The organism is Streptomyces sp. DSM 106670, assembly GCF_055792845.1.
Map to the genome: position 1 here is coordinate 2,274,208 of NZ_CM147704.1, position 55,090 is coordinate 2,329,297.

Consider the following 55,090-nt stretch of genomic DNA (forward strand, 5'->3'; position numbering starts at 1 on the left):
TGGTCCTTCGGCGCGGGCGGCGCGACCTACGTCAAGGCCGAACGGAGCCACTGCGGCGATCTGGTGGAGCTCATCCGCGGCTGGAACACCTTCTTCAGCCGGTCGGAGACCACCGACCCGGCCCTGGCGGTACCGGGCGGCGCCTCGTGAGCCCGTACGACTCCGCCCGTACGCCAGCCCCTGCCCCTGCCCCTGCCTCTGGCCCTGTCTCTGCCTACGCCCTCGGGCACGCCCCCGCCGAGCTGGACCGGCTGCTCCTCCAGGCCCGGCTGTACGGCCCCATCACCGCGCGGGCGTTCCGGCAGGCGGGGCTGGGGCCCGGGATGCGCGTCCTGGACGCGGGCTGCGGCGCCGGGGACGTGACGTTCCTCGCCGCGGAAACCGTCGGGCCCGGCGGCTCCGTGACCGGGGTGGACACCGCGCCCGAGGCCCTGGACCTGGCCCGTGCCCGGCTGCGCGACCGGATCCGGGGCTCCGGGGCGGGCGGGGCGGCCGAGACGGGCGGGGCGGCCGGGACGGGCGGGGAGGGCTCCGTGGACTTCCGCCGGGCGACGCTGCCGGACATCTCCCTCGACACACCGGTGGACGCGCTGGTCGGCCGGCTCGTCCTGGGGCATCAGGACGAGCCGGCGATCTTCCTGCGCCGCCTTGCCGAACTCGTCCGCCCCGGAGGGCTGATCGCGTTCCAGGAGTTCGACAACCACTCGCTCCGGTCCGTGCCGGCGACCCCCCTCGCCGGGGCCGTGCTCCGGGGCATCGGCACGGCCCTCCGCGCCGGCGGGAAGGAGCGGGGCGCGGGCGCGCGCCTCTATTCCCTGTTCCGGCAGGCGGGGCTGGCGCCGGCGGGGGTCTGCGCCACGACGCCGATGGGCGGGGCCGAGGACCCCTTGGTCCTCCCGCTGGCCGTCCACACCTACAGCACGGTGGCCGGCGACCGGGAGGCGGTCGGCGACCTCACGACGCTGGAGGAGCGTATGCGCGCGGAGCTGGACGCGGCGGACGCCGTGCTGATCATGCCGACCGCCGTCACCGTCTGGGCCGCCGCACCGGCCCGGCCGGCCGGGTGACCGGAACGTACGCTCAGTGACGCGCCGACACGCCGACGCGTCAGTCGCAGTGCTCGCCCGGGGGGGGCGGACGTACGCGGGACGAGGTAGGTGTCCACTCCAGCCGTCGCGACGAGTAACGCTCGGCGGCCCGCATGCCCCGGAATCGAGGCCGATCGGTCTTGCCGGCCCGTCCCGGCGGACCGCACCGGCCGGTCGACCGAGCGCCCCGACGCCCCAACACCCCTGGCGGATACGGCTACTCGTCGTCCAGCGCGATCCGGTGCAGCCGCTCCAGCCGGGTCCGGGTCTCGGCGTCCACCGGTGGGTAGCTGACCATGCGCGGGCCGCTGAGGGGGCCGAGCCAGAGGTTGGTGTGCTCGACGTACAGCAGCCCCACGTGGGCGTTGCGGATGTACTTGGTGCGGCCCTGCTGCTCGATCACCTCATGGCGCTCCCACACCTCGCGGAACTCCGGCGACCGGGCCTCCAGCCGCCGCACCAGCGCCTTCCAGGCGGGCTCGGCCAGGTGTCCGGCCATCGCGGCGCGGAACTTCGCGGCCATGGTCCGGGTGACCTCGGGCAGATCGACGACCGAGGCCCGCCAGTCGTCGTGGGTGAAGGCCAGCAGCAGGCAGTTGCGGTCCTCGGGCGGCACCGCGTCCAGGTCGCAGAGGAGCCGGGCGTAGGTGCGGTTGTACGCGAGGACGTCGTACCGGCTGTTCTGGATACAGGCCGGAATCGGATCCAGCTGCTCCAGCATGGTCCGCAGCGCCGGGGTGACGGTGGGGCACTGGGTGCCGGGGGCCGGGTCGACGGCCTCGGCGAGCGCGAAGAGGTGGCTGCGCTCGCTCGGGTCGAGGAGCAGGGCGCGGGCGAGGGCGTCCAGCACCTGGGAGGAGACCTGGATGTCCCGGGCCTGTTCGAGCCAGGTGTACCAGGTGACCCCGACCGCCGAGAGCTGGGCGACCTCCTCGCGGCGCAGCCCGGGGGTGCGGCGGCGCCGGCCCCGGACCAGGCCGACCTGCTCGGGGGTGATGCGCTCACGGCGGCTGCGCAGGAAGGCGGCGAGCTCGTGCCGCCGGGCGTCGGACGCGGACTCCTCGCGCTCCTCGGGAAGTGCGCCGGTCGCGGGCGGGCGGGCGGCTGCCATGGTCGTCATGCCTCCAGCGTGCCGGGCGCCCCGGCCTGTTGCCAGGTACTGCTTGTACCAGGATAAAGACACTCTGGTACCACGTTGGGATCGGCGGCAGAGTCGACGGCGTGAGTGAATCATCCGTACACACATCCCTCGCGCCGGAACGGGCCACCCCCGCCACCGGCGAACCCACCGGCCCGGTCCGCCATGACCACCCCACGCCCGTGCTGGGCGCGCTCGGCCTCTTCACCGTGCTGCTGGGCGCGGCACTCCCGCTCATCGACTTCTTCATCGTGAACGTCGCGCTGCCCACGATCGACCGCGATCTGGACGCGGGCCCGGCCATGCTCGAACTGGTCGTCGCCGGTTACGGCCTCGCGTACGCCGTGCTGCTGGTCCTCGGCGGGCGGCTGGGCGACATGGTGGGCCGCAGGCGGCTGTTCCTGATCGGCATGGCGGCCTTCGGGATCACCTCGCTGGCCTGCGGACTCGCCCCGGACGCCTGGACGCTGGTCGGCGCCCGGGTGGCGCAGGGTGCGGCGGCCGCGCTGATGCTGCCGCAGGTGCTGGCGACGATCCAGGCCGCGACGCGGGGCCCGCGCCGGGCCCGGGCTATGAGCCTGTACGGGGCGACGGCCGGGCTGTCGATGGTCGCGGGCCAGATCCTGGGCGGGGTGCTGGTCGCCGCCGCCCCGATGTCCTCGGTGTTCGGCGAGAGCGCGGGCTGGCGGTCGGTGTTCCTGGTGAACGTGCCGGTGGCGGTGGTGGGCCTGATCCTGGCCGCCCGCGCGGTCCCGGAGACCCGCTCGGACCGCCCGGCCCCCGTGGACGTACCGGGAACCCTGCTGCTCGCCCTCTCCCTGGTCACCCTGCTGGCCCCGCTGACGGAGGGCCGGGCCGCCGGGTGGCCGCTGTGGACCTGGGTCTCGCTGGCCCTCTTCCCCTTCTCCGCGTACGCCTTCTACCGGGTGGAGCGGCGGGCCGACCGGCTGGGCCGGGTGCCGCTGGTCCCGCCGAGCCTGCTGCGGCTGGACTCGCTGCGGCGGGGCCTGGCGCTGGTGGTGCCGTTCTCGATCGGCTTCGGCGGCTTCATGTTCGTGATCGCGGTGGCGCTCCAGCAGGGCCTGCGCCTCGGCCCGGCGGCGGCCGGCCTCTCGCTGGCCCCGATGGCGCTGGCCTTCTTCGGCGCCTCGCTGGCGGGCCCCCGCCTGGTACGCCGGTACGGCACCCGGGTCGTCACGGCGGGCGGGCTGATCCAGGCGGTGGGCATCGTCGTGCTGGCGCTGACCGCGCACTTCGCCTGGCAGGGCCTGGGGCTGTGGGGCCTGCTGCCGGGGGTGGCGATCGCGGGCCTCGGCCAGGGTCTCCAACTCCCCGTGCTGTTCCGGATCGTGCTCTCCGACGTACCGCCGGAGAAGGCCGGGGTGGGCGGCGGCGTGATGACGACGACGCAGCAGGCGGCGCTGGCCCTCGGGGTGGCCACGCTGGGCACCCTGTTCCTGGCGCTGGTGCCGGGCCTGGGCATGCGGGACGCGCTGGTCGTGACCCTGCTGGTGCAGTTGGCGGCGGTGGCACTGACGGTCGGGCTGAGCCTGCGGCTGCCGCGCACGGTGGCGTGAGCGGCGGGGGCCGCGCGCCCGGCCCGTCGATCGCGGACCTACGCTGCCGGGGAGGGGCGAGCCGGTCCCCCTCCCGGACCGGAACCGGGTGACGGTCACGCGGGGGGCGCCCCGTCAGCACCCGGAAGGTGAGGCACCGATGAAACTCCTCCGAGGCAGACCGCCCACCGGCCGCCGACGCCGCGCAGGCCCGCCGCCGCCCCGAAGCCGGAGCCCGATCAGGTGGCACGCGCAACCCCAGAGTTCACAAGGGCTCGTCCTCGGCGGGTTCATGTCCGTCGGTGGACTCGTCGGCGGGGTGCGCGCCCTGCTGGACGGGACCGAGGCCCGGACGACCCTCGGACTGTTCGGCATCGGGGCTCTGGGCCTCGCCATCACCGTCTCGGGGTCGTGGCGTACTTCCGGAAGCGCTGAGATCACCCTCCACCGTCCGGCCGGAGCGGGCGGGGAGCCGGAGCCCATCCGCTAAGGTCCCCGGGACGACGAGCCCGCGAGGTGCCGCATGGCCCATCTGTTCATCTTCGGCTGCTTCCTGCTGCTGGGTGTGGCCAGTTCGCTGGCGGCCGGCACCGGGTATCGGGGCACGGTCTGCGACCGGTCCGTCGGCTACGAGATCCCGGCAGAGGTGACGTCGGACCCGAAGCTACGGAGCCGGGCGAACAGCCTGGTGGCGTTCTGGTGCACGGGGGCCGCGATCCTCAGCCTCGCCCCGTTGGTGGTCATCGGCAGTGCGGCCCTGAGGGACGGCGGTACGTCGGTCTCCACCTGGGGGCTGGTGGCGTTCGCCGCCTACGGCCTGGTCGTGGTGACGGTGGGGGCGTACCCCTTCGAGAAGATCAAGCAGCTCGGCGCCCCCGCCGAACGCTGAGCCACGATCCACGAGCCACGCGAGAGGCCGGGACGCCGGGACAGGACGGACACATGCTCGACTACGACGACGAGGCCCGGCACTACGACGCGACCCGAGGCGGCGAACCGAGGGCCCGGGCCGCGGCGGAGGCGGTGGAACGGCTCCTGCCGCAAGGGCCGTGCACGATCCTGGACATCGCGTGCGGCACGGGCATCGTGACCGAACGGCTGCGGCGTCCGGAGCGGACGGTGGTGGGCGTCGACCGTTCGCCCGGGATGTTGGGCGTGGCCGCACGCCGGTTGCAGGGAGGCGTCGTACGGGGCAACGCCACAACACTGCCTTTCGCGTCGAGGACGGTGGACGCCGTCGTGATCGTCTGGCTGCTGCATCTGCTCCCGGACCCCGCACCCGTACTGACCGAGGCGGCCAGGGTGCTGCGGCCCGGCGGGGTGCTGATCACCACGGTCGACAAGAACGACGCATACTTCACCGAGGACAGCGATATCGCCGAGGTCACGGCGGACCTGCGACGCGCGTACGCGCCCCGGGTGCCCGACCGGTCCGTCCGGGTCCTCGACCGGGCGGCGGAGCTGGGGCTGAGCATGGTCGGCCGGACGGAGTTCCCCGGTACGGGGCAGGGCCGCAGCCCACGCAGGTGGCGCGAGGCGATCGATGCGGGCGACATCTCCTGGTGCACCCACGCACCCCGGGACCGGGTGGCCGACGTGTGCCGACGGCTCGCCGCGCTACCGGACCAGGACACGGCCCGCCCGGACCCTCAGTACCGTCTCGTCGCCTTGAAGTCGTGAGAGCCAGAAGCACCGGCTGCGACAGCTGGGCCGCCATGGTCAAGAATCTTCAGGAATTGGCCGAGGGCACCGAAGGAATGAGCGTCTGTGCGAATGCGGAGCAGCGCCGGACCGGAGGCCGGGTTACCCGGTAGTGGTCCCGTACCTTGAACTCCTCACAGGAGTCAAAAAGGGAAATCTTTGCCTCCGGTTGAATGGTTGCGGAGTAGCGGGCCGCAGCGAAGCGGAATCTTCAGTTCACCCCGCCCCGTGACCGTGGGGTCGTTTTCTCGGCGTTGCCCATAATCTCGGGGAACGTCGCCCCCTCGGGGGAGATGTTGAGGCTGCCCACCGCTCCGCACCCTCTCAAAATGCCCTCCTCGGTAGGCTCCCTGCCAGCAGGAACTCCCCTCTGTGAAACATGGACGTCACATGGACAAGGCATGGCCTCATTTAAGCCATGCGGCCGAAATCGATCTTCCGGTGACATTTCAGCGGGGGCTGCTGCTTTGATGGATGAGCCGCGCAAGAGGGCGCGGCACATCGAGCGGAAGGGGGCAGCGGTCGAGCCACGGGCGCGACCACGCAGGCCGAGACGGAACCGGAACCATTTCGAAGGCTGACTCAATTGTCAATGCTCCCGGTATCAATTCGCCGCTGTCCCGGCGAGCCCTCGTCCCTGACCGCACGGATCGTACGGGGAAGTGATCCGAGCAGCGGGACGGCGATGTGGTGGAGAGACCGGCTGGACGGGCTCCGGCACGACGAGGACTCCGTCGGCCAGTCTCCGTGAACGGGCCCGCCCAGGCCTTTGCCTCGTCCAGAAAGACCAACCCGGCTCGGCCACCGGCACGAAAGAGCTGACGAAACCACAGGGGGAAGCAACGTGGAAATCGAAATACTGGGAGCCCTGCTCGTGACGGAGGGCGGGATCTCCATCACACCCACCGCGCCGAAAGTGCGGCAGGTGCTCGCGATCCTGGCGTTCTTCGCCGACCAGGTCGTGCCCGTGTCCGCGTTGATCGAGGAGCTGTGGGCCGACAGGCCGCCACGCAGCGCCCGGACCACCCTCCAGACGTACGTGCTCCAGCTGCGCGAGCTCATCACCGCCGCGCTGGCGGCCCAAGGCCCCGGTGTGGCAGCTGTGTCCGCCAAGGACATCCTCATGACGGTCCCTGGCGGCTACCTCCTCAACACCAGGGGCGGAACCAGCGACGTACGGGAGTTCGAGAGGCTCGCAGGACTCGGCTACCGCGCCGTCGGCGACGGCGATCACGCGGGAGGCGCGCGACTGCTGGGCGACTCCCTCGCGTTGTGGCGCGGGGCGCCCTTCGCCGACGTCCAGCTGGGCAAGCAGATGGAGATGGAGGCCGCCCGCCTGGAAGAGAGCCGGCTGTGCGCTCTCGACCAGCGCATCGAGACGGACCTGCAACTGGGACGCCACCGGGAACTGCTCGCCGAACTGACCGTTCTCGTCAGCCGGTACCGCACCCACGAGAACCTGAGCCGGCAATTCATGATCGCTCTACAGCGCTCGGGCCGCCGGAGCGAAGCGCTGGACGTCTACCGGAAGCTGCGCGGGACTCTGGCACGCGAGTTGGGCCTGGAACCCTCGATCGCGTTGCGCCAACTACAGCGCTCGATCCTGCTGGCCCACACCGATGTGGCGGCCACAGCCACGGAGCCCGGCCTCCGAGCGGTACGCGCGGTCTGACCCCTCACAGGCGCGTTCGAGCGGTTCGACGCAGGTGGGAGAGGGAGCGCGCCGCAGCCGCACGTGGCTGGGCGGAGGTCCGCTTGACGAAGACTCAAGGAATCCGAGGCGGCCTGTTTCAGTCAGTACGGTGCTTGAGGTCGGACCTGCAGATGCGGACAAAGAAGTCCGTATGCCTTGCTTCGGAGAACGATTCGAGAAGATCTCGACGAGTCATGGGAGAACGTCAATGAGGATCCGGGTTCTGGGGTCGTTGAATGCTGACGTCAATGGTGTCTCCATCGTCCCCACAGCGGGAAAACCACGCCAAATCCTGTCACTTCTCGCGCTGTACCCGGGGCAGATCATGCCTGTGCCGACACTGATGGAGGAGATCTGGGGCACCAACCCGCCGGTCAGCGCGCTGACGACCCTGCAGACCTACATACTGCAGCTGCGGCGTCGGCTCGGCACGGCCATGGGACCCGATGCGCCGCACACCGCCAAGGACGTACTCGCCACGCGGCACGGCGGATATGTGCTGCAGATCCCGTCGGACAGCACGGACGTGCACGAGTACGAGCGCAGAGTGACGGCGGGACAGGCGGCCTTCGAAGCCGGCGACGACGAAGGCGCCGCCCAGACCCTGCGTCAGGCTCTGGCCCTCTGGCAGGGCCCCGCCCTGGTCGACGTGCGCGTCGGCCCCGTGCTGACCATAGAGGTGCTCCGGCTGGAGGAGAGCAAGCTGGTCACGGTGGAGCGACGCATAGACGCCGACCTTCGGCTGGGCCGTCACTGCGAGATCGTCGCCGAGCTCCGCGACCTGACGGCACGCCACCCACACCACGAAGGGCTGCACTCGCAGGCCATGGTGGCTCTGTACCGGTCGGGGCGGCAGGCTGCGGCTCTCGACCTCTACCGGAAGCTGCGGGTCCGGCTCATCGAGGAGCTGGGCGTCGAGCCGTCGCCGCAGATGCAGCGTATGCACCAGGCGATGCTCGCCGTGGACCCCGCCCTGGACCTGGCCACCGGGCCCCGGCGCGGCTCGACCTTCGATCTCTACGCCGCCTGAGGTGCCGACCGGTCGAGTTTCAAGCCCGCCTCGAGGGGCGTCCGCGAGCCTGAACAGACACGCGCGATTCCGACGGGCCGAAGGAGAGCAGAGATGCCGGACACCGAATTGCCCGTTCGGCTGTACTGCTTCGCGCACGCGGGGGCGGGAGTCTCGGTCTTCCACGGTTGGGGACGCAGGACGGGTCCGGGCGTCGAGCCCGTGCCCGTGCTGCTGCCCGGCCGCGGAGGGCGGCGCCAGGAGCCGCGCCTGACCGACCGCGACTCACTGGTCGCGCACCTGATGGACCGCATCAGCGTCACGGCCGGTCAGCCCTACGCGCTGTACGGGCACAGCCTCGGTGCCATGGTGGCCCACGCCCTCACCCAGGCTCTTCACGAAGAAGGGCTGCCGCTGCCCGCGCTCATCGCCGTGGGTGCCTGCCCGCCCCCTGACGAGACCAGCAAGCTCTCCGACGCCTGCGAAAGCTCTGACGAGGATCTGCTGGAGATGCTCCACACCCTGGGAGCGCTGCCCGACGGCGCCGAAGCACGGCGGTACTGGCGTCGTGCCTCGCTCCCCGTTCTCCGCGACGACCTGCGCCTGGCCGGTGCGCTCCGCGTCGCCGCCCGTACATCGGGGGCCGCGTACGGGCCGCTGCCCGTTCCCATGCTCGCTGTATCCGGGAATCGTGACCCGTTGGTGTCACCCGAGGCAGTCGGCGGCTGGCGCCGCTGGAGTACCGGGCCCGTAGCCACTCGCACCGTGACCGGCGACCACTTCTTCGTACGCGGTGGCGTGCTGCCCCGTCTGACGGGCCGGGCCTGCCGCGTCGTGCGGCGACTCGACGCCATGGCCGGGCGCGCGTCGTCGCCGGTCTCCGCCGCACAGCCCTGATACGTGCCGGCCGTCGACGAACGGCCGGCCCGGCCCACCGATCCGCAGGCCGACCGATGACCCCTAGGCGTGCTCAGCACGAGAAGAAGAGAGGCACCATCATGCAGCAGCTCGACCTCACCACCCTGATCGGCCTCCTGCGCAGCAGCGGGGGCAGCGAAAACCAGGACCTGAACGGCGACGTGCTGGATGTCGGGTTCGCCGAACTCGGCTACGACTCCCTGTCGCTCCTGCAGGTCACCGGCATCATCGAGCGCGATTCCGGGGTCACGCTCGACGAGCAGGCACTGGACGAGGCAGAGACCCCGCGGCAGTACATCGCGGCCGTCAACCAGGCGCTGTCCACGCAAGCCACGGCCTGAGCCGGCTGGTCGGCACAAGAACACCGCACAGTGGGGCGGGCCCGCCGGGCCCGCCCCACCCCTGCCGGACGGGGCCGGGCCGCTTGATGGCTCACGGCCGGTCACGTCCGCCGAAGACAGGAGCGAAACGCCGATGGCCGAGACGGCCCTCCACCGCACGTCCCACCGTGTCGACATAACCGCGTCGGCCGGAGTCGTCTACGGACTCGTCGCGGACGCGGTGCGCTGGCCACTGTTCCTCGCCCCGACGGTGCATGTGGAACCACTGGACCTGGAGGGCGCCGATCAGCGCCTGCGCCTATGGGCGCTCGCCCACGGCGAGGTGACGTCTTGGGTGACCCGGCGCACACTCGACCCCGCCGCGCGACGCATCGACTTCCGCCAGGAAATACCCGCACCACCAGCACAGGGGGTATCCGGCTCGTGGGTCGTCGAGGAGCTTCCGGAAGGTTCCTCGCGCCTCACTCTGCACTACGTCCTTCCGGTGCCCGGAGAACGCACCACCGGTGCCACCTGGCTGGAACTGGCCGAGGAAGCCGAACTCCGCGCCCTGTTGGAGAACGTGAAACACCTGGCCGAACGCTGGACCACCCTCGACGAACTCGTCGTCGCCGTCGAGGACACCTTGCGTGTCGACGGACCGGCCGAGCTCGCTTACGACTTCCTGTACAGGATGGACAACTGGCCTGGACAGCTCCCCTGGCTGACACGACTCGACCTCGTTGAGGAGACTCCCGGAATCCAGCGGGTCAGGATGGACATGGTGACGGACAGCGGCCGCACGCACACCACCGAGGCCGTACGCGTGTGTTTCCCCCACAGCGGCCGGATCGTGTACAAACTGACCGAGCCGTCCGCGGCGACGGCCGCGCAGGCCGGTGAATGGTCCGTCGAGCCCGACACGACCGGCCTGACGGTCGTCGCACGGCACCAGGCTGTGCTGAGCCGCCGGTACGGGACGGACGCAACGGGTGCCGCCGACACCGATCCGACCGCCGTTCACCGACGCGTGCGCCAGGTACTCAGCCGGGACAGCACCGCCATCCTCCGGCTGGCCGGACGGTACGCGCAGGGCGCCGTCCGCAGGATCGCTCCGAAGTCCTGACCAGCAGCCCGCTCATGCTCCCCTCCGCAGACTTCCCTCCAGGTTCCCGGAAGGCGCTCCGGCAGGCCGCCGGCACGCATGACCGGACTGCCGCGCTCCGACGGGCCGCCCTCCTCGACGAGCTGCTCGGCGATCCCTTCGACCCGGGCAACCCTCACGGGTTCACCGCACTGGTCGAAGCCGACAAGGACCGGCGTCCACCGGTGGAGACCGAGCGGCTGCTCGCGGTGACAGGGCTGGGAAGCGAACTCGTCCCCGTCCGGCACGGCGGTACGTTGGCCCGCGCCGATCTGCTGCTGAAGGTGCTGCGCCCCGTCTTCCGGCGCGACGTGGCCCTCGGTCTCGGATGCGGCGTCTCCTCGTCGTTCGCGGCCTCGACGGTATGGGCGGACGGCAGCGCGACCCAGCGGAGCTCCGTCGCCGCGCTGCTGCTGGGTGGCGGCCGGATCACCGTCGTACACCCCGGTCTCGCGCCGGCCGGTGGAGTGTCGCGGGACGGGTTCACCCTGCGCCGGGTGGCTGACGGAAGACTTGTCCTCGACGGCTCCAAGGGCATGATCATGGACGCGGAGCGGGCGGGCGCCTTCGTGCTGCACGCCGCGACCGGCACCGCGTCCGGGCCCCACAGCCACTCCGCGCTGCTCCTCGACCCCGGCCGGCTCCCGGCCGGGCTCATGCGCCTGCTGCCGCGTACGGCCACCTCAGGATTGCGCACGGCCGTCTTCTCGGGGCTGCGGTTCACCCGGTGTCCGGTGCCCGGTGACGCGCTTGTAGGACGCCCCGGGGAAGGCGCGGCCCTCGCCCTGCGTACGAACCAGATCAACCGGTGCCTGGTCGCCGGCGCGGCGATCGCGGCGGTCGACCCGGTGCTGCGTTCGGCCGTGAGCGCCGCCACCGTGAACAGCACCGCGTCACCGGCCCGCCGCCGGCACCGGACGCTCGCCGGCGTCTTCGCTGATCTGCTCGCCTGCGACGCCCTGGCACAGGCCTGCCTGCGGGCGGCGAGTCTGGTTCCCGAACGGGCCCACGTCCCGACCGTGGCGGCCACATACGTGATTTCGGCGTTGCTCGGGGACGCTCTGGAAGAACTGTCCGTCGTCATCGGTTCGGCGGACCGGCCAGGCGGTGGTCTCCCCCGAGGCCTGCTCGCCAAGCTGACGCGCGACCTGCCCGCGGCGGGACTCGGCCGGGCCGGCGCAGCCGCGTGCCAGGCAGTGATCGTCCCGCAGCTGCGCACACTGGCGACCCGTTCGTGGTTCGTGGAGCCCGAACCGCCGCAGGGACTGTTCGGGAACGGTGCCGGTCTGCCCGCGCTGGACCACCGGTCGCTGACGTTCGCGGGGGACGCGGACTTCCTGGCCGCCCACCTGGCCGGTTCCGCCGAGCGGATCGCAGGCGCCCGGGCCGCCGACGGGCGAACAGCCCTGCTCGGGCGGTTGGCCAACGGATTCCTGGGGGAACTCCGCCTCCTGCGCGAGCAGTGCCGTGCCCTGCCCGGGCCGTTCGGAACGGCTGTGTCCGGCCCCTGGGCGGCTGCGCTGAGCGATCGGTACGGGCTCGTCGTGACGGCGGCAGCCGTTCTGGGCACCTGGGAAGCCGAGGAGGACGGAGCGTCCTACCTGTCCGACCCGGACTGGGCGGTGCTCGCACTGTCCCGCCTGGCCCACCGGGCGGGCATCGAGGTGCCGAGTCCACCGCAGGACTGCGTCACCGGCGTGCTGGACGAACTTCTGCGCCGCCACCGAGGCGGACAGGCCTTCGACCTCGACGGCGCGGAGCTGACGCGGTGACCCACAGGGAGCGCACCGGGACGGCCGAGGCACCGCGCATCATGCCGCCCGTGCATGTAGGAAGCCCCGACGGCCCTTGGCAAGGACTCCACCGTGCAATGGACGAGTGCGGCAACGCGGTCGTCTTCACCACTTGGGGGGAGTGGCTGCCCGCCGTCGTCACCGAACCCCGGCTGCGCCGCATGCTCGGCCGCGACTGGCAGCGCTACCGGCGCACCGAAGACCCCACCGTGCGACTCCGGTTCGCCGCCGCGAGGCTCGTCCTGAAACACGCCGCGGCAGCCGCTCTGGAAACCGGCGCCGCGGAACTGGACCTCGCCTACAAGATCGGCGGGCGGCCGCATCTGCGCGGCGTGAGCCAGGTCGAAGTGAGCCTCACCCACACCGACGAGCTGATCGTGGTCGGCCTCAGCCGCACCGGGCGGCTCGGCGTCGACGCCGAGCCGCTGTCACGCGTCCTGTCCCTGGACGTGATGCTCTCCCGCGTGTGCACGCCCGGCGAGCAGGCAGCCCTCGGAGCTGTCGACGGCCCGGACCTGACAGCGGCCATGCTGCGCCTCTGGACCCTCAAGGAGGCCTACACCAAAGCGCTGGGACACGGTCTCCGCCTGCCCTTCACCGAGTTCGGCGTCCCCCGCCTTGCCGAAGGGGAGATCGCTACGAACGCTCGCGAGGGCCTGCTCGCCCCCGACGGTGCCCCGGCCGCCACCGGCGCGTGGGCGTTCGGCGCTTTCCGCGCCCTGGACCGGTATCTCGTCAGCGTGGCCTGCCACGACACCGGCCCCGGGCCAAGCCCTGAGTCCGGCGGTCCCGGCCTGTGTGACGAGAAGTCCATGAGTCTGGTCTCGCGACTGCTGCGCCAGGAGCCCGGACCGTACTTGAGCCCATCTCCAAGGGGCCTTGAGCCCACCGTGTGACCGTGAACCGTCCGACGTCACATCGAGGAGGACCGCTCGTGCCGGTACGGACGATCAGGTCCTCGGTTACGGAGAAGCATGTGGGCTTCCGGTCCAAGGCCACCGCGTTCCTGTGGTGGGTCGGCCGGGCACTGGCCGCTGCCGGTGCCCTGTGGGTCCACATTCCCCCACCTGATGACGAGGCCGGGCAAGAGGTGCTGCTCCAGCCCCCGCCGGGCCATCCCGAACAGCTACGTCCCGATGTCCCGCTCAGCGTGGAGGAACGGGACCTGGCACGCCGGCTTCTGAACCCGAAGGAGATCGCGTGATCGCCGACACCGCTGCCGCCGCGTCCGACCGGACCGCCGAACTCGCCCAGCTCAAGGAGGAGGCCGCCGCCGGCCCTGACGAGCAGGCCACGGCCCGGCAGCACGCGAAGGGAAAACTGACTGCCCGGGAACGGATCGACCTGCTCCTCGACGAGGGTTCGTTCCATGAGATCGAGGCCCTGCGCAGACATCGTGCCAGCGGCTTCGGCCTGGAGAACAAGCGCCCGTACACCGACGGTGTCGTCACCGGCTGGGGGACGGTTCACGGGCGGACCGTGTTCGTCTACGCCCATGACTTCCGGATCTTCGGCGGTGCCCTCGGTGAAGCGCACGCCACCAAGATCCACAAAATCATGGACATGGCCATGTCGGCCGGCGCCCCGCTGGTGTCACTGAACGACGGTGCCGGCGCGCGCATCCAGGAGGGCGTCACCGCCCTCGCCGGCTACGGCGGCATCTTCCGGCGGAACACCCTCGCCTCCGGAGTGATTCCGCAGATCTCCGTGATGCTCGGCCCGTGCGCCGGTGGTGCCGCCTACTCGCCCGCGCTCACCGACTTCATATTCATGGTGCGCGAGACCTCGCAGATGTTCATCACCGGACCGGACGTCGTCAAGGCCGTCACCGGCGAGGAGATCACACAGAACGGGCTGGGCGGAGCCGATGTCCACGCGGCCGTGTCCGGCGTCGCGACCTTCGCCTACGACGACGAGGCCACCTGCCTGGAAGACGTACGGTTCCTGCTCTCCCTGTTGCCGTCCAACAACCGTGAGACGGCACCCCGCCATTCCCCGGACGATCCGGCCGGCCGGCGCACCGAGGCCCTCCAGGAGATCGTCCCCGCCAACCCCAACCAGGCGTACGACGTACGGGCGGTCGTCGAGGAGATCGCCGACGACGGCGAGTACTTCGAGATCCAGCCGGACTGGGCGGCCAACGTCGTGTGCGCACTGATCCGCCTCGACGGCCATGTGACCGGCGTCGTCGCCAATCAGCCTGCCGCCTTCGCCGGTGTGCTCGACATCCACGCCAGCGAGAAGGCCGCCCGTTTCGTGCAATTCTGCGACGCGTTCTCCATCCCGCTGGTGACCCTCGTCGACGTCCCCGGCTTCCTGCCGGGTGTGGACCAGGAGCACGGCGGTGTCATCCGCCACGGCGCGAAGCTGCTCTACGCGTACTGCAACGCCACCGTCCCACGCGTACAGCTGATCATGCGCAAGGCGTACGGCGGCGCGTACATCGTCATGGACTCGCGCTCCATCGGCGCCGACATCTCCCTGGCCTGGCCGACGAACGAGATCGCGGTCATGGGCGCCGAGGGGGCCGCCAACGTGATCTTCCGGCGGGAGATCGCCGCGGCGGACGATCCGGATGCCGTCCGGTCCCAGAGGATCAAGCAGTACCGGACCGAACTGATGCACCCGTACTACGCCGCTGAACGCGGCCTGGTGGACGACGTCATCGATCCGGCGGCGACCCGCTCCGCGCTCATCGGCGCCCTCGCCATGCTTCGGCCCAAGTACACGGACCTGCCCTCCCGCAAGCACGGCAACCCACCGGTGTGAAGGACGGGCGGAGACCATGACGACCTGGCAGATCACCAAGGGCGCCCCCACCGCGGAGGAGACAGCCGCCCTCACCGCGGTTCTGGTGGCCGCCCTGAGCCGTGCGGCCGCCGCCGGGCGGGACACGGCGACGAAGCCGGCGGAGACCGGTACCGGTTGGCACCGAACGCACCGCGGCCGGCACGCGCCCCCCGGCACGTGGCGCGGCAGATGACCTCCGGCTGCAGGCCCGTTCGAGCGCCGCTCCAGCCGGGGACGGAACCGTACTCATGGCACACCACGCGAACCGGACCCACGTCAGGAGAGACCCACCATGACCGACGCCAGGCTTGTCGGAACCTGGACCACCGAGCTGGAGGACGACGGCAAGTCCGTGTTCGGACTCGCATCCTTCACAGGTGACGGCGGCGTCACCTGCTACCAGGTCAACGCCAAGAACATCGGCCTGGGCAACTGGGAGTCCACCGGAAAGGACTCCTTCCACTACAACTTCCACATTCTCGCCGTGAATCCGGAGGGCGAGCACGTCGGCGAGGCGCACGTCTTCGTCACCGGTGAATTCCTCTCCGAGGACCACTGGGAGGGCACCGGCGGCGCCAACTTCTACTCGCCCTCCGGCGACCTCCTGCGAGGCCACGAGGGCTCCAAGGTGTCCGCCCGCAAGTTCGGCATCGACAAGTAGGCGTCGGATTCGCACACGTTCGTCCCCCGGACCGGCGACTCACGGAGGAGAAACCCTCATGCTGCGCGATGAACTCACAGGCGAGCTCGTTCTCCGCTCCGATCCGGGGTACCAGCTGGCCAAGCAGTTGCAGAACACCGAGTACGACTCGGTCACGCCGTACGGCATCGCCTACTGCACATCCCCCCAGGACATCCTGGCCTGCGTACGCCACGCGCGGGAGACCGGCATCACGGCGCACATCCGAGGGGCGGGCCACAGCTTCAACGGCTGGTCCACCGGCCCCGGCCTGGTCATCGACCTGTCCCGGATGAACCACGCCGCCGTCGACGGCCACACCGTCCGCATCGGGGCCGGCATCCAGTCGCTCGACGCGCTGGACGCCCTCAAACAGCACGGCCGCCAGATCATCACCGGTACGTTCCCCACCGTCGGCCAGGGCGGTTTCCTCAGCGGGGGCGGTCTGGGCTGGCAGACCCGCAAGTTCGGCGTTGCGAGCGATCGCGTCGTCTCGGCGCGGGTCGTCCTCGCCGACGGCAGGACTGTGGTCGCGTCGGCGGACGAGCACCCGGACCTGTTCTGGGCCCTGCGGGGCGGCGGCGGTGGGAACTTCGGAATCGTCACCGAATTCGAACTGCGCCCCGTCGACGCCCCGCGTCTGACCGGTTTCGAGACGCTGTGGTCCTTCGAGGACGCCGCCGACGTGCTTGCCGCCTGGCAGTCGTGGGCCGTCCAGGAATCGGAGGACCTCGGCACCTCCCTGGTGGTGCTGCCCGGCATTTTCGGGCCCGGCGGAAAGCCGATCGTCAAGGCATGGGGAGTGCACCACGGCCCGTCCGAGGAGCTCGAACGCGCCCTTGATGTGCTCACCGAACTCACCGGCACGAAGCCCGTACACCGCGAGGTCTCGGCGACCGGGGCGTACGCCGACGTCATGCACGAGGCGCTGTGCGGCTCCAAGACCGTCCAGCAGTGCCACCGCACCGGCACCCATCCGGATGCGGTCGGCCACCGGCACCCCTACACCCGGCAGGCCTACCGCCTCACCGGCAGGGCCGTCACACGCTCCGAGGCCGAGGCCCTGCTGCACGCCTGGGATCCCGGCCTGGACAACGAACGCTATCTGCTGTGCATCGCGCTCGGCGGTGCCGCCAACCGGGTCGGCCGCACCGAGACCGCCTATGTGCACCGTGACGCACAGTTCCTGACGGGCTTCCAGATGGCCACCCGTGATGCGGCGGCGGCCGCGCAGGGCCCGGCCGAGCTCGACGCGTGGGCCGACCGGTGCGGCGCGGCCCTCGCACCGCTGGCCACCGGCTCCTACATCAATTTCCCCAGTTCCCGGACGGAGGACGGGTGGGAGACCGACCACTACGGGGAGAACGCAGCCCGACTGCGCGAGATCAAACAGGTCTACGACCCCGACGGCTTCTTCCAGCACGGCCGAAGCATCGACCCCGTTCGGAAGCGCGGTCAGCAGACGACGAAAGCAGGACGATGAAGACAGGACTGACGGACAAGGCGGTGCTCGTCACCGGTGCTTCTCGCGGAATCGGCCGGGCCACGGCCCTCGCCTACGCCGCGGAGGGCTCGCGGGTCGCGATCACCTACCACTCAGATGAGACGAGGGCGAAGGAGACGGCCGAACAGGTCGCTGCGGCCGGCGGCACCCCGTTCGTGGTCCGCTACGACCTCGGCGACGAGGACTCCGTACGGGCCGCCGTCGCCGCGGTGGGCGCCGAGTGGGGCGGCATCGACGTCCTTGTCGCCGGCGCGGTCGAGTGGGGTGACGCGATCCCACGGCCCGGCCGGAAGATGCCCGCCTTCGAGGACCTCCCGCCGGAACAGTGGCAGCGGGTCCTCCGCACCTCGGTGGACGCCGTCTTCCACACCGTGCAGGCAGTGCTGCCCCTCATGCGCGGCCGGGACTGGGGCCGCATCGTGCTGATCGGCGCCGGCCTCGCGGACACCGGTATGACGGGCGCGGGCGCGTACGGAGCCGCCAAGGCCGCCCTCCACGGGCTGGTGCGCAGCCTCGCCTGGGAGCTCGGCCCTGACGGAATCCTGGTGAACGAGGTCGTGCCCGGCCAGACGCTCACCGAGAACGTGCTCACCCACGCCTCGCCGGCCTTCCTGGAGAACAAGGCCAGGTCTCTGCCCTCGGGCCGCATGAACACTCCCGAGGACGTCGCGCGCGCGATCCTCTTCCTCGGCTCCGCCGCCAACGGGAACGTCCACGGCGAGGCACTGCGCGTCACGGGCGGCCTGTGAACCCCGTCCCTCTTCCCCACCCGCACCGCACCGCCCACCCGCCGCACACCGAGGAGTTCCGATGACCGACACACTCGACGAGCCGAAGACGCTGGCGGACGGATCCGAGGAGGCCCCCGCCTATCCCATCAAGCGCACCTGCCCCTACCAGATGCCTCCCGGCTACGACCAGCTCCGTGAGAAGGGCCCCATCTCCCGGGTGACCCTCTGGAACGGCCGGCTGGCCTGGCTGATCACCGGTAACGATCTCGGCCGCAGGCTGTTCCCCGACGCCCGGCTCTCCTCGGACGTCCTCGACCCCGACTTCCCGCTGCTCGCGCCCCGGATCGAGGCCCAGCGCCAGCAGGCCGCCGCGCCCCCGCTGGTCGGCGTCGACGACCCGGTGCACGCGCGCCAGCGCCGCATGGTGTTGCCGAGCTTCGGCATCCGCCAGGTCAACGCGCTGCGCCCGGCGATCCAGAAGTGCGCCGACGAGCTGCTCGACACGATGCTGGCCAAAGGCCCGGGCGTCACCGTCGACCTGCTGACCGAGTACGCGCTGCCGATGCCGTCCGCCGTCATCTGCATGCTGCTGGGTGTCCCGTACGAGGACCACCACTACTTCGACGAACGCTCGCGTCACGTTCTCTCCTCCTCCGGCCCGGAGCAGGCGGCGCAGGCGCAGCAGGCCTTCACCGAGATCCTCGCCTATCTGGACGAGCTGATCAGCCGCAAGCAGGCCGAACCCGGTGACACCCTTCTCGACGAACTGATCGCCCGCCAGCTGGAGGAGGGCAAGGTCAACCGTCAGGAGCTCGCGATGATCGCCACCGTGCTGTTGGTCTCCGGCCACGAGACGACCTCCAACATGATCGCCCTCTCCACGATGGCACTGCTGGCCGACCCGGGGCAGCTCGAGGCGCTGCGCGCTGACGAGTCCTTGATGCCGCAGGCTGTGGACGAGCTCATGCGCTATTCCTCTATCGGCGACATGCTCATGCGCGTGGCCAAGGAGGACATCGAGATCGAGGGCCACCTCATCAAGGCAGGTGACGGGGTCATCCTCTCGACCATGCTGATGAACCGTGACAACGCCTCCTTCGAGCGGGCCGACGACCTGGATGTCCTCCGGCCTTCCGGCCGCCATGTCGCCTTCGGCTACGGCATCCATCAGTGCATCGGCCAGAACCTGGCCCGTGCCGAGATGGAGATCGCCCTGGCGACCCTGTTCCGCAGGGTGCCGACGCTGGAACTGGCGGTTCCCGCCGACCAGGTGCCGGTCAACGCGCCCTTCGTACTCCAGGGAGTCTCCGAACTCCCCGTCACCTGGTAGGTCGCCGTGCTCATCTCAGTCGACTCCGACCGGTGCATCGGCTCCGCCCAGTGCGCCGTCACCGTGCCCTCCGTCTTCGAGCAGGACGAGGACGGGCTCGCCACCGTCATCCCCGGCCGCGAGGACGGCGGTGGCGAGCCACTGGTGCGTGAGGCTGTCCGGGCATGCCCGGTGCGGGCCATCGTCATGAAGGAGACAGAGGGCGTGTGACCATGCGACGGCTCGGGGCACGGACGGTGCGGCGTCCGTGCCCCGAGCCGTTCTTGACGGAGGTTCAAGTGGCTCCGGAAACGATGGGTCCATGGACATTCGCAGCCTAGACGGCGACGACCCCGCCACGATTTCCCTTCTCCTGCCGGGTTTCCAGGAGACAATGAGCCTAGAACTGCCCGGCGATCCGCCGGTGTCGCAGGACTTGCTGGCCCGGTTGCTGCAACGCAGGCACGGCGCCGACCGGATCGTACTGGCGGCCTTCGACGGTGACCGGCCGGCCGGCTGCACCAAGCTGGGCCTCGATCTCGGTGTCCCGGACGGACCCGGCCACGGCTCGCTGTGGGTCTTTCCCGCCTTCCGCCGCCGAGGTGCGGGCACGGCCCTCGTCGAGGCCGCCCGTCGCGAGCTGCGCGCCCGCGGCCGGGACCGTCTGATGGTCGACGCCCCTCACACCCCGGCCGCGGAGCTCTTCGCCACCGCCTGCGGCGCCGAGCTGCACGGCACCAACCTGCGCAACCGGCTCTTCCTCAAGGGCCCCGCCCGCGCCGGCCTCGACGCGTCGGCCGACCGTGAGGTGCCGGGCCACCGGCTCGTCCACTGGAGCGGCCGCTGCCCCGAGGAGCTGGTCGACTCCTACGCCCGCGCATGGGGCGCCCTGGACGCTCCCGTCAACGGCCAGGCAGAAGTCCGAGTCCCCACCGCCGCCGACGTCCGCGCCCGCGAGGCCGAGGCGGAGCGCGCCGGACACCGCCAGTACGTGACCGCCGCCGTGGGCGCGGCCGACGGCGAGGTCGCCGGGTACGCCACCCTGTTCGTCCGCGACAGCCCGATGGCCGACGCGGGGGAAACCCTGGTCGTCGCCGACCGGCGCCGCCGGGGCCTGGGCACATGGATCAAGGCCGGGCTGCTGTCCCGGGCCGCCGTCGAGAACCCCCACCTCGCCCTGGTGCAGGCGTGGAACGGCGTGCACGATGACGCCGTCCTCGCCCTCAACCGCCGTCTCGGCTTCGTCACGGACAGCTCTTGGTCGACGTACTCCGTCAAGGCCTGATTACCCGAGGGAAGTTCGAGTTCTGGTCCACCGGCCGCTGCCACGATCCGCACAGACCTGAAACCGCGAGAGGGGTTCTCTGTGAGTAGCAGCGGCACACGCGTACTGATCGTCGGTGGCAGCCTCGTCGGCCTGTCCACCGCTGTCTTCCTCGCCCACCACGGGGTGCCGGTCACCCTGGTCGAGCGACACCCCAGCACCTCCATCCACCCCCGCGCGGTCGGCTACTACCCGCGCACCGCCGAGCTGCTGGCAACGGTCGGCGTCGAGCAGGCCGCCAAGGCAGCCGCCGCCGGCTTCGAGAAGCACCGGACCCGCGCGGGCGTGGAGTCCCTCTCGGGCAAGGTCCTGTTCGCCAAGGAGGAGCTGGAGGGCGGGGACGAGCTCGCGGACCTGACCCCGTCCACCTTGCTGCTGCTGCCCCAGGACCGTCTGGAGCCGATCCTGCGCACCCGTGCCGAGGAGCTCGGGGCCGACCTGCGTTTCGGCACCGAACTCCGATCCTTCACCCAGGACGACGACGGGGTCAGAGCGGTACTCCGGGGCGCCGACGGCAGCGAGACCGTTCTGGCAGCCGACTACCTGGTGGCCGCCGATGGACCCCGCAGCTCCGTGCGCGAGTCCCTCGGGGCCGAGCGGGAGGGCCGGGGCGTGCTCTCCCGGCACGTGAGTATCGCGTTCGGCGCGGACTTCGGCGCAGTGCTGGGTGAGCGCCGCTACAGCGTGGTCCATGTCCAGAACGACAAGGTCACGGGCATCCTCGTGCACGACGACACCCTCACGGAGGGCACCCTGATCGTCGGCTACGACCCTGCGAGGGGCGAGGGGCTGGACGACTTCACCGACGCTCGCTGCGCCGAACTGGTCTCCGCGGCCATCGGCTCGGACAAGGTCGACGTCACCATCCGCTCCCGCTTCCCGTGGGACATGGCCGAACTGGTCACCAAGGACTTCGTGCACGGCCGCGTCCTCATCGCGGGCGACGCCGCCCACCAGATCCCGCCCACCGGGGGGTACGGCGCCAACACCGGCATTGCCGACGCCTTCAACCTGAGCTGGAAGCTGGCCTACGTGCTCAGGGGCACCGCCGGCCGCGCCCTGCTGGATACGTACCACGACGAGCGGCGGCCGGTCGGCACGTACACAGCGCGGCAGGGATCGCTTCAGCTCGCCGTACGGTCCCGGACCGCCACCGAGGAACAGCAGGCCGCGACGCACGACGCGATGCGCGTCACCATGGGGCAGGCCTACCCGTCGGGCGCGTTCATCGGTGAGGAGGGCGCGGAGCAGCTGCCGCTGACCTCCGATCCGCGCACTCTGCGCGGCGAGCCGGGCACGCGCGCCCCGTACGTGGTGCTGGAGCGCGACGGCGCGCCGGTCGCCACGCTGGATCTGTTCGGCGACGGCTTCGTGCTGCTTGCCGGGACGGAGGGCGGCTCCTGGGCGGAGGCGGCCGCAACGGCCGTGTCAGAACTCGGCGTGGACCTCGCCTTTCACCGCATCGCCCCGGCCGCAGGAGGCGGTGCCCTGACCGATGTGCGGGGGCGCTGGGCCGAGGCTTACGGAGTGGGCGCGGCGGGCGCCGTACTGGTCCGCCCCGACGGGATCGTCGCCTGGCGCACCCGTGAAGGCGTCCCCGTCGGTGAGCAGGGCAGGGCGCTCGTAGCGGCGTTGCGCACCGTGCTGGCCCGATGAGCGGGGCGGGGCCGGCGGTCAGCCGTTGGCGGAGGCGCCCTGTGCCTGCGCGACCGAGTCGACGTACTTGATCAGCAGACGGGCGAGCTGCTGGCGTTCGTCATCGGGCCAGTCCTGGGTGATGAACTCGAAGGCAGCCCGCTGATGCCGGCGGAAGGCCGCCAGCATCGCCAGTCCCTCATCCGTCATCTGCAGGATCGTGCGGCGCCCGTCCTGCTGGGAGGCGGCGCGGATCAGGTATCCGGCCGAGATGCAGTCGGTGACCATGCGGCTGGCCACGGAGGGGTCCACGGCCAGCCGCTCGGCGACGACGCCGACGGTGATCTCCTGCCCGTCGTGCTCGGGTCCCTCATCCACGATGTTGAGCACCAGCGTCCGCGTCATGTCCTTCCGGGACACCGGGCTCTCCGCGTTCAGGGCGGAGGCGCGACGCAGCCGCGAGAAGGCCGGGCCGACCGCGTCGAGCGGGTCCATGGCGGCCAGTGGGCCCTTGGCGGACGGAGGCTGGGTGGTCTTCTGCCCGGTGGGTGAGGTCTCCATGGCGAACATCCTAGGCGCGGCGATCGAGGACAGCCAGCATGTGTATGCTCACAAGCTATTGCATGTCATCAAGCACATAATTTTCCCCTGACCGGAACCACTCACACCCTCTGGAAGGATCACCATGCCGGACACCAAGGACTTCGACTTCGACGTGATCATCGTCGGTGGCGGCCCGGTGGGGATGCTGCTCGCCTCCGAGCTCCGCATCGGCCGCGCCAAGGCCGTCGTACTGGAGAGGCTCACCGAGCGCACCCCTCACTCCAAGGCCTTCGGACTGCACGCGCGATCGCTGGAATCACTCGATCGCCGTGGACTGGCCGACCGCTTCCGCGACGGCGCCCGCTCATGGAACAACGGCCACTTCGCCGGCCTCGACGTCTGGGTCGACTTCTCGCTCCTGGACAGCGCCCACAACTACGCCCTGCTCTCCGAGCAGACGCGGACCGAGCGCATCCTCGAAGAGCGCGCCGAGGAGTTCGGCTGCAAGATCCGCCGCGGCCACGAGGTCACGGCCGTCCGCCAGGACCAGGACGGCGCCGAGGTCGACGTCATCGGCCCAGAGGGCCCGTACACGCTGCGCGCGCAGTACGTCGTGGGAACCGACGGCGGCCGCAGCCTGGTTCGCAGGTCCGCGGGGATCGCGTTCCCCGGCACCGGTGGCCGCGTCACCGCACGGCTGGCCGACGTCGTCCTCGCCGACCGCGAGAACGCGCCGATGGGCATGGAGCGCACCGAGCGCGGGCTGCTCTTCTGCGTCCCCCTCGACGAGAAGTACCACCGCGTCGCCACCTTCGACTTCGAGAAGGGCAAGGAAGCGGGCTCCGAGCTCGGCTTCGAGGAGTTCAAGGACAGCGTCCGCGAGATCTGGGGCGACGACATGGGCGCCTCCGAGCCGCGCTGGCTCTCCTGGTTCACCGACTCCGCCTGCCAGGCCGAGACCTATCGCAAGGACCGTGTCCTGCTCGCGGGCGATGCCGCCCACACCCACTTCCCGGTCGGGGGCCAGGGCGTCAACCTGGGCCTGCAGGACGCACTCAACCTCGGCTGGAAACTCTGCGCCGACATCAACGGCTGGGGCGGCGAGGGGCTGCTCGACACGTACGACGCGGAGCGCCAGGAGCCGGCCCGTCAGGTGCTGGCCAACACCCGCGCCCAGATCGCGTTGATGAACCCCGACCCCTACGTCACCCAGCTCCGCGAGCTCTTCCAGGACCTCATGCGGAAGGACCAGGTCAACCACCACATCGCGGAGATGCTCAGCGGCGTGCGGGTCCGCTACGACCTGCCGGGCCCCGAGCACCGCCTGCTCGGCGACTTCGCCCGCGACCTGAGCCTGGAGACGGAGGAAGGTCGCAAGACCCTCCCGAAGTTCCTGCGCCGGGGAAACTTCGTCCTCCTCGACCTGGCCGGCCGGCCGGAGATCGCCGAGGAGCATGCGAAGTGGGCCGCACCACTCGACTGGGCCGGGCGCGTCCAGCGGGTGGTCGCCGAGTGCGGGGACGAGCCGGAGCTGGCCGGTGCGCTCATCCGCCCCGACGGTTACGTCGCCTGGGCCGCGGACCGCGACGCCTCGTCCGCCGAGATCGCCGGGGGCCTGCGTGCGGCCATCGAGACCTGGGCCGGCGTCACCGACCCGACCCGCGCAGTCTTCAGCTGACCAGCCCACCGCCCGTAACGGACCGGCAAAGAATGCCCACATCCTCCATAAGATGTGGACTGACAATCAAATGCATGCAAGCATGCATACGTATTGCTTCTGAGCCCCAGCAACTCGCGACGGCTCCGCGGAAACCCTGTTGGGAGAAATCATGCGCATCATCCGCCACTACGAGCACGGCGCGCCGTCCGTACTGCGCCTCGAAGAGGTGGAGACGCCGCAACCCGGAACGGGTCAGGTCCTGATCCGCGCCGAGGCCATCGGCGTCACCTTCGCAGAGGTCCAGCGCCGCCAGGGCATTCCGATCGGCGGTCACGCCGGCCTCCCCGGCGCCCCCGGCGGCGATGTCGCCGGCACGATCGAGGCCGTCGGAGACGGTGTCACCGGCTTCGCCGTCGGTGACCGCGTCGTCGGCGACATCGACCAGAACGCCTACGCCGACCACGTCGTCGCCGGCACCGACTGGCTCATCAAGATCCCGCAGGACCTCGACGCCGCCGCGGCGACCCTCCTGCCCAGCCCGGCCCAGACCGCGTACCACGCGATCAAGGAGGCCGGCCGCCTCCGCCCCGGCCAGACCATCGTGATCGACGCGGCCTCCGGCGGCGTCGGCCACCTGGCCGTCCAGATCGCCAAGGCCCTCGGCGCCGGCAAGGTCATCGCCACCGCGAGCACCCGGGCCAAACTCGACTTCGCGCGCGAACTCGGCGCCGACGTCACCGTCAATTACACGGACGAGGACTGGACCGACCAGGTCCTCGCCGCCACCGACGGCCGCGGCGCCGACGTCGTCCTGGAGACCGTCGGCGGCGACGTCCTGCTGAAGTCCCTCGGCATCACCGCCCAGTTCGGGACTCTCGTCTTCTACGGTTCGGCCTCCGGCGACATCCCGGATCTGCCCACCCTCGCGCTGTCCCGTATGAAGAACGTCGCGGGTTTCAGCCTCTACGCCATGCTCTACAACAAGCCGGACGCCGTGGCCGACGGGCAGCGCCACCTGTTCGAGCTCATCGCCTCCGGCCAGGTCAAGCCGGTCGTGCACGACCGCCTTCCACTCGACGAGGCCGTCAAGGCCCACGAGCTCATGGAGGCGCGCGCACAGCTCGGCAAGATCGTCCTCGTTCCTTGAGACACCGCTGAGCAGGCGACCGGCCGGCACAGCAGAAGAACCACGACCTTCCCCTGAGCCCCTTCCGAGGGCCGAGAGCCAGGTGACACCGGACGCGTCGAGCGGCCGGTGCGACGGGGAGCACACACCGATCCGAAAGGCGGCACCACCTTGTCCGCTCCCACTCCCCCAGCACCCGGAGGGCTGCACCCCTCCGGCACCAGGACCACCCCGGTCATGGTCGCCTGCATGCTCTCCGCGTTCGTGGCCATCCTCGACCTGCAGATCGTCTCCACCGCCCTGCCCCGCATCGCGGGCGACCTCGGCGGTATCGACCTCTTCGCATGGGTGACCATCGCCTACGTCATCGCCTCCAGCGTCACCACGCCGATCTACGGCAAGCTCGGCGACCTCTTCGGCCGCAAGGTCACCTACCTCTCGGCGATGGGCCTGTTCCTGCTGGGCTCCGCGCTCGCGGGCGCGGCCGGCAGCATGGAGCAGCTCATCGTCTTCCGCGTCGTGCAGGGCCTGGGTGCCGGAGGCCTGTTCGTCTCCGTCCTCGCCATCATCGGCGAACTGTTCGCCCCGCGTGAAGGCGCCAAGTACTACGGGATGTTCGGCATGGTCTTCGCCGGGGCCTCCCTCGCCGGCCCCGCTGTCGGCGGCATGCTCACCGACGCACTCAGCTGGCACTGGGTCTTCCTGGTCAACCTTCCCGTCGGCGCTGTGATCGTCTTCCTGCTCGTCAAGTACCTGCACCTGCCCAGGACGGTCCGCGAGGGGGCCAAGCTCGACTACGCCGGCATCGTCACCCTTTCGGGGGCCATCATCACGCTCACCCTCCTCACGTCATGGGGTGGTGTCGAGTACGCCTGGACTTCGCCGCAGATCATCGGCCTCGGCCTCGGCACCCTGCTGTTCCTCGGCCTGTTCATCAAGGCCGAGTCCAGCGCCGTCGAACCGATCGTCCCACTGCGCCTCTTCAAGGACTCCACCTTCACCATCTCGCTGCTCGGCACCACCGTCTGCGGCATCGTCTTCGTCGGCGCCGTGCAGTTCCTCGCCCTGTACGTCCAGGTCGTCACCGGGGCCAGCCCCACCGCCTCCGGCTTCATCCTGCTGCCGATGATGATGGGCCTCGTCCTCTCCTCCGTCGGCTCGAACAAGATCATCGGCAAGACCGGAAAATACAAGGTCTTCCCCATCCTGAGCATGGCTCTGGGTATCGTCGGCGCCCTCCTGCTGTCCACCATGGACCCCGGGACCCCGCGCGCCCTCACCATCTTCTACATGGTCATCTTCGGCTTCGCCTCGGGCCTCTCCGCCCAGGTCTTCACGCAGGCCGCCCAGAACACCGCTCCCCCGCAGGACATGGGAGCCGTCTCCGGCACCGTGACCTTCGGCCGCTCGTTCGGCACCTCGATCGGCATCTCGCTCTTCGCGGCCATCTTCTACGGCCGCCTCACCGACGAGCTCGCCGTCCGGGTGCCGGCCGGCGCCCTCGACGGCATCGACCGCAACTCCCTCTCCTCGGACACAGTCCTCAGCACACTGGCCGCCCCGGTACACAGCGCCGTCGAGGAAGCGTACGCCGCCTCGCTCACGCCGGTGTTCACCGCTGCGGTGCCGATCCTCGCGCTGGGCCTCGTCCTCACCTTGCTGATGAAGAACCTCACGCTTCGCTCCCGCCACCACGGCGAGGACCAGCAGGCCGAGGCCCCTGCACCGGCCTCCGCCGACAGCACCCCCGAAACGGCCTGATCACATCGTCCCCCGTATGTGACTCATGGCCGAAGTGCCGCCCCACCGCGACGAGCGGCCGGGGCGGCACTTCGCTGTGTTCCGGGGCAGACACCCGACGCCGGGCTTCAGAGCGCTTCGAGTAGGACTCCACGCGTATCGGCCATCGTCACTGGAAGGACCGGAGCGGTCCCTCACGGCTCGCTAGGAGGCTCGCGTGACAACGACCGATGACCGTACGACGGCCGCGGCGGTCGACCCCGGTCCGCTGATCAAGCTGACCATTGCGGACTGCGCGGCCAAGGTGCTGCACAGCGCGGTGTCCCTCGGCGTGTTCGCCGCCCTCGCCGAGGGTCCAGCCGGTGCGGACCACGTCGTTGCCGCAACCGGACTGCACGAGCGCATGGCGCCCGACTTCCTCGACGCGCTGGCCGGCCTGGGTCTGCTGGAGCGTACGGGGGATCAGTACAGCAACGGCCCACTGGCCGAGGCATACCTCGTCCCGGGCACCGCAACCTACCTCGGCGGTTTCGTCGAGCTGACCAACGAGACCCTGTACGGCACCTGGGGGCGGCTCACCGAGGCGCTCACCACCGGAGCCCCGCAGCACCTCGACCCCGACAAAGGCGGCTTCGTCGGGGACAAGCACAAGGACCCGGCGAAGATGAAGCGCTTCTTCGCGGGCCTCGACGCCTACAGCGACCGCATGGGTATCGAGATCGCCGGCGCCGTCGACTGGAGCCGCCACACCTCCTTCGTCGATCTTGGCGGCGCGCGCGGAAATCTCGCCTCCGTCCTGGTCAAGGAACACCCCCACCTCAAGGCAGGGGTCTTCGACCTGGAGCGCACTCGCCCGCTCTTCACCGAGCACACCGCCCGCCTGGGTCTGAACGAACACATCGAGTTCACCGGCGGCGACTTCTTCACGGACGACATCCCGAAGGCCGACGTCATCGTGCTCGGCCACATCCTGCACGGCTTCGACAACGACCGGCGCCGGGATCTGCTGCGCCGTGTCTTCTCCGCGACCAACCCCGGCGGCCAGGTCCTCATCTACGACCGGATGATCGACGACGAGCGCCGTGACGCCGAACGTCTGCTCTCCAGTCTGCACATGCGCCTGGTCAGCCAGGACGGCTCCGAGTACCGCATCGACGACGTCCGCACCTGGCTCACCGAGGCCGGCTTCACCGGCAGCACCGCGGAACCGCTGCTGGGCACACACACGCTGGTCACCGCCGTCCGATGACCGCTCAGACGCAGCCGCCCGCCCCGACCACCCAAGGAAGCAATATGAGCCAGGAGAGTGTTCCCGTCCTCATCGTCGGCGGTGGCCTCACAGGCCTGTCCGCCGCCGTGTTCCTCGCCCACCACGGGGTGAAGTCCACGCTTGTCGAGCGTCACCCCGGCACCTCCACCCACCCCAAGGCCCGCGCCATCAACCCGCGCACCATGGAGCTCTACCGCGCGGTGGGCATGGAGGAACGCGTCAAGGCCGGCCGTTCACCGATCTCCGGCAACACCGACCTGGTGCATGTCGAGACGCTCGCGGGCAACGAGCGGGTCCGCATGCCCAACGCCTCCATCGAAGACATCAGCCGTATCAGCCCCGCCCAGTGGACCCTGATCGACCAGAACCAGCTCGAGCCCATTCTGCGCAAGCGGGCCGAGGAAGTCGGAGTCGACCTGCGCTTCCACACCCGTCTGGACGCCGTCACCGAGACCGCCGACGGCGTGACCGCGGCCCTCACCGACCTCGGCACCGGTGAGCGCACCGAACTGCGCGCCGAGTACGTGATCGCCGCGGACGGCAGCCGCAGTCCGGTCCGTGAACTCCTCGGCATCGGTTCCCACGGCCGCGGCACCCTCACCAACCTGGTCAGCTTCTTCTTCGATGCCGACCTCGAGGAGCCGCTGCGCGGCCGGAAGATCATCGCCGCTTACGTCAACAACCCCGAAGTCCGCGGCACGATCATCCCTATCGACAACGACCGCAAGTGGGTCATCAACGTCTCCTTCTTCCCCGACAAGGGCCAGAGCGCGGCGGACTTCACACAGGAGCACTGCGTCGAACTGGTCCGCGCCGCGGTCGGCGTCCCGGACCTGCCGCTGACCATCGAGTCGGTCGACATGCCCGCCTGGGACATCTCCGCGCGGGTGGCGGACACCTTCGCCCGCGGTCGCTACCTCATCGCCGGCGACGCCGCGCACGTGATGCCGCCCACCGGCGCCTTCGGCGCCAGCACCGGAATCCAGGACGCCTACAACCTGTCCTGGAAACTGGCCCTCGTACTCGCGGGCAAGGCCGGGCCGGGACTGCTCGCCTCCTACGACTCCGAACGCCGTCCGGTCGCCCAGGAGACCGTCCGTCAGGCGATGCTGCGCTTCGCCGTCCGCGAGGGCAAGCAGTTCCAGGACGTCGCCAAGGACCTGGTCGACGAGACGACGATGACCTTCGGATACGTCTACCCGGCCGGTGCGTTCGCCGACGACGGCACCGAGGGCCGAAGCATCACCGAGGACCCGGACAAGCCCAGCGGCCGCCCCGGCGCTCGGGCCCCGCATGTGGTCATCGAGGGCGACCACGGCCCGTTCTCCACGGTCGACCTCTTCCCGGCCGGCTTCACCCTGCTCACCGCGGGCCCGGCCACCCCGTGGGCAGCGGCGGCCGCCGCCGGCCGCGAACTCGGGCTGGCCCTCACCGTCCGCGGCATCGGGGTGAACGGCGACTACTCCGACACCGAGGGCACCTTCAAGGAACGCTACGGCCTCGCGGACGGCGGCGCAGTCCTGGTCCGCCCTGACGGCATGGTCGCCTGGCGCGCCGAAAGCCACCCCCGGGGCGACGTCTCCCGGACCCTGACCGGTCTGCTGCGGCAGATACTCGCGCTCGCCTGACCGTCGGCAACGGCCACGCACGAGCGGCGCGCCCCCCGGACCTTCGGGAGGCGCGCCGCTCGTGGGTCAGCCGGGCCGGACGACCGGCCCGGGGCCACTGCGGCCGGCCCGTGACGAGCGAGCCGGCCGGTCCCCCTGACGAGGCGGGCTCAGGCCGAGCGCCGGAGCAACCGGTGGACGACCGCCGAGAGTTCGACCGCCGGGTCCCCGGGCTGTTCGACCGCGCGCCAGGCCACGAACCCGTCCGGGCGGACGAGCACGGCGCCGCCGGGCGTGATGCCGTACTTCTTCAGGAAGCCCTCGGTCACCTCGACCGGCTCCTCACCGCCCACCCGGTGGAAGTCGACGACAAGGCCGGTGAGCCGGGCCACCTGGCCGGCCGCCCGCTCCCACAACCCGGCATCCGGACCGGCCAGCAGCCACCAGCCGCCCTTCAGCAGGTCGTGCAGCGGGGTGTCGGCGCCGCCGATACGCAGCTCGAAGTGCGGTGCCCGGGTGCCGGGACGGCCCGACGGCTGGGTCGGGTCCTCCACCACGGGGCAGCCGTCCGTACCGGGCTCCGACAGCACCGCGCCCGAACGGTAGGCATGGCCGAACAGCACCGTGGTCTCCGGCCGGTGCCGGGCGGCGGCCTCCTCGTCCAGACCGCTGCGCTGCAGGTAGCGGATCACGCCCTGCTCCACGGTGAACTCCGCGACCGGGCCCCGCTCCTGCTCGTAGGTGTCCAGCAGTTCGGCACCGGCCTGCCCACGCAGGACCGAAGCCAGCTTCCACGCCAGGTTGTGCGCGTCCTGCACCCCCATGTTGCCGCCGAACCCGCCTGTGGGCGGCATCACGTGAGCCGCGTCACCGGTCAGGAACACCCGCCCGGAGCGGAAGCGGTCGGCGATGCGCGCCGCGACCTCCCAGCTGGTGCTCGACTCGACGGCCATCTCCAGGTCCGGCACGCCGACCGCGGCGCGGACCATCTCGACGCAGTCCTCCTCGGAGTACTCGGCGTGTGTCTCCTGCGGAGGCAGGCTCGGGGCCAGCACCCAGCGGTCCGCGTTGTCGAGCCGGCCGAGCACACCCTTGACCTTGTCGTTGCTGACGAAGCAGAGGAAGAACCGGCGGTCCGCCACGTATGTGTCGAGCGCGGCGTGGAAGATGACGTTCATCTGGCGGCCGAAGACGCCCTGACCGTGCGTGCCGATGCCCAGTCCCTCGCGGACAGCGCTGCGGAAGCCGTCCGCCGCCACCATGTAATCGGCCCGGACAGCGGTCTCCTCGCCGCTCCGCGTGTCCCGCAGCACCGCGGTGACCCCGTCGGCGTCCTGCTCGTAACGCACCATCTCGGTGGCGAAGCGGATGTCCGCCCCCAGCTCCTCGGCCTTGGCACGCAACAGGGGCTCGAACCGGTCCTGGCCGATCAAGGTCCATCCGGTCGTGCTGACCTCGTTCGGATCGTGACGGAACGGTCCGTCGAAGCGGGCCAGCTCGCGGCCCGTGAGCGACTCCACCTGCAGGATGTCGCCGTACTGGGCATGCGGGTTCTCCTGCGCGCGCACCTTCCGCTCCAGGCCCAGCGCACGCATCAGCTCCATCGTGCGGGGGCTGGCCGCCTGGGCCCGCGGATGCGCCGAGATGTGCGCATGGCGCTCCACCAGGATCGACCGGATCCCCTGCTGGGCGAGAAACAGGGCCTGGGCCAGGCCCACCATGCTGCCGCCCACGATCAGTACGTCGGTTCGCTCCGCCACCGGATGCACTCCCTTTTCTCGATGCCGTTCCGTCTCGATGCGGTTCCGGACACTCCCTGCCAGCGAACACCGGTCGGCTAGAGGACCACTCGGGCTGTGAACGTGCCCGTCGGGCGCCGATTCCGCAGCCTTCGGTGCGGGCCCGCTCCGTCCAGACCGCTTCGAGCGGCACACGAGGCACGGCTGAAACCTTCGTAGCGCTGCTGAACCCTGCCGGACGGGAGGACCGGGGACATGGTGGAAACCCTGAGTGTGCTGGTGCTGTTGGGCACCGGCTTGGTGGCGGGGGTGCTGTTCGCCGTGGCGGTCAGTGTCATGCCCGCCCTGATCGCGATGGAGCCCGAACGCTACGTCGACACCCACAAGCTGCTCGGCAAGCGGTACGACCGCATCATGCCGTTCATCGTGAGCGGCTCCGTCGTGATCGACGCGGCCTTCGCCGTCCGTGCCGACGAGACCGGACCACGCGTGCTGTTCATCGCCGGCGCCGTGGCCATGGCCGGTGTCGCCGTCGTCTCGCAGACCCGGAACGTACCCATCAACAACCGGGTCAAGAAGACCCGGCCCGACGACCTCGGCCCGGGTTGGGATGACCCGCGTATCCCGTGGCGCGACTGGCACCTGCTGCGCACCTGCTTCGCCGTCATCGGGTGCTCCCTGACCGCTGCGGCGGTGGTGCTGTCATGACCGCCTGCACCGGAGCGGGCGCCGCGGCGGGGCTGAGCATCACCCGGGTCCTGCCCCGCGCCGAGGAGCGGGCCGCCGCCAACGCCCGCATGATCGCTGTCCTTTCCGGTCCGGACCCGGGCCCGGTCGCCGAGCACCTGGCTCTGCTGCACTTCACGGGCCGGCGCAGTGGCCGCGCGCACACCGTGCCCGCGGGCGTGCACCGCATCGGCGGCGCTCTGTTCATCGCCACCGGCAGCGCCTGGCGCCACAACTTCACCGACGGGGCAGCAGGAGAGATCACCTGGCGTGGCAGCCGCGTCCCTGTCCGCTTCGCGCTGGTCACCGATGCCGAGCAGACCGCCCGCGGATACCACGACCTGTACGAGCGCTACGGCGCCGAGGCCGCACAACGGCGCCTGGGCATCACCGTGGCCGACGGCACCACGCCCACTCTGGCCGACTTCCGGGCCGCCGCCACCGGCATCCCGCTCGCCCTGGTGTCCGTGACCCCCACCACCGAATCCGTCATGAACGAGAGGACCTCCCGATGAGCGCAATCGCCGGCTGGGTCGACTTCGAGCGGGACCTGTCCCCGGAGGCCGAGACCGTCGAGACCATGGCGGCCGTCCTCGCCCACCGCGGCCCCGACGGCCGTGGCATCTGGGCCGAGGGGCACGCCGCACTCGCCCACCGGCGCCTGGCCCTGGTCGATGTGACGGAGACCGGCGCGCAGCCGGCCGTCCACACCACCGCAGGCGGCACCACGGTCGCCGTCCTCACCCTCGACGGAGCCCTCACCAACCACACCGAGCTGCGGCGTGAACTGGCCACGAGGGGACACCGGTTCACCGGCAGCGGCGACGGCGAGACCGCCCTGCACGCCTATCTGGAGTGGGGAGCCGGCTTCCTCACCCGTCTCGAAGGGCTCTTCGCGATCGCCGTGTGGGACGTACGCAGCCAGGAACTCCTGCTGGCCCGTGACCGTCTCGGCGTCAAACCGCTGAGCTACTACCCGACCCGCGACGGGGTTCTGTTCGGGTCCGAGCCCAAGGCGATCCTGGCCCACCCCGACGTCGAGCCGGTCGTCGACGCCGACGGCCTGCGCGAGTTGTTCGCACACAGCCGGAAGCCCGGCACCGCTGTCTTCCGCGGTGTGCGCGAGGTCGTACCCGGCCATGCGCTCATCGTCCGCCGCCCCGGCAAACAGGAGCGGCGCTACTGGTCGCTGCCCGCCCGGCAGCACACCGACAGCCTCGAAAACACCATCACCACCGTCCGCGGCCTGCTCGCCGACGCTGTCGCCTCCCACCTGCGCGCCGACGTCCCGGTGGGCGCCATGCTCTCCGGCGGCATCGATTCCAGCGCCCTGACCGCCCTCGCCCACCGGAACCTGGCCGGCGGCGGCGCCGGCTCGCTGCAGAGCTTCTCGGTCAACTTCACCGGCTACACCGAGAACTTCGAGCCCCACCCCACGATGCGCTCCACGCCCGACGCGCCCTTCGCCGCACTTGCCTCGCAGTACATCGGCTCCCAGCACTCCGAGATCCTGCTCGACACCGCCGCCCTCACCGACCCCCAGGTGCACGCCGCCGCCCTGCGCAGCCAGGACGCCCCCTCTCCGCTCGGCGACATGGATGTCTCGCTCATCCAGTTCTTCGCCCGGCTCCGTGAGGCGGGATTCACCGCCGTGCTCTCCGGCGAGACCGCGGACGAGGTCTTCAACGGCTACTTCTGGGCGTACGACCAGAAGCACAGCAACTCGCAGACCTTCCCCTGGGTCTCCTTCGAGCGAGGTCACGACGCCGCGGCGGGCGGGCTGGGGACCTCCATGATCGACCGGCAGCTGCGCAAGCAACTGGACTTCCTCGGCTACGCGGACCAGCACTACCACGACGCGCTCACCGAGGTCCCGCACATCGACGGGGACACCCCCGCCGAACGCCGGGCCCGCGAGGTCACCTATCTCGCCCTGACCCGCTGGGCGCCCACCCACCTCGACCGCGCCGACCGTATGAGCATGGCCCACGGTGTGCAGCTGCGGCCGCCCTTCTGCGACCGGGCGCTCGTCGAGTACGTCTACAACGTGCCGGCTGCCATGAAACGGGTGGACGGCGTCGAGAAGAGCCTGCTGCGCTCCGCGGTCGCCGACCTGCTGCCCGACGCCGTTCTGCACCGCAGGAAGAGCGCCTACCCCACCACCCAGGAGGCCGCCTACGGCGACTTCGTGCGCCGCCGTTTCGCCGAGCTGGCCACCGACCGGGACGCAGCCGTCGCCGGTCTGCTCGACGCCACCGCCTCCGCCGAGGCGCTGACCGCGGACGGTTCCCCGCAGGGCGCCTTCGCCTGGGTCGAGAGGGCCAGCATGGAAATGGTGCTCCAGCTCGAAACCTGGCTGACCGAATACCGGATCGACCTGCGGCTCTGACGTCGCCGTACGACCGGTCAAGGCCGCTTCAAGACAGCTTTGAGAACCACCTACGAGGGTGGAACAACGACCGAAGAAGCCAGGAGGGCATCGTGCACCGCACACTGATCGTGGCGAAGATGAACCTTGCGGACGCCGAAAGCGTCGGCAAGGTCTTCGCAGACTCGGACAGCACCGACCTGCCGCACATGGTGGGCGTCTCCCGGCGAACCCTGTTCGCCTTCCACGACCTGTACTTCCACCTCGTCGAGGCGGAGCAGGACATCGGCCCCAACCTCTACAAGGCGCGCAGCCACCCGCTCTACAACGACGTCAACACCCGGCTGCAGGAGTTCATCTCCCCCTACGACCCGGACTGGCGCGAGCCGCGCGACGCGATGGCCGTTCCGTTCTACTCGTGGACGCCCGGCAGCGGCCCCGTCGTCACCCAGCCGTCCGCCCCGAACCTGGGCGGTGGCCGATGACCACCGCGGCGTCCACCCCCACCAAGGTCAACGTGGAACAGGTCGTCCCCAACCGCAAGCGCGGCGGCGACATCCGCATCACCCTCAGCCCCCGGACCGTCAGCTGCACCTCCGGCTTCGGTGGCACGCTACGGCTGGCGCCGGGCGAGTACGTCACCGAGCACCTCCACCCGTACTCGGAGGAGTTCCTGCACGTCGTCACCGGCGAGCTGGAGATCACTCTCGACGGTGAGCCCGTCGCCATCGGCCCCGGCGACTCGCTGCTGGTGCCGATCAACATGCGCCACCGTCTGGTGAACACCGGGCCGGAGCCGGCCCATGTGGTCTTCCACCTGTCACCGCTCGCTCCCCGCCCGGAACTCGGCCACGTCGACACCGAGGCCCCGCTCGTCGAGAAGGGCACCGACCCGGACGTCGGGGGACCGCGATGAGCCGTCGCGCCGTCATCACCGGGATCGGCGCCGTCGCCCCCGGCGGCATAGGCCGGGACGCCTATTGGGACCTGCTCTCGCACGGCCGCACGGCCACCCGGCAGATCACCCTCTTCGACGCGTCGAAGTTCCGCTCGCAGGTCGCCGCCGAGTGCGACTTCGACCCGGTGGCCGCCGGCCTGAGCCCCCAGGAAGTGCGCCGGATGGACAGAGCCGCCCAGTTCGCCGTCGTCGCGGCCCAGGAGGCGATCGAGGACAGCGGCATCGACATCGCGGCCGGCGATCCCGGCCGGACCGCTGTCAGCATCGGCAGCGCCGTCGGCTGCACCACCGGTCTGGAAGACGAATACGCGGTGCTGTCCGACGGCGGCAGGAACTGGCTCGTCGACCACACCTACGGCGTCCCGCACCTCTACGGCTACATGGTCCCCAGCACACTGGCTGCCGAAGTCGCCTGGCGGGCACAGGCCGAGGGCCCCGTCGCACTGATCTCGACCGGCTGCACCTCCGGCCTCGACGCGATCGCCCACGGGGTCCAGCTCATCGAGGAAGGCACGGCCGACATCGTCGTCGCGGGCGCCACCGACGCCCCGCTGTCGCCCATCACATCCGCCTGTTTCGACGCGATCAAGGCCACGACACCGAACACCGACCATGACCCCGGCACCGCGTCCCGCCCCTTCGACGGCCGCCGCGACGGCTTCGTCCTGGGCGAGGGCTCCGCGGTCATGGTGATCGAGGAAGCCGAGTCGGCCCGTCGCCGCGGCGCCACCGTCTACGCCGAGGTGGTCGGTTTCGCCAACCGCTCCAACGCCTTCCATATGACCGGACTCAAGCCCGACGGCCGTGAGATGGCCGAAGCCATCAAGGTCGCCCTTAACCGCGCCAAGCTCGATCCGCGGGACATCGACCACATCAACGCGCACGGTTCCGGCACCAAGCAGAACGACCGGCACGAGACGGCCGCCTTCAAACGGAGCCTCGGTCGACGCGCTCATGAGATCCCGGTCAGCTCCATCAAGTCGATGATCGGGCACTCCCTGGGAGCGATCGGCTCCCTGGAGGTGGCCGCCTGCGCACTGGCCCTGCGCCATCAAGTGGTGCCGCCGACGGCGAACCTGACGGTCCCCGACCCTCAGTGCGATCTCGACTACGTACCGGTCGCCGCCCGGGAACACCGCATGGACCATGTCCTGAGCGTCGGCAGCGGGTTCGGCGGCTTCCAGAGCGCCATGATCCTCAGCCGTCCGGGAAGCCGGAAGGAGACGGCGGCATGAGCGCGCTCGGCATACCCGAAGGACGCCGACGCCCGGCGGTCGTCACCGGTCTCGGTGTGGTCGCTCCCACCGGCATCGGGGTCCGCCGGCACTGGGAGTCCGTGCTGGCCGGCAAGAGCGGTCTCGGCCGCATCACCCGGTTCGACCCGGCCGGCTATCCGGTCAAGGTGGCCGGGGAAGTGCCCGGCTTCGCAGCCGGCGAACAGGTCCCCAAGGGTCTGGTCGACCGAACCGACCGGTTCACCCACTTCGCCCTGGCCGCGGCCGAGGCCGCCCTCGCCGATGCGGACGCCGATCCGCAGCAGCTGCCCGAGTTCGACATGGCCGTGGTCACCGCGAGCTCCTCCGGCGGTACCGAGTTCGGCCAGCACGAGATGGAGCAGCTCTACCAGCAGGGTCCGGCGTGGGTCGGCGCCTACCAGTCCATCGCCTGGTTCTACGCCGCCACCACCGGCCAGGTCTCCATCCGCCATGGCATGCGCGGACCCTGCGGAGTCGTCTGCGCCGAACAGGCCGGCGGCCTGGACGCACTGGGCCAGTCCCGGCGGCTGCTGGACACCGGTTCCCGGCTGGTCCTGAGCGGCGGCACGGACGCCTCGCTGTGCCCGTACGGCCTGACCGCTCAGCTGTCCACCGGCGCGCTGTCGACCACGGACGACCCGGCGCGCGCGTACCTGCCGTTCGACGCGGCCGCCGACGGTTACGCACCCGGCGAGGGCGGAGCCATGCTCCTCGTCGAGACCGAGCAGGGCGCCCGTGAGCGGGGCGTCCAGCACTACGGCCGGATCCTCGGCTACGCGGCGGGGTTCGATCCGCTGCCGGGCACCGGCCGCCCGCCCGTACTGGCCTCGGTCGTCCGCCGGGCGATCGGAGACGCGGGGATCACCGCGGCCGACGTGGACGCCGTCTTCGCCGACGCGGCGGGCACACCGGATCTGGACCGCGCCGAAGCCGCCGCGATCAACGAGGTGTTCGGCGCCGGACAGGTGCCGGTGACCGCCCCCAAGACCCTCACCGGACGGCTGTACGCGGGCGGGGCACCGCTGGACGTGGCGACCGCCCTGCTCAGCCTGAGCGCCGGCGTGATCCCGCACACCCCCGGTATCGACCGCCCCGCAGCCGGTCTGGGCATCGACCTGGTCGTCGGCAGCCCGCGGCATGTCGCTGCCCGCACCGCTGTGGTTCTCGCCCGCGGCCACGGCGGATTCACCTCCGCCCTGGTCGTGGACGCGGGCGACCGCACCGATCACACCAAGTGACCCGCCCAAACGCGAGAAGGCAGGAAGTCATGAGCGAACACACCGAGGAGGACCGAGTCTGATGGCAGGTCACACCAGCAACTCCATCGTCATCGACGCCCCGATGGACCTGGTCTGGGAGCGCACGAACGACGTGGCGTCCTGGACCGAGCTGTTCAGCGAATACTCCGTCGCCGAGATTCTGGAGCAGGACGGCCCGACCGTCACCTTCCGGCTCGCCCTGCACCCGGACGAGAACGGCAAGGTGTGGAGCTGGGTCTCCCAGCGCACCACCGACGCGGTGACCCGCACCGTCCGCGCCCACCGGGTCGAGACCGGCCCCTTCGAGTACATGAACATCCACTGGGAGTACGTCCAGACCGACGAGGGCGTCCGGATGCAGTGGACCCAGGACTTCCACATGAAGGACGGTGCCCCGCTCGACGACAAGGGCATGACCGACCGGATCAACCGCAACAGCCTGGTCCAGCTGGAGATCATCAAGTCCCGGATCGAGGCCGCGGCCCGTGCGCTGCGCACCCCGTTCGCGGACCTGGCGGGTAAGCGGATCCTGGTCACCGGCGGCTCCCGGGGCATCGGGCGCGGCATCGTGCTCGCCGCCGCTCGCGCCGGCGCCGACGTGGTCACCTGCTATCGCGGCGAGAACGACCACACCACGTCGTTGGCCAAGGAGCTCGCGCCGCTCCCCGGCACCCAGCACCTGCTTCGGGCGGACGTGAGCGAGGCCTCCGACGCCCGGCTGCTGGCGGACCGGGCGGAGCAGCTGCTCGGCGGGCTCGACGCGGTCGTGAACAACGCCGGAGACTTCGCGCCGCAGCCCTACGCGGAGCTGACCGACGCGGCGTGGGCCTCGGCGCTGCAGTCGAATCTCACCAGCACCCACCAGGTCACCCAGGCCGTGCTGCCGCTGCTCGGCGAGGGGGCGTCGATCGTCAACCTCGGCTCCACGGTGGCCCGTATCGGCATGGCCGGGGGCGTGCACTACACCGCGGTCAAGCAGGCCCTGGTCGGCCTGACCCGTTCCCTGGCCCGTGAACTGGGTCCGCAGGGCATCCGGGTCAACACGCTCTCGCCCGGCCGGATCGCCACCGAGGCGCTCGACGAACTGCCGCCCGAGGCTGCCGCCCGGCAGCGTGCGGCTTTCTCGAAGTTCGCCGCCCTCGGCCGTCTCGGCACCCCGCAGGAGATCGCGGACGTCGTGCTCTTCCTGATCAGCGACCAGTCCTCCTACATCACCGGACAGAACATCCACGTCGACGGCTGCGTGTGAGCCACCGTCGCACCACGGAAAGGACAGACACGTGGAACTCGGACTGCAGGGAAAGAAGCTTCTGATCACCGGCGGCTCCCGGGGCATCGGGCGCGGCATCGTGCTGGCCGCGGCCCGCGCCGGCGCCGACGTACTGACCTGCTACGTGAACGACAGCGAGCACGTCGAGAGCCTGCGCCGGGAGTTGAAGGGGCTCGGCGGCGAGCACGAGATCGTACGGGCGGACGTCGGCGATCTGGAACAGGTCGACGCCCTGGTGGCGTGGGCCCGGGAGCGGTACGGAAAGCTCGACGGCATCGTCAACAACGCCGGTGTCATCAGCCACATACCCTTCGCGGAGCTTCCCGCGGACGAGTGGTCGCGCGTCCTGGACACCAATCTGACGGCCGCCTACCGCGTCATCCAGCAGTCGCTGCCGCTGCTCGGAGCCGGCGCGTCCGTCGTCAACATCGGTTCGCGCGGTGCCGCCGCGGGTATTCCGCTGCGGGCCCACTACACCGCCGCCAAGGCGGCGATGATCGGCCTCACCCGCTCGCTCGCCAAGGAGTTGGGCGGCAAGGGGATCCGGGTCAACGTGGTCGCCCCGGGCGTCATCGAGACCGAGGCCTTCGACGCGATGCCCGCCGAGCGTGCCGAGGGCCTGCGTGCGACGTACGCGCAGAAGACGGCTCTGGCGCGGCTGGGCCGGGTCGACGAACTCGCCGCACCGGTCCTGTTCCTGCTCAGTGACCTCTCGGCGTACGTCACGGGCGAGACCCTCAATGTCGACGGAGGCATCTGACCGTGTCCGACGCGACGTTCCGGGTCCTGCTGCGCATGCAGATCAAGCCTGGCATGGAGGCCGACTTCGAGCGGGTGTGGAAGGAGGTCGGGGGCTCGGTCACCAGCGACCCGGCCAACCGCGGCCAGTGGCTGTCCAGAAGCACGACCGCCGACGAGGACGGCGTCTACTACATCATCAGCGACTGGGTGGACGAACCGCAGTTCCGCCGGTTCGAGACCAGCGACACCCATCTGTCGCACCGCACCAAGCTGCACCCGTACCGCAGCGGTGGCTCCATGGCGACGATGAACATCGTCGCGCGCCTCTCCGGGACGGCCGTATGACGACCGCTGCCGCCGTGGAAGTGGTGCTCTACCACCTGTCGCCCAGGGGCGAGGACGTTCTGGCGGCCTACCACGAGGCGAGTCGCCGCATGGCCGGCACCCCTGGCCTGCTCGGCAACCAGCTGATGACCGAACTGGGCCGCCCCGACAGCTTCGTCGTGGTCAGTCACTGGGACACGTGGGAGTCCTTCGCGACGTGGGAGAGCAGCCTGGAGCACAAGAACCAGACGGCGCCGCTGCGCGAGTTCCGTGACACCGAGCGGGCCCGCCCGTTCGAGATCTACCAGGTCCTCGCCAGCTACTGAGGCCGCACCCGTGCCGGGGCCCGGAGAACCGTTGTCCGCGTCCCGGCCCGGGTCCGCGGTGCCCGACATCGTGAGAAGGAGAGAGCGTGGAAGGCCCGAGCCGTACGCACGACCGCAGCGCGGGCGTATCGCCGCCCCCGAACGAGGGGGTCCCCCGGGCCCGCCGGGCGTTCGTCACGTTGCTCGGCGTAGACCTCTGGGAACGGTTCAGCTTCTTCGGTATGGCCGCGATCCTGGTCCTCTACCTCACTGCGGCACCGGCCGACGGCGGCATGGGCATGGCCTCGCAGACCGCCACCGCCGTGTTCGCCACTTACATGTCCCTGAGCTTCATCGCCGGCCTGCCCGGCGGCTGGCTAGCCGACCGGGTACTCGGCACGCGCCGGGCCGTGCTTCTCGGCGGTGGGCTCATCGCCACCGGACACGCCGTCCTCTCCTTCGCCTTCGTTCCCGCCCTCTACACCGGACTCCTGCTCATCGTCGTCGGCACCGGCCTGTCGAAGCCTTCACTGGCCGCCATGGTGGCCGCTGTCAGTGGTCCCGAGAAGCGTGAGGAGGCGTTCTCGCGCTTCTACATGTGTATCCAGGTATCCGCCCTCGTCGCTCCCGTCGTCACCGGGCTGCTGGCGGAGAAGGTCGCCTGGCACCTCGGCTTCGCCGCAGCCGCCTTCGGCATGGCGGCGGGCCTGGCTCAGTTCGGCATCGGGATGCGCGCCTTCGAAGGGACCACCTGGGGCCCGACGCGTCCCATCTCGCGAGAAGAGGCCCGTACAGCGGCCCGGCGGGCCGGCGCGGTCCTTGCGGTCGCCGCAGTCTCCGTCACGGCGGTCTCGCTCGGCGCGCTGCCGCTCACCGCGGTACTGGCGGTGCTGGGGCTGATCACCGTGGCTCTGCCGTTCCTCTACCTGCGGATGCTGAGCCGGCGTACGTCCATGGGCCGCGAGCGGCTTTCCGCTTTCACCGCTGTGATGGGTGCGTCGGCGGCCTTCTGGATGATCTTCGCGCAGAGCGGGTCGGTGCTCTCCCTCTTCGCGGAGCGCCACACCGACCGCGTCGTGCTCGGCTTCGACGTACCCGCGAGCTGGATGCAGTCGGTGCACCCCCTGTTCGTGCTGCTGCTGGCCCCTTTCGTCACGCGGCTGCGCGGTGAGGTGACCACAAAGGTCGCGGGCGCACTGGGTGTGGCAGGTCTGAGTTTCGTCGTCATGGCGGGGGCCGCACTGCTGGCCCAGGAGCAACGGGTCTCGGTCGGCTGGCTGATCGTTGTCTATCTGCTCTACTCTCTCGGCGAGATCGTGCTGGCCCCGGCCGGCCTGGCGCTCGCCGCAGCGGTCGCGCCTCCCGGTTTCACCAACCGCTTCCTCGCACTCAACGGTATGTTCGCCGCGGTCGGTGTGGTGCTGGGCGGTCAGCTCTACCGGCTGACCGCGGTGCTCCCGCTGCCCGCCTATTTCCTGCTGATGGGTACGGCCGTCCTGGCGACCGGGGCCACCCTGGCAGCCGCCGCACACCGTCTGCGCCCGGCCCTGCCGGGGCGGACGCGGTGAGCATCGTGGTGGTCGCCAAGTGGTCCCCGTGACACGTCAGAAGACGGACAGCCCGGTGAGCGTGGTGAAGCGGTCGAGGGCCGACACACCCGCCACCGAGTTGCCGCGCCGGTCGAGGCCCGGGCTCCACACGCACAGGGTGCACACCCCGGGCACGATGGCGATGATCCCGCCGCCGACCCCGCTCTTGCCCGGCAGCCCCACCCGGTAGGCGAACTCTCCGGCCGCGTCGTACGTCCCACACGTGAGCATGACCGCGTTGACCTGCTTCGCCTGGCTGCGGGTCAGCAGCGCCGTGCCGTCGGCCCGGACCCCGTGCCGGGCCAGGAACCCGGCGGAGAGGGCCAGGTCCGCGCAGGACGCCTCGATGGAGCACTGCCGGAAGTAGGCGGAGAGCAGTTCGGGGACCGGGAGCGTGATGTTGCCGTAGGAGGCCATGAAGTGGGCCAGCGCGGCGTTGCGGTCGCCGAAGGCCGCTTCGGAGGCGGCGACCTCCGGCATGAAGTCGATGGCGGCGTTCCCGCTCTCCGAGCGCAGCAGCTCCCGCACCTGGCCGGCCGCGTCCCCGGTGAGCGCCTGCAGCCGGTCGGTCACCACCAGGGCCCCGGCGTTGATGAACGGGTTCCGAGGGATCCCGTTCTCGTACTCCAGCTGCACCAGGGAGTTGAAGGGGTTGCCCGAGGGCTCGCGGCCCACGCCCCGCCAGAGCTGTTCGCCGTCCAGGGAGAGCGCCAGGGCCAGGGCGAACACCTTGGTGATGGACTGCGTGGAGAACGGCTGCTGCCAGTCGCCGACCCCGTAGACGGTCCCGTCCGGCTCCGCGACGGCCATGCCGAACCGCCGGGGGTCGGCTCCGGCGAGCATCGGTATGTAGTCGGCGGGGCTGCCGTGGTCGTCGAGTGCGGCCATCTCCTCGGCTATGCGGTTGATGACGGCGCCGAAGCGGTGCGAGCCGGCGCTCGGGGCGGCGCTGCCCGCCCGAGGGGCGGCGGAGGCGTGGGACACGGCGTTTTCCTGACGGGGAGGAGGAGCGGGGAGGCCCGGCGGGCGGGAGACCCGCCCACCGTCTCATCCCGCCGCCCCGTCCCCCGACCGAGGACCAGTTCGCCGCCGCCCACCTGCGTAAACGCCGTGCAGCGGGTTCTGAGGGCGGGGATCGGCGCGGAGGCCGTCTCGGTAGAGTGGCTGTCCGGATCGATCATTCATATGCCCAGCTCGGAGGACCGGACGTGGCGGAGCGCGGAGAGCGGCAGCAGCAGCGGGTGACGGTGGTCACCGGCGGCAGCCGGGGCATCGGCGCGGCGATCTGTCTGCGGTTGGCGGCCGAGGGTCACGACGTCGCCGTCGGCTACCGGTCGGACGCCGGGGCGGCCGAGGGCGTGGCCGAAGGGGTACGCGCGCTGGGCCGGGCAGCCGTCGCGGTCGCGGTCGACACCGCCGACGCGGCGGACGTGGACCGGCTGTTCGACACCGCCGCCACGCACCTGGGCCCCGTCACCGGGCTGGTGAACAACGCCGGGGTGAGCGGGCCGGTCGGACCGCTCACCGACGCCGACCCGGAGGGGATGCGACAGGCCCTGGAGGTCAACGTCCTGGGTTACCTGCTGTGCGCCCGCCGAGCCGTCCGCGACATGGCGGCGGGCGGGGCGATCGTGAACATCTCCTCCGCCGCCGCGACGCTCGGCAGCCCCGGCACCTACGTCCACTACGCGGCGGCGAAGGCCGCCGTGGACGCCATGACGGTAGGGCTGTCCAAGGAGGTGGCGGCCGACGGCATCCGGGTCAACTGCGTCGCCCCCGGCACGATCTGGACCGACTTCCACGCCGACCCGCAGCGGCCCGCGAAGGTGGCGGCGATCACCCCCATGGGCCGCGCCGGCCGACCTGAGGAGATCGCCGGAGCGGTCGCCTGGCTGCTCTCGGACGATGCTTCCTACGCCACCGGCACGGTGATGAGGATCGCCGGCGGGATGTGAGCAAGGGCGGTTCCGCCGCCCGCCCCGGGGCGGGGCCGCCACCATGGTGGCGGCGCCCACCTCATTGCGGCCGACCGCCGGACGGCCCCTGCTTCGGACGGCCCCTACTCCGACGGCGGCGCGCCGGTCGGGGCTCCGCTGGGCGGTGCGCCCGTCGGGGCTCCGCTGGGCGGCTGCCCGCCTCCGCCCGGGCCCCCGCCGCTGCCGCCTTCCGGCCCTCCGCCCGATCCTCCGCCCGGGGCGTTGCCTCCGGTGGGTTCGGTGCTGGTGTCGATGGGCACGGTCAGGGTCGCGGTGTAGCCGGCTTTCGGGGATCCGGTGGTGGCGGCGAGCTGGTGGACACCGCCGTCGTCCCCGAAGACGTTGTCGGTCTTGAGGGTGAGCTGGGCGAGGTTCTCGACGGAGGACTCGTAACCGGCCGTGGCGAAGGCGCTGTCGCAGGCCTTCTTGGGAAGCGCCAGCTGTGAGGTCGACAGGCGCTTGTCGTAGTCGGTGACGGAGTCGAGGTCGGGGTAGATCTCGAAGTGCACATGCGGCCAGCGTCCCGGGTAGCAGGCGGGGAAGACGCTGACGAACTTCACCCGGCCCTGGTCGTCCGCCACCTGTACGCCGCGGAGGTAGTTCTCGTTCTCGACCCCTTCGGAGTACAGCGAGTACTTGCCGTCCCGGTCGCACTGCCAGGCGTAGACGGCCGCGCCGGCCATCGGCTCGCCGCCTTCGACGATGTCCAGCACGGTGAGTTCGAAGGTGAAGGGGATTCCCTCGGCCGTCGCGCTGGAGTCCCCGAAGCTGGACCGGATGTCCTGGCGGACGATGCCGTCCTTGTCCAGGACGTTGACCCCGTTCGTGCCGTCCGCGGGATAGGGGCCGTTCGTCTCGTCGGGGATCTCGGTCAGCGAGGAGGCCGCCGAGGCGGAGGAGGAGGCCGAGGCGGAGGCGCCGCTCGCGGACGTGGAGCCCGAGCCGCACGCCGCCAGAGCGGCCATACCGCCAACCCCGCCGAGGAAACCCAGGACCCTTCTGCGCGAGTGCAGGGTGCCGAGGTCGAATCCCAGCCCCTGATCGACGACCTCTTCCTCCGGATGTGGCAGCAGACGCCCTTCGTAGGCGGGGCCTTCGGGCGTCATGCCGGGTTTCGGCTTCCTCATCGCGTGTGCGCCTTCCGTCAGCGGTGCCGGGACAACGGGTACGTCGGCCCGCTGCCCACCCTCGCCGCTGAACCCATGACGGGCCTCGGCACCGCCTGTGCGCACCCTGAGAATGCCCGCCGCCGGGGCCCGGGCGACAGCCGCCCGGGCCCCGGCCTCGCGGGGTGTTGCCGGGCCCCTGGTTCAGTGGCCGGGCAGCGCCCCGGCACCGGAGTGGTCGATGACGTTGCCGTTGGAGCAGTTGTTCTTGTGGTCACCGGTCCAGTCGGCCAGGACGGGTACCACGGCGACTTCCTGGAGGCACACGTCCGCGGCGGTGAAGTTCCAGTTGTTCGCCGCGTTGACTCCGCTCCCAAAGTTGCTGTCGTTGTCGGCGAAGGCGGGCGTGGCGGCGGAGCCGGACAGGGCTGCGGCGGCCAGCAGGCCGCACGTGATGATCTTTCGCATGGCTGGTGAACGGAGCGCCGCCCGTCAGGTCACGCGGTGATGGGCCGGTCGAGGCGGGCCACGCCCCAGGCCGCCTCGATCATCCGGAAGACCTCGTCCACCGCCGCCTCCGGATCGGCCGCCTCGCGGGCCAGCGCGTACGCGTCGATCACGAAGCGGGCGATGGTCCGGCAGGCGATCGACGTCTCCGGCACGCCGAGGTCGGCGGCGAGGGCCGCGGCCAGCGAATCCGCGTGGCGCAGCCGCATCGACTCCTCGTACTCCCGCAGCGCCGGGGACGACTGGATCATGTTCCAGACCGGGGCGGCCCCGGGCGCCGTGCAGTGGCGCACCAGGGCGTGGACCTCGCGACGGAGCGAGGGGATCAGCGGCTCGTCCGGCGCACGGTCGGCCACCGCGCTCAGGAGACCCTGCTCGAAGCCCGGGTCCTGCTCGAAGACCAGCGCTTCCTTCGAGGCGAAGTGGGAGAAGAGCGTGGTGACCGCCACGTCGGCCTCGGCGGCCACGTCACGGATGCCCACGGCCTCGTAACCGCGTTCCAGGAAGAGGCGCAGAGCGGTGTCGGCGATCTTCTGGCGGGTCGCAGCCTTCTTGCGTTCGCGGCGGCCGGTCTGCTCGGTCATGACGTGACGCTACCAAATTCGTATACGTAACCGATCCAAAAAGCTAACCGTTAGTGTTACGGTCGGCCGCATGAAGAAAGTGAGCTTCGCCGCGTTCGGCGGCCCCGATGTCCTCCGCCTCGTCGATGCCGAGGAGCCCCACGCGGGCCCCGGCCGGATACGCGTCTCCGTGCGCGCGGCGGGGGTGAACCCCGTCGACTGGCGGCTGCGCGAGGGGCAGGTCCTGGGCGCGCACCCGATCTCGCTGCCGTCAGGGGTGGGGATCGATGCCGCCGGGGTGGTGGACGAGGTCGGCGAGGGCGTCGAGGGGGTGGAGATCGGCGACCACGTCTTCGGCGAAGGGGCCGACACCTACGCCGAGTTCGCCGTACTGTCGGCCTGGGCCCGGATGCCCGAGGGCCTGACGTTCGAGGAGGCGGCCGGCTACCCGTCCGTGGTAGAGACCGCGCTGCGCGTCCTCCGCGAGGTCGGCGTACGGCCCGGCCGGACGCTGCTGGTCAGCGGCGCGTCCGGCGGAGTCGGTTCGGCGGTGCTGCAGATCGCCCGCGACCGCGGCATCCCGGTGATCGGCACGGCGGGGGCCGCCAACCAGGACTACCTGCGCGGCCTGGGCGCGCTCGCCACGACGTACGGCGAAGGCTGGGTCGAGCGGGTGCGGCGGCTCGGCCCGGTCGACGCGGCCCTCGACCTGGCGGGCTCGGGCGTGATCCCCGAACTGGTCGAGCTGACCGGTGATCCGGCGAAGGTCGTCTCCATCGCCGACCTGGAAGCACCGCGGTTCGGCGTCCGGTTCTCCGGCGTGGCGGGCAGCGTGCCGGACGCGCTGGCCGAGGCCGCCGCGCTGATCGCGCGCGGCAGGCTGCACATCCCGGTCGAGAAGTCCTACGCGCTCGGCGATGCGGCGGCCGCGCACGCCGACAGCCGGACGGGGCACGCCCGGGGCCGCCGCGTCATGGTCATCTGACACGGAGATCGGCACATGCCCGAAGGAACCACGACGACCACGCTCGTCGGAGTACTGACCCGCCTCGTCCCGACCACGGAGGACGATCTCGACCTGCTGGCCGGGTGGTTCGCCTCACCGGACTTCGTCGCGTACTGGGGCGGCGTACCGCTGTCGCGTGACGAGGTGGCCGAGAAGTACGTCGGCCGGCGTCGGCCGCGGGTCCAGTCCTATCTCGTGCTGGCCGAGGGCGCCCCGGTGGGCTACGCCCAGTTCTGGCACGCCGACGCGGCTGAGGACGGAACGGAGGACCGCACCGAAGGCGGCCTGGAGGGCGGCATCGATCTGGTGCTTCAACCGGCCTCACAGGGAAGGGGGTTGGGCCCGGACGCCACACGGGCGCTCCTGGCGCACTTGGGCGGGGAGCTCGGCTGGCGGCGCGTGACCGTCGATCCCGTACGCGAGAACGTACGGGCTGTACGTGCCTGGGAGAAGGCGGGATTCCGGCAGGTGCCGAGCGAAACCGGGGAACTGCTCCTGGAGTTCCGCTTCCCCGAAGGCCGTCGGCACTGACCACGACCGCTGACCACGACCTCTGTCCACGCCCCCTGTCCACGACCGCTGACCACGACACCACCACCGCCGATGCCCCATCGTGATGCGCGGCTGTACAACCCCGCATGGACACCGGCTGTCTGTAAAGCGTCCGGAGGGTTGAGCCTTCGGCGTCTTTCCGTACGGAGATCGGGGATCAGGTGGGGAAGCAGGTCTGGAGAGCCGTCGTGGCCGGTGGGGCGGCGGCGGTGTTCACGGCCGTGGCGGCGGTGCCGGCCGGGGCGGCCGAGGGCGGGGTCGCGTTCAGCCGGGTCCAGGTGAACGGCGGCAAGCCGATCGTCATCGGGACGACGAAGGAGGTCGCGGTGCCCGCCTCCTTCCGGATGGCGACCACCCACAAGTGGAAGTTCCCGGCGGTGTTCCTGTACCGCAGCGGCGGCGATGACCGACTGTGGCACGCCATCGAGACGAGCGACTGCATCAAGGTGAGCGCGGGCGTCTGTGACTTCAAGGAGACGATGTACTTCGACCCGAGCGAGTACGACATGCGCAACAGCGAGGCCGGGGCCTGGAAGGTCGGGGCCGAGGTGTACTTCAAGGGGGGCGGCGGTGACGTCGACGCCAAGGGACTGACCGTCCACGTCAAGCGCAACTCCCGCCTGACCGTCAACGCCGCGCCCGAACCGGTGACCAAGGGCAAGACGATCACCGTGACCGGAAAGGTCACCCGGGCGAACTGGCAGACCAGGAAGTACGCGGCCTACGGAGGCCGCCATGTGAGCCTGCAGTTCAAGCCTGCCGGCTCCTCCTCGTACACCACGGTGAAGAAGGTGTACGCGAACGGCTCGGGCACCCTCAAGACGACCGTGAAGGCCTCCAAGACGGGCACCTGGCGCTGGTCGTACGGCGGCAACACCACCACCGGGCCGTCGAAGTCGTCCGGTGACAACGTCGTGGTGAAGTAGCACCCGTCCGTACCCGGTGGGCCGGCGTACCCGGCGGGAGCCCGCCCGCCGGGTACGGAAGCGGCCTAGGGTGGCCCCTCATGGACCACCACCCCACCGATGCCCTGCCGTTGCTGGAGTTGCTGTGCTCCGCCGAAGAGATACGGCTCCCCGGCGAACTCACGTCGTCAAGCCCTCACGAGAACGCTCCCGGCGCGGTCGTGAACACCTATGCGGTCGACGGCGGCCGGCTGCTCCTCACTCTCTGGCGTGGCCGGCTGCACGAGGTGATCTACCAGACCCCGGCGGAGTCCGGGGAGGACGCGGAGCGGCGCAACGACCGGCTGTTCGCGCACTACGGACAGGGCGAGGGCTGGAACGAGATCCTCGACAACGGTTTCGGCAAGACCTATCGGGACACCGGTCAGCGGCGGTACGCGCTGTGGAGCTACGTCATGGACTTCATGACCTTCGGCACGATGGAATTCCATCAGGTCAAGTGGTAGCCGGGCAGCACCCGGCCGAAGACGAAGCGTGCGGCGGCCTCGGCGGGCGTGACCGACTGGCGGCGTCCCGGCACATCGTGGACGGCGGCCGCCCCCTCGGACCGGAGCCGGTCGGCACCGGCGTCACGGCTCATCACGGCCGCGTAGGCGCGGACGTCCGCCGTGGTGAGGTCCGTGCGGCCCCGCTCGGCGTACTGCTGGAGGAGGTCGGCGACCTCCGGAGCGAATCGCAGGGCGGTCACCGGGGCGTCGAAGCGCCGGGCGAGAGCGACGAGTCGTGCGCGCGCCTGAGGCGTGACGTTCGTCGACTCGGCGATCACGCTGCGTCCGGCGGCGAGCCGGGCGACGATCCGGCGGTCGCGCTCCTCGAAGATCCGCGCGTCCGCCGCATCCGCCGCATCCGCCGCGTTCACCCCGTCCGCCGCATCCGCCGCGCCGGAATCCGTCGGCTCCGGCCGGCCCGGAGCGCCGAACAGCTCCGCACGGATCTCGTCGCTGGACACCACGGCCTCCGCCTCGATCTGCCGCCGCTCGACCAGCGCCCGGACGAAACTCGTCTTGCCGGAGGCGGGCGGGCCGACGAGGACGACGAGTCCGGCCGGAATCCGGATCGCGGACGGGCGGCCATCGGGGCGGAGGCCGCCGCCTGCGCGGTCCGGTGAGTTCTTCGGCACGAGCCCCATCCTGCCGGGTACGGCGGCGGATCGGCCATGTCCGGTGGAGAGGACCGCGCCGAACCCCGCCCGGCAGGATGACGCCGCGCGGGTCCACGACCGCCCGCCCGTCGTGGCCCCTGCCCTCGGTCATCCCGGATCGCGGACCGCTTCCACCGCCTCCCGGACATCCGGGTGCGGGTCGTCGGCCAGGCCGTCCAGCAGTTCGGCGACACCGGGAGTGGACCAGCGGGCGACCGCCCACACCAACTCCTCCCGCACCCCGGGGTCGGGGTGGGCGGCGAGGCCCCTCAACCGGTCGACCGGGCCGCGCCGGCGCATGCCGAACCAGTGCAGGGCCTCCCGCAACGCGGCCGGGTCCCCGGGATCACCGGCCTCGACGCGGGCGAGCAGCACCGCGACGGGAGGCGGCGGACCGTCCAACGGATGCGGCAACCGCTCGCGCAGGCGCCGCGCACCGTATCCGCCGCGCACGCGGCACCCGAAACAGGTGCAGGGGCGCACACCGTGTGCGTCCGGCAGGTACCGCCAGCCCGCGACCTGCGGTGCGGTGCGGATCCGGTGCACTTCGCGCGGCCGGATCGCCCGGGGGACGAACACCTCCCATCCGCGCGGGTCCTCCAGCGCCGCGATCCGCCGTACCGACTCCGCAGCGGAAACGGTGACCTGGGCGTCGCGCGCCCGGTCGGTGTAGCGCCCGACCAGCACGTCCTCGGCGTCGTCGAGTCGCACATGGACAGCCACGAGCCCGCCCCGGCTGCCGAACCGGGCGAGCTCGCGCAGCCATTGGTGGGTGAGGGTGTACGAGGGCAGGACCGGAAAGCAGTAGACGCCCCGCACACCACCCTGCCCATGGCCGGCCGCCCGGATCCCGGCCCGCCGGATGCGCGGCGCGTTCGCCGCTGAGGTCAGATGCACGAACATCGCCATGGCACGGGATGTTAGTCACCGGCCCGAATCGTCGGACGGCTCCGACGGGTCGGCGATGCGACAGGGCCCGTCAGGGTCGATCCAACTCATGGTGTCAGCCCTTGTTCGTTGCGAGCTGCCACCGACCGTCTATGCACTCATGGGTCGCCTTGCTGTTCTGATAAAAGTAGCGAATTTCTGCCCTATAATGCAAACAGATTCGACAATCGATGGGCACCCAAAGGGGCACTGTTCCGGGACGTGAGCATCTATAAGCCACGATTCGTCTCGTTCAGGATGGCGCCCTCGTCAGGTGCCTCGCGTATGAGCAAGCAGTTCGCGTTCGAGCAGGTCAGTCATATCTCGTGCCGGTGGAGGCAAAGTGACCCAGGAGCACGTCAGCCAGACATGGCAACGTATCGAATCTTGGCTTCGCGAATGCGCGCCCGCCACATATGGCGCCCTTCCTCCGCCCGCTACGCGGGAGGAGATAGCAGCGGCGGAAAACGATCTGGGGCTGACACTTCCAACAGAGTTGGCCGACTCACTGCTCTGCCACAACGGAAGCGACCCCATGCGCCTCCCTCCTATCTATGTACTTCTCGGGACTCGTTCGATTGTCGACCATCAACAACTGCAGGTCGAAATCGAGAACGAGACACGACAGGAATACCTGGCGCAGGATATCCCCTTGGAAATAGATGGGATTCACGCGCGCTGGCACCCCGAGTGGATCGCGTTCGCTTCTGATGACGGAGGGGGATATCTGGCCATCGACGATCGCCCCGGCATGCGACGTGGGCGAATAGGTTCCCGCGACGAGATCGGCGAAATTTCTTTTCCTCCAGATCATGCGTGGGAAAGCCTCTCCAGCTTCCTGCGAGCAGCAGCAGATGCGCTGGAAACGGGCGATCCTTTCAATGGCTTCAGGCGCACCGTCGATGACAGCGGAAGATTGGGCTGGGACCGCGTTACCGACCGAGGTTGAAGGCGCGGCGTCGTAGAGGCAGACGGCTTCCCGGCCCGGACGCCCGGAGGCCCTGGTGGTGTGAGCAGCCGCAGCCGGTCCACAGGGGCCGGGAGGGGCTCAGGCACTCAAGCGCCGTACGTGCAGGTGGCCATCGAGGGGGAAGGAAGGCGGCGTCGCGGGCAGGACGCTGTCGAAGTCGTACCGGCTCTTCTGCGCGACCCGGCACGACGCCAAGTTGTCCACCTGGTGCAGGAGTTCGAGGCGCTCCAGCCCGTCGGCTCCGAAGGCGTAGAAGGCCCAGCTGGTGAGTGCCTCCAGAGCGCGGGGGGCCACTCCCAGCCCGCGAGCGTGCGCCGCGGTCCAGTAGCCCACCTCGGCCGCCGGTTTGCCGTGGGCGACATCCTTGAGGACCACATTGCCCACCAACTGTTCGCGCCCTGCAGCGGGTTGTGCCTCAAGGACGGCGAAGCCGTACCTGTCCCCCGCCGCCCAGCCCCGCTGCTGGACCTGCACCCACCGCGCCCCGTCAGCATCGTTGTCCACGGCAGAGGCCGCCCACCGACGCAATGCAGGGTCCCGGCTCACCTCGACCAATGCGGCAACGTCCGCCATGCGCCAGGGGCGAAGAACGAGAGCGGGAGAGGCCGACGTCGCGGCCACCTGAAGTACGACGGGGGCATTCATCGGTCCATCATGTACGGCGGTGCTTTCAGCAGACACCGGCCGCGTCCGGCCCCAGCCGCCCTGCGACCGCATCGTCATCGCGGTGTCCGGACGCGCAGAGCCTCGACGGACCAGTCGAGCACGGGAGCCAGGCTCTCCGGGGCCGGCCAGCCGTTGATCACTGCGAGCAGCCGGAGGTATCGCTCCCTGCGGGGGTCGTTCACGCTCTCCAGCCGAGTCGCCAGCAGGCGGCGAAGCTCGACGTCGTCGGGGCGGCCGAGGAGGCGCGCGTAGTGCGCCGTGAACGCCGCGACGATCGGATCGGCCTGGGGCGAGGCCGGGTCAATGCCGGTGGTCAGGGCCGGGCCGGCCTCGTCACGGACGGTCGCGGCGATGTCGCGGCGCGGGACCGTCGTGTCGCTTCGGGCCTGCTCGACTGCCGTGTCCTCGACCGTCCGCCGCACCATGGCGCGGAAATCCGGGTCCATCGACAGTTCAGCCAACTCCACCCACGCCCGGACCTGTTCCGCGTCCGGGTTGTTGGGCAGCTCGGGGGTCATCGAGCGCATGACCCCGGCGAACGCGGGGGCGGCGGGGGCGGCGTCAAGACCGCCGAAGACGGCGTCGAGGAAATCGCCGATCAGACGTCGGCGTTCGTCCTGGGATAGCTGGGCCAGCCGGTGCATGAGTTCCGTCTCCTCAGGTGTGGACCCGCGCTCGGCCACCGCCATCAGCACCGCGCGCCGCAGCCGCAGGACCCGGATCTGCACCGCCAGTGCTTCGGCGTGCGCCGCGGCGACCTCGGGAAGCGAGAGCTCGCGGTCCACGACCTTGCGGATCGTGGGAAGGTCCAGTCCCAGCTCGCGCAGGGTCCGCACGAGATCCAGGCGTGCGGCGGCATCGATGTTGTAGAGGCGGTAGCCGGCCGGGCTGCGGTCCGTCGGCGCCACGATTCCGCGATCGGAGTAGAACCGAATGGTCTTGACCGTGAGCCCCGTCCGCCGGGCCAGCTCGCCGATCGAGTAGAGCGTGTCGCCGTCCATGCCCCCACCTTTGCGTCTCCCCCTACGGGAGACGCAAGCCCCTTTGATCAGGTGGCGCGTACGGCTGGTCGGCGGCGACGCGGTCGACCGGCAGCACGGTGCCGTCGAGGAGTAATGGCGAAGGGCGTGGGGTGTGGGGTGTGGTCAGTCCCGCCAGCGCATGCCGTGCTGCTGTCGCAGGTGACGAATTTCCCACCACGCCAGTGCTGTCACCGATGCCGGGCCGCCGAGGACGGCGCAGATCGCCAGCGGCTCCGGGAACGGTGGTGGACCGCCTGCGGCCTGGCTGACAAGGGCGAACGCCCAGATCGCGGCGCAGGTTGTCAGCGCTGGAAGCGCCGGATGGACGGCGGAGAGCCTGAAGCCGTTGCGGATCGCCGGCCCGGAGGCGAAGCACAGGAAGTAGACGATCCACCAGAACGGCGCCCAGAGGGCCAACACGGGCAGATACAGGAAGAATATGTTCGACTCGGTGATGGTCTGCGGTAGCAGGGCACCCATGGCCATGAGCGTCGCCACGAACAGCACCGGTGCGAGCACCCAGGCACCTATGTACCCCAGGATGGGCAGGCCGGCCCCTCGAAACCGCGCCCGCATGAGCAGCCGCCTCTCGCGACGGGCTGCCCAGTACAGCACCACCGCCACCAATACCGCGCTCGCGAGTGCCAGCCAGGGGGCGAGGTAGAGCCGTTGCACGAACTGATCCCAGGCATCCGACACACCGCCGTAGACAGCGAGTAGCCCTCCTGACATGGCGATGGCGGCCCATGCCCGCACCCGTTGCAGCTTCAGCACGGTGCAGTCCTCGCCCCGTCCCTCGGGGAGATAGGGGAAGACTCGTCGGGCGGTCCGACGGGCGGACCGAGCGACCTCGTAGGAGATCACCAGCACCACGGT

General features: G+C 70.6%; 57 protein-coding genes and 2 pseudogenes (2 of these 59 running past the window's edge). 47 read left to right on the forward strand and 12 right to left on the reverse strand.

What is annotated here, in order from left to right:
* Both ACSMXR_RS10035 and ACSMXR_RS10040 read left to right on the forward strand, forming a co-directional pair.
* Positions 1–150 carry the end of an aromatic prenyltransferase gene (locus tag ACSMXR_RS10035; RefSeq protein ID WP_473171662.1) on the forward strand. 831 nt of this gene lie to the left of the window's left edge, so only the last 150 of its 981 coding nucleotides appear in the window; its start codon lies off the left edge, out of view; the stop codon is at positions 148–150.
* Positions 147–1,067, forward strand: coding sequence for a class I SAM-dependent methyltransferase (locus tag ACSMXR_RS10040; protein ID WP_473171663.1), 921 nt, complete (start codon positions 147–149; stop codon positions 1,065–1,067). The genes ACSMXR_RS10035 and ACSMXR_RS10040 overlap by 4 nt, the downstream gene beginning before the upstream one ends.
* Positions 1,068–1,305: 238 nt before the next feature.
* On the opposite strand, the gene ACSMXR_RS10045 is transcribed toward ACSMXR_RS10040, so the two are convergent.
* Positions 1,306–2,208: an MmyB family transcriptional regulator gene (locus ACSMXR_RS10045; RefSeq protein ID WP_376188976.1), complete on the reverse strand. Its 903-nt coding sequence runs from the start codon at positions 2,206–2,208 to the stop codon at positions 1,306–1,308.
* 101 nt (positions 2,209–2,309) lie between these two features.
* Here ACSMXR_RS10045 and ACSMXR_RS10050 point away from each other — a divergent pair, with 101 nt between their 5' ends.
* From ACSMXR_RS10050 to ACSMXR_RS10150, 21 genes are all read left to right on the forward strand, one after another.
* The gene (locus tag ACSMXR_RS10050) at positions 2,310–3,803 is read left to right on the forward strand and encodes an MFS transporter (protein WP_376188977.1); all 1,494 of its coding nucleotides are present in this window, start codon (positions 2,310–2,312) and stop codon (positions 3,801–3,803) included.
* A gap of 271 nt (positions 3,804–4,074) precedes the next feature.
* Positions 4,075–4,272 carry a hypothetical protein gene (locus tag ACSMXR_RS10055; RefSeq protein ID WP_473171664.1) on the forward strand — a complete coding sequence of 66 codons (198 nt, stop codon included), beginning with the start codon at positions 4,075–4,077 and terminating at the stop codon, positions 4,270–4,272.
* 33 nt (positions 4,273–4,305) lie between these two features.
* Positions 4,306–4,671: a hypothetical protein gene (locus ACSMXR_RS10060; protein WP_218527599.1), complete on the forward strand. Its 366-nt coding sequence runs from the start codon at positions 4,306–4,308 to the stop codon at positions 4,669–4,671.
* A gap of 53 nt (positions 4,672–4,724) precedes the next feature.
* Positions 4,725–5,462, forward strand: coding sequence for a class I SAM-dependent methyltransferase (locus ACSMXR_RS10065; RefSeq protein ID WP_473171665.1), 738 nt, complete (start codon positions 4,725–4,727; stop codon positions 5,460–5,462).
* A gap of 865 nt (positions 5,463–6,327) precedes the next feature.
* Complete coding sequence (locus ACSMXR_RS10070) at positions 6,328–7,155, forward strand: AfsR/SARP family transcriptional regulator (RefSeq protein WP_137233321.1); 828 nt, start codon at positions 6,328–6,330, stop codon at positions 7,153–7,155.
* A gap of 229 nt (positions 7,156–7,384) precedes the next feature.
* On the forward strand, positions 7,385–8,206 hold the full coding sequence (locus ACSMXR_RS10075; protein WP_137233322.1) for an AfsR/SARP family transcriptional regulator: 822 nt from the start codon (positions 7,385–7,387) through the stop codon (positions 8,204–8,206).
* A 93-nt stretch (positions 8,207–8,299) separates the two neighbouring features.
* Positions 8,300–9,082, forward strand: a complete 783-nt coding sequence (locus tag ACSMXR_RS10080; RefSeq protein WP_137233323.1) for a thioesterase II family protein — start codon at positions 8,300–8,302, stop codon at positions 9,080–9,082.
* A 101-nt stretch (positions 9,083–9,183) separates the two neighbouring features.
* Positions 9,184–9,444 carry an acyl carrier protein gene (locus tag ACSMXR_RS10085; protein WP_473171666.1) on the forward strand — a complete coding sequence of 87 codons (261 nt, stop codon included), beginning with the start codon at positions 9,184–9,186 and terminating at the stop codon, positions 9,442–9,444.
* A gap of 133 nt (positions 9,445–9,577) precedes the next feature.
* Positions 9,578–10,549 carry an aromatase/cyclase gene (locus ACSMXR_RS10090; RefSeq protein WP_473171667.1) on the forward strand — a complete coding sequence of 324 codons (972 nt, stop codon included), beginning with the start codon at positions 9,578–9,580 and terminating at the stop codon, positions 10,547–10,549.
* Positions 10,550–10,563: 14 nt separating this feature from the next.
* A complete protein-coding gene (locus tag ACSMXR_RS10095; protein ID WP_473171668.1) occupies positions 10,564–12,339 on the forward strand; it encodes an acyl-CoA dehydrogenase in 1,776 nt (591 codons plus the stop codon).
* Positions 12,340–12,437: 98 nt separating this feature from the next.
* Positions 12,438–13,256, forward strand: coding sequence for a 4'-phosphopantetheinyl transferase family protein (locus ACSMXR_RS10100; RefSeq protein WP_240805969.1), 819 nt, complete (start codon positions 12,438–12,440; stop codon positions 13,254–13,256).
* A 38-nt stretch (positions 13,257–13,294) separates the two neighbouring features.
* Positions 13,295–13,564, forward strand: coding sequence for a DUF6059 family protein (locus tag ACSMXR_RS10105; protein WP_240805970.1), 270 nt, complete (start codon positions 13,295–13,297; stop codon positions 13,562–13,564).
* Entirely contained in the window at positions 13,561–15,129 is a 1,569-nt protein-coding gene (locus ACSMXR_RS10110) for an acyl-CoA carboxylase subunit beta (RefSeq protein WP_473171669.1), read from the forward strand. The genes ACSMXR_RS10105 and ACSMXR_RS10110 overlap by 4 nt, the downstream gene beginning before the upstream one ends.
* 16 nt (positions 15,130–15,145) lie before the next feature.
* Complete coding sequence (locus ACSMXR_RS10115) at positions 15,146–15,343, forward strand: acyl-CoA carboxylase epsilon subunit (RefSeq protein WP_137233327.1); 198 nt, start codon at positions 15,146–15,148, stop codon at positions 15,341–15,343.
* Positions 15,344–15,442: 99 nt separating this feature from the next.
* Positions 15,443–15,811 carry a hypothetical protein gene (locus ACSMXR_RS10120; RefSeq protein WP_137233328.1) on the forward strand — a complete coding sequence of 123 codons (369 nt, stop codon included), beginning with the start codon at positions 15,443–15,445 and terminating at the stop codon, positions 15,809–15,811.
* A 58-nt stretch (positions 15,812–15,869) separates the two neighbouring features.
* Positions 15,870–17,312 carry an FAD-binding oxidoreductase gene (locus tag ACSMXR_RS10125; protein WP_473171670.1) on the forward strand — a complete coding sequence of 481 codons (1,443 nt, stop codon included), beginning with the start codon at positions 15,870–15,872 and terminating at the stop codon, positions 17,310–17,312.
* Positions 17,309–18,082: an SDR family NAD(P)-dependent oxidoreductase gene (locus ACSMXR_RS10130; RefSeq protein WP_473171671.1), complete on the forward strand. Its 774-nt coding sequence runs from the start codon at positions 17,309–17,311 to the stop codon at positions 18,080–18,082. Before ACSMXR_RS10125 ends, ACSMXR_RS10130 begins: the two co-directional genes overlap by 4 nt.
* Before the next feature lie 61 nt (positions 18,083–18,143).
* Entirely contained in the window at positions 18,144–19,394 is a 1,251-nt protein-coding gene (locus tag ACSMXR_RS10135) for a cytochrome P450 (RefSeq protein WP_473171672.1), read from the forward strand.
* Positions 19,395–19,400: 6 nt separating this feature from the next.
* Positions 19,401–19,604, forward strand: a complete 204-nt coding sequence (locus ACSMXR_RS10140; protein WP_137233332.1) for a ferredoxin — start codon at positions 19,401–19,403, stop codon at positions 19,602–19,604.
* 163 nt (positions 19,605–19,767) lie between these two features.
* On the forward strand, positions 19,768–20,658 hold the full coding sequence (locus ACSMXR_RS10145; protein ID WP_473171673.1) for a GNAT family N-acetyltransferase: 891 nt from the start codon (positions 19,768–19,770) through the stop codon (positions 20,656–20,658).
* An 81-nt stretch (positions 20,659–20,739) separates the two neighbouring features.
* On the forward strand, positions 20,740–22,353 hold the full coding sequence (locus ACSMXR_RS10150) for an FAD-dependent oxidoreductase (protein WP_473171674.1): 1,614 nt from the start codon (positions 20,740–20,742) through the stop codon (positions 22,351–22,353).
* Between the two features lie 18 nt (positions 22,354–22,371).
* Here ACSMXR_RS10150 and ACSMXR_RS10155 read toward each other — a convergent pair whose 3' ends face one another.
* Complete coding sequence (locus ACSMXR_RS10155) at positions 22,372–22,827, reverse strand: MarR family winged helix-turn-helix transcriptional regulator (protein WP_473172367.1); 456 nt, start codon at positions 22,825–22,827, stop codon at positions 22,372–22,374.
* A 190-nt stretch (positions 22,828–23,017) separates the two neighbouring features.
* On the opposite strand from ACSMXR_RS10155, the gene ACSMXR_RS10160 reads away from it, so the two are divergent.
* The 5 genes from ACSMXR_RS10160 (at position 23,018) to ACSMXR_RS10180 (ending at position 30,299) form a co-directional block, all read left to right on the forward strand.
* Positions 23,018–24,553, forward strand: a complete 1,536-nt coding sequence (locus ACSMXR_RS10160; RefSeq protein WP_473171675.1) for an FAD-dependent monooxygenase — start codon at positions 23,018–23,020, stop codon at positions 24,551–24,553.
* Positions 24,554–24,704: 151 nt separating this feature from the next.
* Positions 24,705–25,682 (forward strand): quinone oxidoreductase family protein, encoded by a 978-nt coding sequence (locus tag ACSMXR_RS10165; protein ID WP_137233336.1) that lies wholly within the window; start codon positions 24,705–24,707, stop codon positions 25,680–25,682.
* A 150-nt stretch (positions 25,683–25,832) separates the two neighbouring features.
* Positions 25,833–27,422, forward strand: coding sequence for an MDR family MFS transporter (locus ACSMXR_RS10170; protein WP_473171676.1), 1,590 nt, complete (start codon positions 25,833–25,835; stop codon positions 27,420–27,422).
* Positions 27,423–27,618: 196 nt separating this feature from the next.
* Complete coding sequence (locus ACSMXR_RS10175) at positions 27,619–28,650, forward strand: methyltransferase (RefSeq protein ID WP_473171677.1); 1,032 nt, start codon at positions 27,619–27,621, stop codon at positions 28,648–28,650.
* A 44-nt stretch (positions 28,651–28,694) separates the two neighbouring features.
* Positions 28,695–30,299: an FAD-dependent oxidoreductase gene (locus tag ACSMXR_RS10180; protein WP_170994605.1), complete on the forward strand. Its 1,605-nt coding sequence runs from the start codon at positions 28,695–28,697 to the stop codon at positions 30,297–30,299.
* A gap of 149 nt (positions 30,300–30,448) precedes the next feature.
* Here ACSMXR_RS10180 and ACSMXR_RS10185 read toward each other — a convergent pair whose 3' ends face one another.
* Positions 30,449–32,038, reverse strand: coding sequence for an FAD-dependent monooxygenase (locus ACSMXR_RS10185; protein ID WP_473171678.1), 1,590 nt, complete (start codon positions 32,036–32,038; stop codon positions 30,449–30,451).
* 234 nt (positions 32,039–32,272) lie between these two features.
* Here ACSMXR_RS10185 and ACSMXR_RS10190 point away from each other — a divergent pair, with 234 nt between their 5' ends.
* From ACSMXR_RS10190 to ACSMXR_RS10250, 13 genes and pseudogenes are all read left to right on the forward strand, one after another.
* On the forward strand, positions 32,273–32,725 hold the full coding sequence (locus ACSMXR_RS10190; protein ID WP_137233340.1) for an anthrone oxygenase family protein: 453 nt from the start codon (positions 32,273–32,275) through the stop codon (positions 32,723–32,725).
* A complete protein-coding gene (locus ACSMXR_RS10195) occupies positions 32,722–33,258 on the forward strand; it encodes a hypothetical protein (RefSeq protein WP_473171679.1) in 537 nt (178 codons plus the stop codon). Before ACSMXR_RS10190 ends, ACSMXR_RS10195 begins: the two co-directional genes overlap by 4 nt.
* On the forward strand, positions 33,255–35,132 hold the full coding sequence (asnB, locus tag ACSMXR_RS10200; protein ID WP_473171680.1) for an asparagine synthase (glutamine-hydrolyzing): 1,878 nt from the start codon (positions 33,255–33,257) through the stop codon (positions 35,130–35,132). Before ACSMXR_RS10195 ends, asnB begins: the two co-directional genes overlap by 4 nt.
* A gap of 92 nt (positions 35,133–35,224) precedes the next feature.
* The gene (locus ACSMXR_RS10205; protein WP_473171681.1) at positions 35,225–35,596 is read left to right on the forward strand and encodes a TcmI family type II polyketide cyclase; all 372 of its coding nucleotides are present in this window, start codon (positions 35,225–35,227) and stop codon (positions 35,594–35,596) included.
* Complete coding sequence (locus ACSMXR_RS10210) at positions 35,593–36,027, forward strand: cupin domain-containing protein (RefSeq protein WP_403296250.1); 435 nt, start codon at positions 35,593–35,595, stop codon at positions 36,025–36,027. Before ACSMXR_RS10205 ends, ACSMXR_RS10210 begins: the two co-directional genes overlap by 4 nt.
* Positions 36,024–37,304 (forward strand): beta-ketoacyl-[acyl-carrier-protein] synthase family protein, encoded by a 1,281-nt coding sequence (locus ACSMXR_RS10215; protein ID WP_473171682.1) that lies wholly within the window; start codon positions 36,024–36,026, stop codon positions 37,302–37,304. Before ACSMXR_RS10210 ends, ACSMXR_RS10215 begins: the two co-directional genes overlap by 4 nt.
* Entirely contained in the window at positions 37,301–38,563 is a 1,263-nt protein-coding gene (locus ACSMXR_RS10220) for a ketosynthase chain-length factor (RefSeq protein ID WP_137233346.1), read from the forward strand. Before ACSMXR_RS10215 ends, ACSMXR_RS10220 begins: the two co-directional genes overlap by 4 nt.
* A 61-nt stretch (positions 38,564–38,624) precedes the next feature.
* Positions 38,625–39,083 (forward strand): annotated as a pseudogene (locus tag ACSMXR_RS10225) (SRPBCC family protein); the annotation flags it as partial.
* A gap of 33 nt (positions 39,084–39,116) precedes the next feature.
* Positions 39,117–39,833: pseudogene (locus tag ACSMXR_RS10230) on the forward strand (SDR family NAD(P)-dependent oxidoreductase); the annotation flags it as partial.
* 31 nt (positions 39,834–39,864) lie between these two features.
* Complete coding sequence (locus ACSMXR_RS10235) at positions 39,865–40,614, forward strand: SDR family NAD(P)-dependent oxidoreductase (RefSeq protein WP_137233348.1); 750 nt, start codon at positions 39,865–39,867, stop codon at positions 40,612–40,614.
* A gap of 2 nt (positions 40,615–40,616) precedes the next feature.
* Positions 40,617–40,940, forward strand: coding sequence for an antibiotic biosynthesis monooxygenase family protein (locus ACSMXR_RS10240; protein ID WP_276609225.1), 324 nt, complete (start codon positions 40,617–40,619; stop codon positions 40,938–40,940).
* Positions 40,937–41,245, forward strand: coding sequence for an antibiotic biosynthesis monooxygenase family protein (locus ACSMXR_RS10245; RefSeq protein WP_137233349.1), 309 nt, complete (start codon positions 40,937–40,939; stop codon positions 41,243–41,245). Before ACSMXR_RS10240 ends, ACSMXR_RS10245 begins: the two co-directional genes overlap by 4 nt.
* An 86-nt stretch (positions 41,246–41,331) precedes the next feature.
* Positions 41,332–42,792 carry a peptide MFS transporter gene (locus tag ACSMXR_RS10250; RefSeq protein ID WP_137233350.1) on the forward strand — a complete coding sequence of 487 codons (1,461 nt, stop codon included), beginning with the start codon at positions 41,332–41,334 and terminating at the stop codon, positions 42,790–42,792.
* Between the two features lie 36 nt (positions 42,793–42,828).
* On the opposite strand, the gene ACSMXR_RS10255 is transcribed toward ACSMXR_RS10250, so the two are convergent.
* Positions 42,829–43,797 carry a glutaminase gene (locus ACSMXR_RS10255; protein WP_218527597.1) on the reverse strand — a complete coding sequence of 323 codons (969 nt, stop codon included), beginning with the start codon at positions 43,795–43,797 and terminating at the stop codon, positions 42,829–42,831.
* A 263-nt stretch (positions 43,798–44,060) separates the two neighbouring features.
* Between ACSMXR_RS10255 and ACSMXR_RS10260 the strand changes: the two genes are divergently transcribed.
* On the forward strand, positions 44,061–44,768 hold the full coding sequence (locus ACSMXR_RS10260) for an SDR family NAD(P)-dependent oxidoreductase (RefSeq protein WP_137233434.1): 708 nt from the start codon (positions 44,061–44,063) through the stop codon (positions 44,766–44,768).
* Between the two features lie 104 nt (positions 44,769–44,872).
* Here ACSMXR_RS10260 and ACSMXR_RS10265 read toward each other — a convergent pair whose 3' ends face one another.
* The 3 genes from ACSMXR_RS10265 to ACSMXR_RS10275 form a co-directional block, all read right to left on the reverse strand.
* Positions 44,873–45,916 carry a dioxygenase family protein gene (locus tag ACSMXR_RS10265; RefSeq protein ID WP_381855680.1) on the reverse strand — a complete coding sequence of 348 codons (1,044 nt, stop codon included), beginning with the start codon at positions 45,914–45,916 and terminating at the stop codon, positions 44,873–44,875.
* Positions 45,917–46,099: 183 nt separating this feature from the next.
* A complete protein-coding gene (locus ACSMXR_RS10270; RefSeq protein WP_381797483.1) occupies positions 46,100–46,363 on the reverse strand; it encodes a hypothetical protein in 264 nt (87 codons plus the stop codon).
* A gap of 29 nt (positions 46,364–46,392) precedes the next feature.
* The gene (locus ACSMXR_RS10275; RefSeq protein ID WP_137233353.1) at positions 46,393–46,986 is read right to left on the reverse strand and encodes a TetR/AcrR family transcriptional regulator; all 594 of its coding nucleotides are present in this window, start codon (positions 46,984–46,986) and stop codon (positions 46,393–46,395) included.
* A 70-nt stretch (positions 46,987–47,056) separates the two neighbouring features.
* Between ACSMXR_RS10275 and ACSMXR_RS10280 the strand changes: the two genes are divergently transcribed.
* From ACSMXR_RS10280 to ACSMXR_RS10295, 4 genes are all read left to right on the forward strand, one after another.
* A complete protein-coding gene (locus tag ACSMXR_RS10280; protein ID WP_381908316.1) occupies positions 47,057–47,950 on the forward strand; it encodes an NADP-dependent oxidoreductase in 894 nt (297 codons plus the stop codon).
* A 15-nt stretch (positions 47,951–47,965) separates the two neighbouring features.
* Positions 47,966–48,502, forward strand: a complete 537-nt coding sequence (locus ACSMXR_RS10285) for a GNAT family N-acetyltransferase (protein ID WP_473171683.1) — start codon at positions 47,966–47,968, stop codon at positions 48,500–48,502.
* A gap of 182 nt (positions 48,503–48,684) precedes the next feature.
* Positions 48,685–49,449, forward strand: a complete 765-nt coding sequence (locus ACSMXR_RS10290; protein ID WP_473171684.1) for a hypothetical protein — start codon at positions 48,685–48,687, stop codon at positions 49,447–49,449.
* 80 nt (positions 49,450–49,529) lie between these two features.
* On the forward strand, positions 49,530–49,934 hold the full coding sequence (locus tag ACSMXR_RS10295; RefSeq protein ID WP_473171685.1) for a hypothetical protein: 405 nt from the start codon (positions 49,530–49,532) through the stop codon (positions 49,932–49,934).
* Here ACSMXR_RS10295 and ACSMXR_RS10300 read toward each other — a convergent pair.
* Entirely contained in the window at positions 49,919–50,608 is a 690-nt protein-coding gene (locus ACSMXR_RS10300) for an AAA family ATPase (RefSeq protein ID WP_473171686.1), read from the reverse strand. The two genes, ACSMXR_RS10295 and ACSMXR_RS10300, sit on opposite strands and share 16 nt — an antisense overlap.
* Before the next feature lie 129 nt (positions 50,609–50,737).
* Complete coding sequence (locus ACSMXR_RS10305; protein WP_473171687.1) at positions 50,738–51,538, reverse strand: HEAT repeat domain-containing protein; 801 nt, start codon at positions 51,536–51,538, stop codon at positions 50,738–50,740.
* A 361-nt stretch (positions 51,539–51,899) separates the two neighbouring features.
* Here ACSMXR_RS10305 and ACSMXR_RS10310 point away from each other — a divergent pair, with 361 nt between their 5' ends.
* Positions 51,900–52,505 (forward strand): SMI1/KNR4 family protein, encoded by a 606-nt coding sequence (locus ACSMXR_RS10310; protein ID WP_473171688.1) that lies wholly within the window; start codon positions 51,900–51,902, stop codon positions 52,503–52,505.
* Between the two features lie 99 nt (positions 52,506–52,604).
* Here ACSMXR_RS10310 and ACSMXR_RS10315 read toward each other — a convergent pair whose 3' ends face one another.
* The 3 genes from ACSMXR_RS10315 to ACSMXR_RS10325 all read right to left on the reverse strand — a co-directional run.
* On the reverse strand, positions 52,605–53,171 hold the full coding sequence (locus tag ACSMXR_RS10315) for a GNAT family N-acetyltransferase (RefSeq protein WP_473171689.1): 567 nt from the start codon (positions 53,169–53,171) through the stop codon (positions 52,605–52,607).
* Between the two features lie 74 nt (positions 53,172–53,245).
* The gene (locus tag ACSMXR_RS10320) at positions 53,246–54,193 is read right to left on the reverse strand and encodes a MerR family transcriptional regulator (RefSeq protein WP_473171690.1); all 948 of its coding nucleotides are present in this window, start codon (positions 54,191–54,193) and stop codon (positions 53,246–53,248) included.
* Positions 54,194–54,337: 144 nt separating this feature from the next.
* On the reverse strand, positions 54,338–55,090 hold the 3' portion of the coding sequence (locus ACSMXR_RS10325) for a hypothetical protein (RefSeq protein ID WP_473171691.1). It continues 12 nt past the right edge of the window; the window shows 753 of its 765 coding nt (coding positions 13–765); the start codon falls outside the window, past its right edge; the stop codon is at positions 54,338–54,340.

What these genes read in the sequence shown, in the direction of transcription:
- ACSMXR_RS10320 (WP_473171690.1), bottom strand. Translation starts at nt 54,193, where the DNA reads ATGGACGGCGACACGCTCTACTCGATCGGCGAGCTGGCCCGGCGGACG.
- ACSMXR_RS10295 (WP_473171685.1), top strand. Translation starts at nt 49,530, where the DNA reads ATGGACCACCACCCCACCGATGCCCTGCCGTTGCTGGAGTTGCTGTGC.
- ACSMXR_RS10145 (WP_473171673.1), top strand. Translation starts at nt 19,768, where the DNA reads ATGAGCCTAGAACTGCCCGGCGATCCGCCGGTGTCGCAGGACTTGCTG.
- ACSMXR_RS10270 (WP_381797483.1), bottom strand. Translation starts at nt 46,363, where the DNA reads ATGCGAAAGATCATCACGTGCGGCCTGCTGGCCGCCGCAGCCCTGTCC.
- ACSMXR_RS10080 (WP_137233323.1), top strand. Translation starts at nt 8,300, where the DNA reads ATGCCGGACACCGAATTGCCCGTTCGGCTGTACTGCTTCGCGCACGCG.
- ACSMXR_RS10130 (WP_473171671.1), top strand. Translation starts at nt 17,309, where the DNA reads ATGAAGACAGGACTGACGGACAAGGCGGTGCTCGTCACCGGTGCTTCT.
- ACSMXR_RS10100 (WP_240805969.1), top strand. Translation starts at nt 12,438, where the DNA reads ATGGACGAGTGCGGCAACGCGGTCGTCTTCACCACTTGGGGGGAGTGG.
- ACSMXR_RS10285 (WP_473171683.1), top strand. Translation starts at nt 47,966, where the DNA reads ATGCCCGAAGGAACCACGACGACCACGCTCGTCGGAGTACTGACCCGC.
- ACSMXR_RS10090 (WP_473171667.1), top strand. Translation starts at nt 9,578, where the DNA reads ATGGCCGAGACGGCCCTCCACCGCACGTCCCACCGTGTCGACATAACC.
- ACSMXR_RS10085 (WP_473171666.1), top strand. Translation starts at nt 9,184, where the DNA reads ATGCAGCAGCTCGACCTCACCACCCTGATCGGCCTCCTGCGCAGCAGC.
- ACSMXR_RS10280 (WP_381908316.1), top strand. Translation starts at nt 47,057, where the DNA reads ATGAAGAAAGTGAGCTTCGCCGCGTTCGGCGGCCCCGATGTCCTCCGC.
- ACSMXR_RS10195 (WP_473171679.1), top strand. Translation starts at nt 32,722, where the DNA reads ATGACCGCCTGCACCGGAGCGGGCGCCGCGGCGGGGCTGAGCATCACC.
- ACSMXR_RS10190 (WP_137233340.1), top strand. Translation starts at nt 32,273, where the DNA reads ATGGTGGAAACCCTGAGTGTGCTGGTGCTGTTGGGCACCGGCTTGGTG.
- ACSMXR_RS10210 (WP_403296250.1), top strand. Translation starts at nt 35,593, where the DNA reads ATGACCACCGCGGCGTCCACCCCCACCAAGGTCAACGTGGAACAGGTC.
- ACSMXR_RS10095 (WP_473171668.1), top strand. Translation starts at nt 10,564, where the DNA reads ATGCTCCCCTCCGCAGACTTCCCTCCAGGTTCCCGGAAGGCGCTCCGG.
- ACSMXR_RS10120 (WP_137233328.1), top strand. Translation starts at nt 15,443, where the DNA reads ATGACCGACGCCAGGCTTGTCGGAACCTGGACCACCGAGCTGGAGGAC.
- ACSMXR_RS10065 (WP_473171665.1), top strand. Translation starts at nt 4,725, where the DNA reads ATGCTCGACTACGACGACGAGGCCCGGCACTACGACGCGACCCGAGGC.
- ACSMXR_RS10045 (WP_376188976.1), bottom strand. Translation starts at nt 2,208, where the DNA reads ATGACGACCATGGCAGCCGCCCGCCCGCCCGCGACCGGCGCACTTCCC.
- ACSMXR_RS10165 (WP_137233336.1), top strand. Translation starts at nt 24,705, where the DNA reads ATGCGCATCATCCGCCACTACGAGCACGGCGCGCCGTCCGTACTGCGC.
- ACSMXR_RS10115 (WP_137233327.1), top strand. Translation starts at nt 15,146, where the DNA reads ATGACGACCTGGCAGATCACCAAGGGCGCCCCCACCGCGGAGGAGACA.
- ACSMXR_RS10055 (WP_473171664.1), top strand. Translation starts at nt 4,075, where the DNA reads ATGTCCGTCGGTGGACTCGTCGGCGGGGTGCGCGCCCTGCTGGACGGG.
- ACSMXR_RS10275 (WP_137233353.1), bottom strand. Translation starts at nt 46,986, where the DNA reads ATGACCGAGCAGACCGGCCGCCGCGAACGCAAGAAGGCTGCGACCCGC.
- ACSMXR_RS10265 (WP_381855680.1), bottom strand. Translation starts at nt 45,916, where the DNA reads ATGAGGAAGCCGAAACCCGGCATGACGCCCGAAGGCCCCGCCTACGAA.
- ACSMXR_RS10180 (WP_170994605.1), top strand. Translation starts at nt 28,695, where the DNA reads ATGAGCCAGGAGAGTGTTCCCGTCCTCATCGTCGGCGGTGGCCTCACA.
- ACSMXR_RS10315 (WP_473171689.1), bottom strand. Translation starts at nt 53,171, where the DNA reads ATGAATGCCCCCGTCGTACTTCAGGTGGCCGCGACGTCGGCCTCTCCC.
- ACSMXR_RS10245 (WP_137233349.1), top strand. Translation starts at nt 40,937, where the DNA reads ATGACGACCGCTGCCGCCGTGGAAGTGGTGCTCTACCACCTGTCGCCC.
- ACSMXR_RS10075 (WP_137233322.1), top strand. Translation starts at nt 7,385, where the DNA reads ATGAGGATCCGGGTTCTGGGGTCGTTGAATGCTGACGTCAATGGTGTC.
- ACSMXR_RS10220 (WP_137233346.1), top strand. Translation starts at nt 37,301, where the DNA reads ATGAGCGCGCTCGGCATACCCGAAGGACGCCGACGCCCGGCGGTCGTC.
- ACSMXR_RS10215 (WP_473171682.1), top strand. Translation starts at nt 36,024, where the DNA reads ATGAGCCGTCGCGCCGTCATCACCGGGATCGGCGCCGTCGCCCCCGGC.
- ACSMXR_RS10060 (WP_218527599.1), top strand. Translation starts at nt 4,306, where the DNA reads ATGGCCCATCTGTTCATCTTCGGCTGCTTCCTGCTGCTGGGTGTGGCC.
- ACSMXR_RS10305 (WP_473171687.1), bottom strand. Translation starts at nt 51,538, where the DNA reads ATGGCGATGTTCGTGCATCTGACCTCAGCGGCGAACGCGCCGCGCATC.
- ACSMXR_RS10125 (WP_473171670.1), top strand. Translation starts at nt 15,870, where the DNA reads ATGCTGCGCGATGAACTCACAGGCGAGCTCGTTCTCCGCTCCGATCCG.
- ACSMXR_RS10135 (WP_473171672.1), top strand. Translation starts at nt 18,144, where the DNA reads ATGACCGACACACTCGACGAGCCGAAGACGCTGGCGGACGGATCCGAG.
- ACSMXR_RS10160 (WP_473171675.1), top strand. Translation starts at nt 23,018, where the DNA reads ATGCCGGACACCAAGGACTTCGACTTCGACGTGATCATCGTCGGTGGC.
- ACSMXR_RS10155 (WP_473172367.1), bottom strand. Translation starts at nt 22,827, where the DNA reads ATGGACCCGCTCGACGCGGTCGGCCCGGCCTTCTCGCGGCTGCGTCGC.
- asnB (WP_473171680.1), top strand. Translation starts at nt 33,255, where the DNA reads ATGAGCGCAATCGCCGGCTGGGTCGACTTCGAGCGGGACCTGTCCCCG.